Below are 55963 nucleotides of genomic sequence, written 5' to 3'. Positions count from 1 at the left end.
GTCACTGGCGAGCGTCTGCCACTCACCGGCGTCGTCGCGATAGCTCCACTCCAGCCAAAGCGGCTGGTGGACGGTGACGCGCAGCTGGCGGGTGGCGATGGTCAGCGCGTTATCTTCTTTGGTCATCTGCCAGGCCGGGAGACTAAAACCGCTGAGGTCATCCCGCGCACGGCCTTCCCACGGCACATCCTGCTGCGGGGCGATACTCCAGGTGCGATCCAACGCCAGCTGGCCCTGGCGCTTCAGCAGGACGCGGAACAAATTCTCTTCCAGCACATACAGGCACAGGGTGTGCTGGCCATCGACGGTCAGTTCAACGTGATGCTCCAGCTGTTGGTGCAAACTCCAGTGTTTCAACGTCTTCATATTTTACATCCACTCTCAGGCGCGCTTGGCGCGACGTTCAGCAATAAATGCCACCAGGAAAACGGCGCCAATCAGGTCAAAGAAACCCATGGCGATAAACAGCGGGTTGAAGCCAATTTTATCGGCGGTCACCCCGATCAATAACGAGAACAGGAAGCTGGCGATCCATGCCGCGGATCCGCGCATGCCGTTGACTGTCGCCATTTGCCCCTTGTCGAAAGATTCCACCACCAGCGCGCTGAGCATGCAGGAGATGATCTGGTGCCCGAAGCCGCCAATGGAGATCAGGACGATAGTGATATAGGGATCGCGGGTGATGGCGACGAGGGCCAGCGAGATCATCAGAAACGCGCCGGTCACTGAGCTGGCGATGACTGAGTTGACTCGCGTACAACCGAACCAGCGAACGTACAGGCGGGTGAGGTAGCCGCTAACCACGCTGCCAAGGTCGGCGGCGAGGAACGGCAGCCAGGCAAACATCGCTATCTGCTTCAGATCCATCCCGTGCTCTTTCGCCAGGTACAGCGGCACCCAGAAGCTCAGCACCGCCCAGGCGGGCTCGGCCATAAAGGCGGGGATGGCGATCCCGTAGAAACGTTTGTTCTTTGAGACGGTTTTTAGCGCGGTCAAAAAGGGCAGCTTCACCGGCGGGGCTTCGTTATCCTGCTTGATGTACTCCAGCTCGCTTTTGCTGAGGTTCGGGTGCTTTTCCGGGTTCTGATAGAAAGCCCACCACAGCACCACCCACAGCAGCGCCAGCGCGCCGGTAAACATAAACGCACCCTGCCAGCCGAAGGAGGCGTGAGCGAAGTAGATGATTGGCGGCGCCAGCATCGCGCCGATAGAGAAGCCGACACCAGCCCAGCCGGCGGCGATCGGTCGCTCGGATTTCGGGAACCACTCGCCGATGGTTTTGGCGTTGGCCGGCGTGGCGGCCGCCTCGGCGCCGCCCATAAAGAAGCGCAACATAGCCAGGTGCAGCCAGCTGCCGGCCCCGGCATGGGCGATACAGGCCAGCGCCCACAGGGTAGCGCAGATCATAAACCCGAGCTTCAGGCCGATGACGTCGATAAGCCAGCCACAGAGCGGCTGGAAAATCGTGTAAGCCAGCTGAAATGCGCCGACGATCCAGGAATATTGTTCGGTGGTAATGCCGAGGGTCGCTTTCAGTTCCGGGGCGATAATCCCCAGCGAGTTGCGTGTGATGTAGTTGACGGTGACGCCAAGTAAAAACAGGACCAGTACCCACCAGCGCAGGTTTTTTACCACCCGGCGCGTTTTGCTGACCGCGATATCATTGTTGAGGCCTTGACTCATAGCACACTCCACAAGACGTTTGTAGGGGGAAAGTGACGGCCTCTTTCCGTGAGTGGTCACATATTTTTTTTAACTATTTGAATAGTCTAATATTTATCTCAACATCATTGGTATGACTAGTATGGGAGGTGTTGGACCAATTCAGGCTAAGGGAGAAAAATCGTCGGGTATAGCGCTATTTATGCAATTTTTTTCATGAAATGACGAAGATCTCATATTTCGCTGTGATATTTGCTTGCGTGAGGGGCTTTGGCGATTATGAGAATCCTTTCATTTTCCAATCGGAGCTGGATCACAAAATGGATAAAAAGCTGCGCGTTGCCGAAATTGCCGCCCGCACCGGGCTGTCGGCCAGCACGGTTTCACGCGTCCTGGCCGGGAAAGCGAATACCAGCGACAAGGCGCGCCGGGCGGTGCTGGACTGCGCCCGCGAGCTGGGGGTCATGCAAGGGCTGGCCGCCGGGCGTCTGCTGCTCAATAATCTGCTGGTGTTTGCCCCGCAGCGCGCCTTCGATGAACGGTCGGATATCTTCTACTACCGCGTGATCCAGAGCATCAATAACGCGCTGGCGGCGCATGAAGTGCGCCTGCGCTACTGCGCGCTGGACGAGAACGACAGCGACGCCAATCTGTTTCTTGCCCGCATGAACGAAGCGGAGACCCAGGCCGCGGTGCTGCTGGGGATTGACGATCCGCATATTCATGGCCTGGCGGCGGATCTGGGTAAACCCTGCGTATTAATCAACTGTCGGGATGAAGGGATGCGGCTGCCGTCCATTGCCCCCGACCATCGTCTGATTGGCCAGTGCGCGGCGCGCTATCTGTTTGATATGGGTCACCGGGCGGTGATGAATGTCATGTGCCTGCGCCGCTACACCATGGAGCTACGGCTGGGAGGGATCCAGGAGGCATGGCGCGCGCGCAATCTACGCTTTACCGCCAGCCGGGATCTCATCAGCGTCGCCAACTTTAGCGCCAGAGAGACGGAAGAGCAGGTCGGGGTCTGGCTCGACGCTTTACAGGGGCGCCCGATGCCCACCGCCTTCCTGGTGGGCGGTGATTTCATGGCCGCCGGCACCGTCAGCGCCCTGCAAAAACGAGGCCTGAGGGTGCCGCAGGATGTTTCGGTAATGAGTATCGACGGGTTTAATCTGGCGGCGATCCAGGAGGTGCCGCTGACCGCGGTGCATGTGCCGCGAGATGAGCTGGGCAGCGAGGCGGTGCATCTGCTACAGCAGCGCCTGCTGCGCCCGGAGGCTCCGCACGGCTCGCTACTGCTGCACGGCACGCTGGTGGTACGCGATTCTGTACGGCGGATCCGGCCGGGCAAGAGCCATACCGCCGTCGAGCCGCAGGGGCTGTATGATGATTAAACCGGGATACCCAGCGCCCGTTTCCCGTGGATATTCAGATCCTCAAGGGTGAAGCGCCCCTGCCAGCTGGCTTCATAGTCCTCGCGCGGGAAATCCCCCGGCGAGGCGCCTTTTTCCAGAGCAATTTTCACTTTCTGCGCGTAGGCGAGGTTTTTCTCGCACATCGGCGCGGCCGGGATGTACATCACGTTGCCCCAGCCCTGTTGATTTTCCACCGGCGCCACCGCGTGAATAACATCGCAGTGCCACCAGACGGAGTCCCCGGCATTCAGCGCCGGAATCGAGCTTAACGCTTTAATTAAGAGCGGGTGCCACTGCTCAGAGATCGGCAGCACTCTGCCCGGCGCGACGCCGCACAGTTCATCTTCCGGCACATCGTCAAGCAGGGGGCGCAGCAGCACATAAGCCATCGCCTCGGGGATCGGCACCACGTGCAGCAGCCCCTGACCCGGGATCATGTCCGACAGCGCGGTCCAGCCCTGGAAGGTGCGGAACACCGAGCATTTGGTGGTGTTGTCGACGGTGTACTCTTCCACTTCGGTACGGTGCGCCGCGTCCCACGGATCGTAGGCGTCGATATTGCCATTAAAGACGTTGGCGAAAACCTGCTGATAGGCGGGAAGCAGCCAGCGCTCCAGCGCCCCGGAATCGGTATGCGCCCCCAGCCCCTTTGACGTGGTTCCCGGCGGACGACGACGAATGCGGTCAGGATAAATCACGCTGACATCCGGATCGAACCAGCGCTTGCCATTCTGCTCAAAGCGCCACAGGCGGTTGAGGAAGGATTGCACTGCTGCCATTTCATCGCTCTGGCGAGCCTGCATCTGTGAGGGCGACCAGTAGATCGGATAGATTTCCGGGCGCGAGGCCTCCAGCGAACCGAAGAAGCTGTCGCCAGGCCCTTTGTATACGTCATCGAAATGGTTCAGATCGAGGTATTCCAGCATGGCGTTATCCCAGGCCAGCGCCTGTTCACGCGGGTAGTGGCCTTTGATGACCGCGCAGCCCCGGCGCTTAATCGCCGCGCGCTGCGCATCGCTCACGTTACCCTGGGCGATATCGCTGAACGGGATCGTCGGCCAGACCTCCTGGCCTGCGGCTTTCAGGGCCTCAATCTCTTCCAGGCGCTCTGTGATGCGTGCCGAGAGTTTATCGAATACTGCCTGGACATCGCCGATTTGCGCCCGTAAGGCCTGTTTCATCTGGCGAATTGCCGCTTTGTGGTCGGCAGGTAATGTTTCGTGGGTCGGGAGAGCAGCCATAATAACCTCGCTGTATCTTTCATTCGAAAGTATTAAATCTTACAAACGTTAATTTAAGTTAAAATGGAGTTAATGCAAGTTTAAAATCTTGCTGCGGCGCACAAAATGGAAAAGCCGGGGCGCGCTGCCCCGACGAAAGGTCAATCGTTGAAGGGGGCGGTGTTATCGAGGACGGCCTGAATGACGTTCAGCGCGCCGTCATGGTTGTTATCGTCAGTGGCGTAGCCAGCGATGGCTTTGATGCTGTCAGCAGCGTTGCCCATGGCAAAGGCGTATTTCACCAGCTTCAGCATTTCGGCGTCGTTGCCGCTGTCGCCGATGGCCACGCACTGCTGCGGCGAAAGGTTCCAGCGTTTGAGCAGGCGGCTGATGCCGTTGGCTTTATGCAGGCCGGGGATGATCAAATCGACAAAACCAAAGCCGCTGGTGACCGGCTTCATGATCCCGTCGAGCGACACGTGCAGCTTATCGATCAACTGTGGGATCTCGCTGTCCGGCAGGTTGAGGGAGAATTTAAACAGTGTGTCGTCGATGCGATGGTAATCGCTTACCCGCTGCAGACGGTGGTAGTGCTTTGACATCAGGTCGACGAAGGCATCCGGAGCTTTATCGCTCACATACGCGCTCTGCAGGCCGCAGGCGACGAAGTTGAGCTGCGGATCGTTAAGTAATTCCCCGATCACCACCTGCGATTCGTGGCGGGTCAGTTCGCCGTGGAACAGCTGCTTACCATGCTCAAAGACCAGCGCGCCGTTTTCGGCGACGAACGAAATCTGCTCGCGGATTTCCGGGAAAAATGAGATCAGCTGATAGTACTGGTTGCCGCTGGCGACAACAAATTCAATACCTTGCTGTTTGAGCTGCGCAAACTGCGCGAGGAAACGCGGGCGGTCGTACTGCTTGGCGTCATTGAGAAAAGTTCCGTCCATATCGGTGACGATAACTTTAACGGTCATAAGGGGATGCTCCTGGCTTAACTTCGACCAGTAACATTCTAATTACAATGTGATGGGGAGCACAAATTTATTTCGAATGAAAGTTCACTCAGCGCAGAAAATGCCGGGTGGCAACGTTGCCTTACCCGGCCTGCGGAACAGGGTAGGCCCGCTAAGCATAGCGCCAGCGGGCACGAAGGGTTACAGCGTATGTTCGGTTCGGGCGATGATATCGTCCTGGGTATCTGGCGACAGCGCGGTGAAGAATGCCGAGTATCCGGCGACGCGGACCACCAAATCGCGGTACTGGTCAGGGTGTTTCTTCGCCTCCAGCAGCGTGTCGCGTGACACGATGTTGTACTGGATATGCCAGCCTTTGTGCACCTCGAAGAAGGTGCGCAGCAGCACCATCAGCTTCTGCTTGTCGGACTCGTTCTCCAGCGTGGACGGATTCAGCTTCTGGTTAAGCAGCACGCCGCCGAGGATCGCCCCGGTGGGGAGTTTGCCCACCGAACTGATGACCGCTGTCGGCCCCAGATGGTCGGTACCGGAGGCCGGGCTGGCCCCCTCCGCCAGTGGAGTGTGCGCTTTACGGCCATCCGGGGTCGCCATGGTCTGGGCGCCGAACGGAACGTTGGCGGAGATAGAGGACGTGCCGGCGTAATAGTTGCCGCCGATTGGGCCGCGGCCATAACGCGGGTTGTGATACTGCTTCAGCTCGTCGATATAGGTCTGGTAGGCCCGCGCCAGCAACTCGTCGACGCTGTCATCATCGTTACCGTACTTCGGCGCGCCGTTGATCAACCGCTGGCGCAGCTGCTCGTGGGTCAGACCGTCGAAATCTTCCGCCAGCGCCTTCGCCAGTTCCTGCTGGCCGATGGCGCCCTGATCGAAGACCAGTTTTTTCACCGCCGCCAGGCTGTTGCCGAGGTTGGCGATGCCTACCTGCAGGCCGGAAACCCAGTCATACTTGGCGCCGCCTTGCTTGATGCTCTTCGCCCGTTCAATACAGTCATCCACCAGCGCCGAACAGAGAATATCGTGGACGTTCTCCTCCAGCATGGTATCGACCACATACTCAATCTCAATGGATTTACGGGTGTAGTAGCGGATCTGGTTATCCCAGTCGGCCAGCACCTGGTCGAAATTAGCGAAGTTGCCTTTCGACAGGGCATGCTCCTGGGGCAGGAATACCTGACCGCTGGTGGCATCGCGGCCGCCTTCCAGCGTCGCCAGCATCACCCGCGCGAAGTTGATAAAGCTCATGCCGGTGCAGCGATAGCCCCATTTGCCGCCGACCGCGGTTTCGATGCAGCCGATGGCGGCGTAATCGTAGGCGTCCTGTGGCTCGATGCCGAGTTTGATAAATTCCGGAATGACGATTTCATCGTTATTAAACGCCGGCATGCCGAAGCCGCAGCGGATCACCTGGACGCAGGCGTCGAGGAAGTCGTTGCTCATCCCGGCATGGTAACGCACGCTGAGGTTCGGCTGGGTAGAGCGCAGACGACCACAGGATTCCAGGATGGCATACGACAGCGGGTTGACGGCATCTTGCGGCTGGCCGTCGACCAGGTTCTGGCCGCCAATGGTGACGTTCTGGTACAGCGGGCTGCCGGCAGAGGCCTTGGAGTGCGAGCCGGAGCGAATTTTGTTGACCTCCAGCAGCTTCAGCCAGCAGCTGTGCAGCAGCTCAATGGCCTGTTCGCGATCCAGCGATTGCTGCAGTTCAACGTCGCGGCGGTAGTACGGATAGAGGTACTGGTCCATACGGCCAAAGGAGACCGAGTGGCCATTGGATTCAATCTGCAGGATCAACTGAATGAAGTAGCACAGCTGCAGTGCCTGCCAGAAGGTTTTCGGCGGCTCATGGGCGATGATGTCGCAGTTTTCGGCAATCGTCAGCAGCTCGTGGCGGCGTGATTCGCGGGATTCTGCTGTCGCCATCTCGCGCGCCAGTGCGGCGAAGCGTTTGCTGTGGTCGCTGACCGCTTCCAGAACGATATCAATCGCTTTCAGGAACTGTTCGCCATGCAGGTCTTCCAGTACCGTCAGGTTAATGCGCGACCGGCGTTCAGCAACCTTGGCGCGCATGCCGTCGAGGCCTTTTTCCAGCAGTAACGGGAAGTTGACCGCCAGGTGGGCGTCACCGGAAGTCATGTTGCCTTCCGCCTTGATAATACCGGTGGCGAGGAGCGCCTTCTGCTCATCGGTAAACATACCGTAGCAGCGGTCCTGTACGGTCTGCCCGCGCCACCATGGGCACACTTCATGCAGCACGCGTTTGTTCTCTTCGCTGACCGAGAAGCCGGCGCCGGGGCGGTCGGCGAGATCGTCGATCTCTTTCTCAATCCAGCTGACGGTGTATTCCGGGAAAATCGGCGCAGCGCGCACTTCGCTGGCCTGGTTGCCGACGATCAGCTCATCGTGCTTGATCCAGATGGTGCGCTCCGCCAGGTGGTGGGCGAGGGCCAGGGCGCGACGCACCGGGATCGGTTTATCGAGATGTTGCTGATACATCTCGGTGTAGTGGCGGGCGCGCTCGGTACAGACCGGCGGCTTAACGATATGCACCAGCGCCATTTTATGGGCCTGGATGCGGGCGCTGAGGGTGTTGAGTTTCAGGGTCGTCATAGGGTTATCCTCGTAAGATCGCCGTTAGCCCCTTGCTCCGCGCATAATCTTGCGCAAAGGTGAGCAGCTCAGGAGCATCCAGCGGTTTGTCCGGTGCGGTGTAGGGCTGACTGAGTAACTGGTATTTGTTCATTCCCAGCGTGTGGTACGGCAGGAAATGGATTTCGCTGACCTGCAGGCGGTCGGCGGCAAAATCGGTGATCGCGGCAATGTCGGTTTCGCTGGCGTTGAATCCCTGGATCAGCGGCACGCGAATAATCATTTTTTTCCCTGCCTGCGCCAGACGCTGCAGGTTATCCAGCACCCGGCGGGCGCTGCCGTCGGTCCACTGCTGGAACACAGCTTCGTCGACATGCTTGAGGTCGGCGAGAAACAGGTCAACAAAGGGCAGGGAGGGAGCAATGTATTTCCACGGCACGTGCAGGCAGGTTTCCACGGCGGTGTGAATACCAGCCTGATGGCTGGCTTCGAAAAGCGCCTGCGCCAGCGTCGGGTTCATAAAGGGTTCGCCGCCGGAAAGGGTGATGCCGCCGCCACTGCGATCGTAGAACGGTTTATCACGCAGCACCGTCGCCATGATCGCTTCGACGTTTTTCTCCTCGCCGCAGACCGTTAGGGCGGTGGTGGGGCAGCAGTCACGCAGCGCAGTAATATGCTTGTCGTTAACGTTTTGCCGATTAATGATCAAACCATCGAGGGTACGGGTGATAACCTCCGGCGCCGCCTGCTGGCACAAATCGCAGCCGGCCAGGCACAGCCGCGAGTCATACAGCAGATCTTCGCTGCGGGCGCGGCTTTCCGGGTTCTGGCACCAGCGGCAGCCCAGCGAGCAGCCTTTCAGGAAGACGACGGTACGGATCCCTGGGCCGTCATGGGTGGAATAGCGCTGGATGTTGAAGATCATGGCTTATCCTCTTGTTTGCGTATGAACATAAAAACACTTTCGAATGAAAGTTATATTGACGCAAATCAATAAGCGGGATGGGGATAAGCCCCTGGGGATAAAATAACGAGAGAGGTCACAAAACCACCGACGACCCTCGTCGCCGGTGTGGGGGGTTAGTGCGAACCGCATACCTCGCACTGCGGATGACGCATCAGCTTCATTTCACGAAACTGGCAGGTCATGGCGTCGTACATCACGATTTTTCCGCTGGCAGGGGTGCCGTAGCCGGTTAGCAGTTTAATGGCCTCCATCGCCTGCAGCGAACCGATAGTGCCCACCAGCGGGGCCATTACCCCGGCTTCGACGCAGGTGAGGGCATTTTCGCCGAACAGACGGCTCAGGCAGCGGTAGCAGGGTTCGCCATCCTGATACGTGAAGACGCTGATTTGCCCCTCCATGCGGATCGCCGCCCCGGAGACCAGCGGGGTGGTGTGCTGGAAACAGCCGGCGTTGAGCTGGTTACGAATGGCGACGTTGTCGGTGCAGTCCAGCACCAGATCGTGATCGGCAATCTGCCCCGCCAGCGCGGTCTCATCCAGCAAGGCATTGAGCGTAACCAGCCGGACGTGCGGGTTAATCCGCGCCAGCGCCTCGCGGGCAGAATCCACCTTCGGCTGGCCGAGGGTGGCGTCGCTGTGCAGCGTCTGGCGTTGCAGGTTGGACAACGAGACGGTGTCGAAATCGAGCAGGGTGAGCTGACCCACTCCGGCGGCGGCCAGATACTGCGCGGCGGCGCAGCCGAGCCCGCCGAGGCCGACCACCAGCACGCGAGCGGCTTTTAACCGCTCCTGGCCGTCAAAATCAAAACCGCGCAAGACGATCTGCCGGTTATAGCGCAGCATCTCTTCATCGCTCAGCTCAACGGTCATTACCGCCCTCCAAACAGGTGACTGAACGGTTCGACCTCGACCCATTCGCCTGCTTCAACGTGGCCGCGCTCACGCTCCAGCACGATAAAGCAGTCGCCGAGGCTGAAGGAACTAAAAATGTGCGAGCCCTGATGGCCGGTGGTGGTCACCACCAGCTCGCCGTCGGGGTTGCGCTGCAGAATACCGCGCTGAAAATCGAGACGACCCGGGGACTTTTTCAGTCGCGTGGCGGCGCGTACCCGCAGGCGGGGTGGCTGAAGCGGGCCGTGCTTGCCCGAGAGTTTCGCCAGCAGCGGCTGCACCAGCTGACAGAAGGTGACGGTGGCGGAAACCGGGTTACCCGGCAGGCCGCAGAACCAGCTGCTGCTGAGTTTGCCGAAGGCGAAGGGTTTCCCCGGCTTGATCGCCAGCTTCCAGAAGCCGATTTCGCCCAGCTCTTCAAGAATGGTTTTGGTGTAGTCGGCTTCGCCCACCGAGACGCCACCGGAGCTGATGACCACGTCAGCCTGCTGGTCGGCGGCGATAAACGCGTCACGCAGCTTCGCCGGGTCGTCAGGAATAATGCCGAGGTTAATGACCTCGTAGCCCAGCTGCTGCAGCATCAGGTGCACCGCCAGGCGGTTGGTATCGTAAATCTGGCCGTCGCCGAGCGGTTGACCCGGCAGCTGCAGCTCATCGCCGGTTGAGAAGACCGCGACGCGGACCTTGCGCACCACCTCGACCTCGGCAATGCCCAGCGAGGCCAGCACCGGCAGCTCGGCCACCGTCAGCGGCGTCCCCGCCGGGAAGACCACCGCGCCGTGGGCGATATCTTCTCCACGGCGGCGAATATGCTGCCCGGCTTTGACTGGCGCGGTAAAGCGCACGCCGGCGTCGGTCTGTTCGGTCTCTTCCTGCATCACCACCGCATCGCAGTCTGCAGGCACCGGCGCGCCGGTCATGATGCGGATACAGGTACCCGCCGGCCAGGTCTCGTTAAACGGTTGGCCGGCAAAGGCCTTACCGGCGACCGGCAGCGCCGCGCCGTCGCGAAGATCGCTTAGCCGGACGGCATAGCCATCCATCGCCGCGTTATCAAAGCCGGGGACATCCAGCGGGGAGACGATGTCATGGGCGGTCACGCGCGAGAAGGCCTGCAACAGCGGTACAGTTTCCGTCGCGCTCAGCGGCGTAATACGATCGAGCATCTGGGTGAGGGCTGTGTCGAGCGGCATCAGTCCGGCGGTAAAATCCATGGGTCACTCCTGCGGGCAAAACAGCGAAAACGCCTATTATGGCAGAAAAGCGGCGCGGGCTGTATGCCACCTGGGTACGAGGCTTTACATCGCCCGCCGCTCTTTCTATATTCAAAAATTGTATAAGACATTCAGCAATATAATGATATCAATACCCTATTCCTGACGTGACCGGCGCCGCGACGCTGCGCAACAGGGCGGGGCTATCCACTTCATCGTTAAGGACTGGCGAAATGGGCAAAGCGGTTATAGCAATTCACGGCGGCGCAGGGGCGATTTCCCGCGCGCAGATGACGCCGGAACGGGAGCGGGAGTATGTGGCGGCGCTGTCGGCAATCGTCGAAAGCGGGCAGAAAATGTTGGCCGCGGGCGCCAGTGCGCTGGATACCGTGACTGAAGCCGTCCGTCTGCTGGAAGAGTGCCCGCTGTTTAACGCCGGGATGGGCTCAGTATTTACCCACGATCAAACCCATGAACTGGACGCCTGCGTGATGGATGGCTATAGCCTGCAGGCGGGCGCGGTGGCTGGGGTCAAACATTTGCGTAATCCGGTGCTGGCGGCGCGTCTGGTACTGGAGGAGAGCCCGCACGTGCTGCTGATTGGCGAGGGCGCGGAAAATTTCGCCTTTTCCCGGGGGATGGAACGCGTCGAAAACGATCTCTTCTCCACGCCCGAGCGCCTGCTGCAGCTGCAGGAGGCGAAAGCGGGCGGGGAGATTATCCTCGACCACCACGCCGCCCCGCTCGATGAACGCCAGAAAATGGGCACCGTCGGCGCGGTGGCGCTCGACCTGGCTGGCAATCTGGCGGCGGCAACCTCCACCGGCGGCATGACCAACAAGCTGCCCGGACGCGTCGGCGACAGCCCGCTGCCGGGCGCGGGATGCTATGCCAACAATGCCAGCGTGGCGGTCTCCTGCACCGGCACCGGCGAAGTCTTTATGCGCACCCTGGCGGCCTACGATATCGCCGCCTTAATGGAGTATGGTCAGCTGAGTCTCTACACCGCCTGCGAGCGGGTGGTGATGGAAAAACTGCCCGCTCTCGGCGGTAGCGGCGGGCTGATTGCCGTCGATCGCGAAGGTAACGTCGTTTTACCGTTTAACAGTGAGGGCATGTACCGCGCCTGGTGCTATGCCGGCGATACGCCGACCATTGGCATTTATCGCGAATAGAAGAAGGGAGAGGGAGATTGTCGCAAACTCACGAAACCGATACCTGCGAAGTGCTGGTAGTGCGCAACCTGAACGTGGCCTTTCGCCAACAGGATGCGCCAGAGGTGCAGGCTGTGCGTCAGCTTTCCTTCAGCCTGCGTCGCGGCGAGACGCTGGCGATAGTGGGTGAGTCCGGTTCGGGAAAATCGGTGACCGCGCTGGCGCTGATGCGTTTGCTTGACGCTGCCAGCAGCGAAGTGAGCAGCGAGGGGCTGTGGCTGCGGCGGCGTAACCGGCAGGTGATCGCGCTCAATGAGCAAACGGACGCCGAGATGCGCCGGGTGCGCGGCGCGGATCTGGCCATGATTTTTCAGGAGCCGATGACCTCGCTGAATCCGGTTTTTACCATCGGCGAACAAATTGCCGAATCCCTGCGCCTGCACCAGGGGCTGGGGCGCGAAGAGGCGCTGCGCGCGGCGAAAAAGATGCTCGACCAGGTGCGTATTCCCCAGGCGGAAGAGATGCTCTCACGCTATCCGCACCAGCTCTCCGGCGGCATGCGCCAGCGGGTGATGATCGCCATGGCGCTCTCCTGTCGGCCGGCGGTGTTGATAGCCGATGAGCCGACCACGGCGCTGGATGTCACCATCCAGGCGCAAATTTTGCAACTCATTGCCGTCCTGCAAAAGGAGATGGCGATGGGAGTGATCTTTATCACCCACGATATGGGCGTCGTGGCCGATATCGCCGATCGGGTGCTGGTGATGTATCGCGGTGAGGCGGTAGAGACCGGCAGCGTTGAGGAGATCTTTCGTTCGCCGCAGCATCCTTATACTCAGTCGCTGCTGGCGGCGGTCCCGCGGCTGGGGGAGATGCGGGGTCAGGATCTGCCACGCCGTTTTTCGCTTCCCGGTCAGCCACAGGCGGAGACCGAAACGCCAGACACGGTGGCGGCGGGGGAGCCTATCCTGCAGGTGCGCGACCTGGTGGCCCGTTTTCCGGTACGCGGCGGGCTGCTCAATCGCGTGACGCGCGAAGTGCATGCGGTGGAGAAGGTCAGTTTTGATCTCTGGCCGGGAGAAACTCTGTCGCTGGTGGGCGAGTCCGGCTGCGGCAAGTCGACCACCGGCCGGGCGCTGTTGAGACTGGTAGAGACCCAGGGAGGCACCATTACCTTCGACGGCCAACGGATTGATACGCTCTCCGGCAGCAAGCTGCAGTCCCTGCGCCGCAATATTCAGTTTATTTTTCAGGATCCTTACGCTTCGCTTGACCCGCGTCAGACGGTCGGTGACTCGATTATGGAACCGCTGCGGGTGCATGGCCTGCTGCACGGGGAAGCAGCCCGTGAGCGGGTTTCCTGGCTGCTGAAGCGCGTGGGGCTTCAGCCGGAGCATGCCTGGCGCTACCCTCATGCCTTTTCCGGCGGCCAACGGCAGCGGATCTGCATTGCCCGCGCGCTGGCGCTGAATCCGAAGGTGGTGATAGCCGATGAGTCGGTGTCGGCCCTGGATGTCTCCATTCGGGCGCAGATTATCAATCTGATGCTCGATCTTCAGCGCGAGATGGGCATCGCGTTTCTGTTTATTTCCCATGATATGGCGGTGGTGGAGCGCATCAGCCACCGCGTGGCGGTGATGTACCGCGGTCGCATTGTCGAAATAGGCCCGCGCCGCGCGGTGTTTGAAAACCCGCAGCACCCCTATACCCGTAAGCTAATGGCCGCCGTACCGGTGGCCGACCCGGCCTACCGTCATCCGCAGCGGGTCCTGCTGTCTGATGACGTCCCGGGCAATATCTATAAGCGGGGCGAGGAGATCGCCAGCGTGCCATTGCAGCAGGTTGGGCCGGGCCACTTTGTCGCCCGCGAGTCCGCCGATGTGCTGGGCAGAGCATAACAACACATAACGCACTTTTTCAGGAGAACACGATGACACAACCTGTTTCACGCAAATGGTGGCTGGCGCTGAGTATCGCGGCGGCCCTGGCGAGCGCCCCCGCCTTTGCCGCCAAAGATGTGGTAGTGGCGGTCGGGTCTAACTTTACGACGCTCGATCCCTATGATGCCAACGATACGCTGTCGCAGGCGGTGGCGAAGTCCTTTTATCAAGGCCTGTTCGGCCTTGATAAAGAGATGAAGCTGCAAAATGTTCTTGCCGAGAGCTATACCGTGTCACCGGACGGCCTGGTGTACACCATCAAGCTGCACAGCGGGGTGAAATTCCAGGATGGCACCGACTTTAACGCCGAGGCGGTCAAGGCTAACCTTGATCGCGCGAGTAACCCGGATAACCATCTCAAGCGCTATAACCTGTATAAAAATATCGCCAGCACCGAGGCGGTCGATCCGACCACGGTCAAAATTACCCTGAAGCAACCCTTCTCGGCGTTTATTAACATTCTCGCCCATCCGGCAACGGCGATGATTTCGCCGGCGGCGCTGAAAAAATATGGCAAGGATATTGGCTTCCATCCGGTGGGTACCGGGCCGTATAAGCTCGACACCTGGAACCAGACAGATTTCGTGAAGGTCAGCAAGTTCGATGGTTACTGGCAGCCGGGCCTGCCGAAGCTGGACTCCATCACCTGGCGTCCGGTAGTGGATAACAACACCCGGGCGGCGATGCTGCAGACCGGCGAAGCGCAGTTTGCTTTCCCGATCCCTTACGAACAGGCGCCGCTGCTGGCAAAAAACAGCAAACTGGAGCTGGTGGCCAGCCCGTCGATCATGCAGCGCTACATCAGCATGAACGTGACGCAGAAGCCGTTCGAAAATCCGAAGGTGCGTGAAGCCATCAACTATGCGATTAACCGTCAGGCACTGGTCAAGGTGGCGTTTGCCGGATACGCCACCCCGGCGACCGGGGTGGTGCCGCCGTCGATTGCCTACGCCCAGACTTACACCGCCTGGCCCTACGATCCGGCGAAAGCTCGCCAGTTGCTGAAAGAGGCTGGCTACCCTAACGGCTTCAGCACCACGCTGTGGTCATCACATAATCACAGTACCGCGCAGAAAGTGCTGCAGTTCACCCAGCAGCAGCTGGCGCAGGTGGGGATTAAGGCGCAGGTGACGGCGATGGACGCTGGTCAGCGGGCGGCGGAAGTGGAAGGTAAAGGGCAGAAAGAGAGCGGGGTACGGATGTTCTATACCGGCTGGTCCGCCTCCACCGGTGAAGCCGACTGGGCGCTGTCGCCGCTGTTCGCCTCGCAAAACTGGCCGCCGACGCTGTTTAATACCGCGTTTTACAGCAACCCGCAGGTGGATAACGCGCTGAGCGAGGCGCTGAAAACCACCGACCCGCAAGAGAAAACCAAACTCTATAAAGAGGCGCAGGATATTATCTGGAAAGAGTCGCCGTGGGTACCGCTGGTGGTCGAGAAACTGGTCTCCGCCCACAGCAAGAACCTCACCGGTTTCTATATCCAGCCGGATACTGGCTTTAGTTTTGAACAGGCAGATTTAACACCGTGAAGGATGGGATGATGCCCTCCGGCGCCAGCGCGCGGGGGGCGGTTTTTCCGCGGGGCGGGTTGCGGAGGTATGATGCTCAACTATGTGATTAAGCGCCTGCTGGGGCTGAGCCCCACCCTGCTTATCGTCGCAGTACTGGTGTTTTTGTTCGTCCATATGCTGCCCGGTGACCCGGCGCGGCTGATTGCCGGACCGGAGGCCGATGCCCAGGTGGTGGCGATGGTGCGCCAGCAACTGGGGCTTGACCAGCCGCTGCATGTCCAGTTCTGGCACTACATCACCAACGTACTGCGCGGCGATTTTGGCATTTCCATGGCCTCGCGGCGTCCCGTTTCCAGTGAAATAGCCAGCCGCTTTATGCCCACGCTGTGGCTGACGCTGGCCAGCATGAGCTGGGCGGTATTGTTCGGGATGGCGGCGGGGATCGCGGCGGCAGTGTGGCGCAATCGCTGGCCTGACCGTCTGGGAATGGCGTTGGCGGTGAGCGGCATTTCGTTTCCGGCTTTTGCTCTCGGCATGCTGCTGATGCAGGTGTTTTCGGTTGAGCTGGGCTGGCTGCCGACGGTGGGGGCCGACAGCTGGCGGCACTATATTTTGCCGTCGTTGACCCTTGGCGCGGCGGTGGCGGCGGTCATGGCGCGCTTTACCCGCGCGTCGTTCGTCGATGTGTTGCATGAAGATTACATGCGTACCGCGCGGGCGAAAGGGGTGAGCGAAACGTGGGTGGTGCTCAAGCATGGCCTGCGCAACGCGATGATCCCGGTGGTGACCATGATGGGGCTGCAGTTCGGTTTTCTGCTCGGTGGGTCGATCGTCGTGGAAAAGGTGTTTAACTGGCCGGGGCTTGGGCGCCTGTTGGTCGATTCGGTAGAGATGCGCGATTACCCGGTGATTCAGGCGGAAGTCCTGCTCTTTTCGCTGGAGTTTATTCTTATCAATTTAGTGGTGGATGTGCTGTACGCGGCCATTAACCCGGCTATCAGGTATAAGTAAGGTGCGATTGCTCAACTGGAGAAGGCAGGCGGCGCTGAACGCCATGCCGGGTATCAGACCCGGCGAGATCCATACCCCATGGCATGAGTTCTGGCGGCGCTTTCGTCGCCAGCCGGTGGCGATGGGCGCCGGTATTTTCGTGCTGTTGCTGATTGCGGTAGCCATCGTTGCCCCATGGATAGCGCCGTACGATGCGGAAAATTATTTCGACTATGACCGGCTTAACGAGGGGCCCTCGCTGGTGCACTGGTTCGGTGTCGACTCGCTGGGACGCGATATTTTCAGCCGGGTGCTGGTCGGGGCGCAGATCTCGCTGGCTGCCGGGGTACTGGCGGTGCTGATTGGCGCGGCCATCGGCACGGTGCTTGGGCTGCTGGCCGGGTACTATGAGGGCTGGTGGGACCGGCTCATTATGCGACTTTGCGACGTGCTGTTCGCCTTTCCGGGGATCCTTCTGGCGATTGCGGTGGTTGCCGTCATGGGCAGCGGGATGGCCAACGTGATCATCGCCGTGGCGATCTTCTCGATCCCGGCGTTTGCTCGTCTGGTGCGCGGCAATACGCTGGTGTTAAAGCAGCAGACCTTTATTGAATCGGCGCGCAGCATCGGCGCCAGCGACGCCACCATTCTGTTCAACCACATCCTGCCGGGGACGGTGTCATCGATCGTGGTTTATTTCACGATGCGTATTGGGGTGTCGATTATTTCCGCCGCCAGCCTGTCGTTTCTCGGCCTCGGCGCGCAGCCGCCCACTCCGGAGTGGGGCGCGATGCTCAACGAGGCGCGGGCGGATATGGTGATGTCCCCGCACGTGGCGCTGTTTCCGGCGGTGGCGATTTTTGTGACCGTGCTGGCGTTTAATCTGCTGGGAGATGGCCTGCGCGATGCGCTGGATCCGAAGTTAAAGGGGTAGGGGATGTCGGGCGACGGTCTGGTGCCCGACGGGGGGAGAAGCTGCATCGGTTGCCACTTGCTCAGCCCGGGAAAAGCGTTTATCACTTGTGGCTTCAACGCACATTGCGCTCCCGGTTAATCTTCTGCGTTATGTCTCTCATAGCGCAGGGAGCGCACAGGGGGCGGCCAGTCGCCGCCGCCCCCTGTACCCCCGGGCTCCGGCCAGCACCGGCAGTTTCAGCAACAATGGTGAATAAATTAACGACAGGTCGCACGAACGTAGGCCGGGTAAGGCGTTCGCCGCCACCCGGCATAAAAGCAGCTCCAAGCCCGCTGTCCTTGCTGGGCTTGGGGGGCGCCTACGGGAGAACTCCGTATGGCGCTATCTGGTAAGCAGAATTAGACCCGGGTACCCCACAGGTCGTATTCGTCGGCATGCTCGACTTTCACCCGCACCACGTCGCCCGGCTTAACGCGGGTTTCGCCGTTCAGGTAGACCGCGCCGTCGATTTCCGGGGCATCGGCCATGCTGCGGCCAATGGCGCCTTCTTCGTCAACTTCATCCACCAGCACCATGATTTCGCGGCCCACTTTCTCCTGCAGACGCTCGGCAGAGATCTGCTGCTGCAGCTGCATAAAGCGGTTCCAGCGCTCTTCTTTCACTTCTTCCGGTACCTGATCCGCCAGTTCGTTGGCGGTGGCGCCTTCTACCGGGCTGTATTTGAAGCAGCCGACGCGGTCGAGACGCGCCTCTTTCAGGAAGTCGAGCAGCATCTGGAAATCTTCTTCCGTTTCGCCCGGGAAGCCCACGATAAAGGTAGAGCGCAGGGTCAGATCCGGGCAAATTTCACGCCACTGCTTAATGCGCGCCAGCTGGCGGTCTGCAGAGCCAGGACGCTTCATCATCTTCAGAATACGCGGGCTGGCGTGCTGCAGCGGAATATCGAGGTACGGCAGAATTTTGCCTTCCGCCATCAGCGGGATCACATCGTCGACGTGCGGGTACGGGTAGACATAGTGCAGGCGAACCCAGATGCCGAGCTTCGCCAGCTCTTCGCACAGGCTGACCATGCTGGTCTTCACCGGCATGCCGTTGTGGAAACCGGTACGGTGCTTGACGTCGACGCCGTAGGCGGAGGTGTCCTGAGAAATCACCAGCAGCTCTTTCACACCGGCGTCAGCGAGGCGTTTGGCTTCCGCCAGCACTTCGCCAATCGGACGGCTCACCAGATCGCCACGCATGGACGGGATGATGCAGAAGGTACAGCGATGGTTGCAGCCTTCAGAAATTTTTAAGTAGGCGTAGTGGCGCGGGGTCAGCTTAACACCCTGTTCCGGCACCAGGCTGAGGAACGGGTTGTGCTTCGGCTTCGGCGAGTAGTGATGGACGTGCTCCAGCACCTGCTCATAGCTGTGCGGACCGGTGATCTCCAGTACCTTCGGGTGAACTTCGCGGATCTGATCCTCTTTCGCGCCGAGGCAGCCGGTGACGATCACCTTGCCGTTCTCTTTCAACGCTTCGCCGATCGCTTCCAGCGATTCCTGCACAGCGCTATCGATAAAGCCGCAGGTGTTAACGATGACCATATCGGCGTTGTCGTAGGTGGGGACGACGTCATAACCTTCGGTGCGCAGTTCGGTCAGGATACGCTCTGAGTCCACGAGATTTTTCGGGCAGCCCAGGGAGACGAAGCCGATTTTCGGCTGGTGCGTGACATTGCTCATAGCTTAAAAAGTGTTCAATTATTGGAATGGTCAGGGCAGGAATTCTACAGATCTTTGCGAAAAAGAGTATAGCTCCATCGCGGTTAATGGTGAAAAAGCGCTCGGGTGAAGGGCGCGTGAGCTTCAGCGCCGGGTCAAAACCGCCATTCCTGATAAAAACGCCCGTCATTTACGTTGTAATCTACAAGTTGATAACAATTTCTTTACTAAATACCTCGGTGACCGCGAGGAGAAGAGGCAAGGAAATGACACCAACAAGCGCACCGGTGGCGATTGCCACCCTGCCATTCAGTAATCTGGAGATCCCCCCGCAGCCGCCGCAGATCCAACACTCCCTTGAGCAGGGGAATGTGCTCTATCTGCCGCAGCTGGCGTTTTCATTAACCGCCACGGAGCAGGCGTTGCTGACCCCTGAGCTGGTCGCGCCGCGGCGCAAGAATATCAGCTATCAACCTGACACCCGAACGCTCAGAGGCGTGGCGGATAAGCAGAAAACCGCCGCCGTCGCCCGGCTGATGGCGCGTTACCACCAGATGTCGCTGCAGCTGATTGACGCGTTATTGCCAGGCTATGGCGAGGCGCTGCACCATCCGCAAACCAGTCTGCGTTTGCATCCCATTGCCGACTGGCGTGAAACGACCTCCTGGCGCAAAGACGATTCGCGCCTGCACGTGGATGCTTTCCCGTCGCGCCCGGTCAATGGTGACCGTATTCTGCGCATCTTTTGCAATATTCACCCTGGCGGCGAACCGCGAACCTGGCGGACGGGGGAGCATTTCGATACCCTCGCGGCGCGCTTTCTGCCGCAGCTGAAACCCTGGTCGCCGCCAGGCGCCTGGCTGCTGGCAGCGCTGGGGATCACCAAAAGTCGGCGCAGCCATTACGATCATCTGATGTTGGCCCTGCACGATGCGATGAAAAGCACCCCTGAGTACCAACAACAGGGGGTGCAGCAGGAGATCGACTTTGCCGCCGGCAGCACCTGGATCTGCTTTTCCGATCAGACTCCGCACGCCGCAATGCGCGGCCAGTATCTGCTTGAGCAAACCTTCCTGTTGCCGGTGAAGGCGATGAGTCACCCGCAGCTCTCGCCGCTGCGGGTGCTGGAAACGCTCCTGCAAAAGCCGTTAGTTGCGCGCAACGTGTAGCGCCCGGCGTGGCTACCGGGCAAAGACTTATTGCGCCGGCGTGACGGCCCCGGAAGGCCTGGCGCTGGGCTTTTTCGGCTCGCGCTTATCCTTCAGGGTGAAAATGGAGATCAGCGTAAAGAGCCCGGCGATACCGCCGAGGATCAGATAGGTGTCGGCGAAGCCAATGGTATCGTACAGGTAGCCTGCCAGCGGAGAGTAAATGGCGGTGGCGATCGAGGCGACAAACAGCACCAGCAAATAGACCGTCGAAGAGAGCTTGTGGTCGAAGTTGGCAGCGATGAATTTAAAGACCGATACCAGAATTAACGGTTTCTCCAGGGCATGCATCATTTTCACCGCGCCAATCCACACCGGACCGAGGGGGATGGCTGACCCGACAATGCGTACCGACATGATCAACCCGGCGATGATCAGCGCCCATTTGGCGCCGGTCCGGTTAACAAACCACGGCATCAGGCATAAGAACAGGGTTTCACCGCAGACCTGAACGGATGCGAGGATACCGTACCAGCGGTTGCCTTCCTCCGGCGTCGGGAACTGCAGCGAGAAATACTGGGCAAACTGCTGATCGTAGGTGTCATAAATCTGCGTGACGAACAGGGTAAAGAGCAGCAGCATCCAGAACTGACCATTCTTCGCCAGCTCGAGGGCATGGGAGACCTTCAGCGATTCGCTTCGCGCCACATCAGCGTCGGTTAATTCAATTTTGGTCAGCATAAAGCAGATGGCGGCGATGACGATGGCGAGGCTGGCGAGCCAGAAGGCCAGATTAGGATTGCTGTCGATATATTTACCCACAATCCAGGCCGCCGCTGCCCAGCCTAACGAGCCCCACATCCGTACCCGACCGTATTCGAACTGGTAGCGGCGTGAAATCTTATCGATGTAAGAGTCGATCACCCCGCAGCCGGAGTTAAAGATGATCCCCAGATAGATCCCCCCCAGCAGGGCGCCAAACCAAAAGTTGTGCACCAGCAGCGGCGCGTAAACGTAGATAAAGAAGGGCCCCACCGGCAGGAGCAGGGCGACCAGTAGCCAGATAAGCCGCTTTTTCAGGCCGAATTTGTCGGAGATAAAGCCGAAGAAAGGCTGCATCAGCAGGGCAATAAAGGCGTTGACCGAGTACAGCAGGCCAGTCTTCGTGGCGCTGATGCCAAGATGCTGGGTGGTCCAGATGACGAAGAAAGCCATGGTCGACGACCAGGCGAACAGGTAGAGGAAATCAAAAAGACTCAACAGGAGGTAGTTTCTTTTACCGGGCGTCATGTTTCAGTTCCTTGCAAACAGGCAGAGAGATTATCAGCGATCCGCGGGCCGCGGTCGCTGTTTTTATTAAATGTTATACGTATCGCATTAATGATTTGTTATGGCATCATGGCTGACGATTGTGCAATAGCGCCTGTAATATATTGTGATCATTGCAGCACTATTTTCGCCTTTTAATGACAGTAATTGCGATTTGATTTCTTTCTGAAATTAATTGTGATCGTATAACATTGTCTTTGTTATATACCTTACAAAGCGGTAAGGTTGTCACATTGTAAAGGGTGTTAAAGGCTTGGAAATAATTGACCTGGCGCATCATTTTGCACAAAAAATAACCGTATTATGAGAAGGGTAAAGGACGACAGAGGAGGAACTGTGATGACCGTTGACAGACAATATCGCCACCTTTTGCAGAAGCTCATCAATGCCAATATCGATATTGATGCCTATCTGCAGCTGCGAAAGGCCAAAGGCTACATGTCAGTCAGCGAAAATGACCATCTGCGTGATAACTTGTTTGAGCTGTGCTGTGAAATGCGTGCGCAGGCCCCGCGCCTGCAGAATGTCATTTCACCGGAGGAGAAGGAGGCCCTTCGCCTGGCTGGCGAGTCCATCGCCGCCGCTGCAGTATGCCTGATGAGCGGGCATCATGATTGCCCACTGTACATTGCGGTTAACGTAGAGAAGCTAGAACGCTGTCTGACAGGATTGACTTCAAATATTCATAAATTGAATGAATTGGCGCCAATCACCCATGCCTGATCGGCTGAAACCCAGGGGAAGTAGACGCTTCCCCTGTTAAAGGTTATGTAAAAATCCCCGCGCAACTTTCCCCGCTGGCTACCCTTTAGCGCAGAGCTGACTAAAGGAGAATGCTATGCGTCCGATCCCGCTGCTGTTGATATTGAGCGCCTTAGCGCTGCCGGCGTTAAGCCAGGCCGCGGTGCGGGTGGAGGTATTGCAAAACCGGCTGGCCCATCCGTGGGGTCTGGCGTTTCTCCCCGACGATCAGGGCATGTTGATTACCCTGCGCGGCGGCGAGCTCAAGCGCTGGCAGCCAGGTAAAGGACTGTCGGCGCCGATATCCGGCGTGCCGCAGGTGTGGGCCAACGGCCAGGGCGGCTTACTGGATGTAGCGCTGGCGCCGGATTTTGCGCAGTCGCGACGGGTATGGCTGAGCTATGCGGAAAGCGACGCCAGTGGCAAAGCGGGCACCGCGGTAGGCTACGGGCGGTTAAGCGAGGATGCCACCCAACTGACGAACTTTACCGTGGTGTTTCGCCAGCAGCCGAAACTCTCCGTTGGCAATCATTTCGGTGGCCGGCTGGTGTTCGACGGCAAAGGGTATCTGTTTATCGGTCTGGGAGAGAACAATCAGCGCGCCACCGCCCAGGATCTCAGCAAGCTGCAGGGGAAAGTGGTTCGCCTGACGGACGCGGGGGACGTTCCGCCGGATAACCCCTTTGTCGGCCGGGCTGACGCCAGGCCGGAGATCTGGGCCTACGGTATTCGCAATCCGCAGGGCATGGCGATGAACCCATGGAGTGACGCGCTGTGGCTCAATGAGCACGGCCCACGCGGCGGGGATGAAATTAACATCCCACAGGCGGGGAAAAACTACGGCTGGCCGCTGGCGACGCACGGCATTAACTACAGCGGCCTGCCGATCCCGGAGGCCAAGGGCAAGACGGCCCCGGGTACCGAACCCCCGCTGTATGTCTGGCCGGTCTCCCCCGGGGTGAGTGGGATGGCCTTTTACTCGGCGCAGACTTTTCCCCAGTGGCAGCACAAGCTGTTTATCGGCGCGCTGAAGGAGACGTCGCTTATCGTCTTATCGGTGGACGGTAATCAGGTCCGCGAGGAGGGGAGATTGCTGGAGGCGCGCGGGAAGCGTATCCGCGACGTCCGCGTGGGACCCGACGGCTATCTGTACGTATTAACCGACGAGTCTAACGGTGAACTGTTGCGTTTGAGCCCGGAGGGTTAACCTCAGGTGACCGGGATCTTCACGACCTCGTGCCAGGCGGGGCGCTGGCTAATCTGTTGATACCAGCGCTGCAGATGGGGCCGCGGTTGCCAGGTATCGAGGATCTCCAGCAGATTGTAGACAAAGGGGGCAACGGCAATATCGCCAAGGCCGAAGTGCTCGCCAGAGAGCCATGGCGTTTTCGCCAGTTCGTCATCAAGCATGGCAAACAGCGATTCACAGGCGCTGATCCCCGCGGCGATGGCCGCCGGGTCGCGCTGCTCCGGCGGCGTCCTGACCAGACCCATTAACACCGGGCGATGGGCGGGAGAGAGCGTCCCGTTGGACCAGTCCATCCACTTTTCCCCTTGCGCGCGCTGCGCCGGCGTGGCCAGCCACAGGCGATCGACGCCGTACTGCGCGGCAAGGTAGCGAATAATGGTATTTGATTCCCACAACACCACCCCGGTGGCATCGTCTTTTAACAGCGGCACCAGCCCGTTCGGGTTCATCGCCAGATATTCCGGGTCATGATTGAGACCAAACTCCAGCCCGGCGAGGATCTGCTCATAAGGAAGATCCAACTCCTCCAGCACCCAGCGTACTTTCTTCACGTTGGTCGAGTTATTACGTCCCCACAGTGTAATCATTTTCGCTCCTGAGTTTGTTTCACTGCCGTTGCAGCGCGATCGGCGATCATGTTGGGATAAAGTTAATATTTAGGCAATCACGATCAAAAAAGTTGTTCTGATTAAAGCACAGCGGCACGTTATTGCGTAAACTTTAAAAACTTTACCAACTCGCTGTTTCTTTAAGGTCATTTGTACGCTTTACTCACCGGTTGCTGCGGCGCGGTCAGAGTGGTGCGGCATATTTTGTTTGGAAAGGATACTTGGGTGGCTCTTATGATGCATGACGCTTTTTCCCTTCGCGGCCTCGCTGCAGGTTGCGCGCTGTTATTTCTTGTCGCACCTGCGGTGCAGGCTGCAGAACAACTCCCCGACGCCCCTTCGATTGACGCTCGCGCCTGGATCCTGATGGACTACGCCAGCGGGAAGGTGCTCAGCGAAGGCAATGCCGATGAAAAACTCGACCCGGCCAGTCTGACGAAGATCATGACCAGCTACGTGGTGGGGCAGGCGATAAAAGCGGGAAAAATCAAGCTCACCGATATGGTGACCGTCGGACGTGATGCCTGGGCGACCGGCAACCCGGCGCTGCGCGGCTCATCGGTGATGTTCCTCAAGCCTGGCATGCAGGTCTCGGTGGAAGATCTGAACAAAGGGGTCATTATTCAGTCCGGTAACGACGCCAGTATTGCGATTGCCGACTACGTGGCGGGCAGCCAGGATGCATTCGTCAGCCTGATGAACGGCTATGCCAAAAAAATGGGGCTGACCAACACCACCTTTATGACCGTCCACGGCCTTGATGCGCCGGGTCAGTTCAGTACCGCCCGCGATATGGCGCTGCTGACCAAAGCGATGATCCACGATGTGCCGGAAGAGTACGCGGTACATAAAGAGAAAGAGTTTACCTTCAATAAAATTCGCCAGCCGAACCGCAACCGTCTGCTGTGGAGCACCAACCTCAACGCCGATGGTGTGAAAACCGGGACCACCGCCGGGGCCGGCTATAACCTGGTCTCCTCGGCCACTCAGGGTGATATGCGTCTGATCGCCGTGGTGCTGGGGACCAAAACTGACCGCATTCGCTTTAACGAGTCAGAAAAACTGCTGACCTGGGGCTTCCGCTTCTATGAAACCGTGACGCCGATTAAACCGGATGCCACCTTCGTCACCCAGCGCGTATGGTTTGGCGACAGCAGCGAAGCGAAACTGGGAGCCGGCGAGGCGGGCTCTATCACCCTGCCGAAGGGCCAGCTGAAAAACCTGAAAGCCAGCTACACCTTAAATCAGCCGCAGCTTACCGCGCCGCTGGAAAAGGGGCAGGTGGTCGGGACTATCGACTTTAAGCTGAATGATAAAACCATCGAACAGCGCCCGCTGATCGTCATGGAGCCGGTGAAAGAGGGCGGCTTCTTCAGCCGGATGATCGACTTCGTGCTGATGAAACTGCACGGCTGGTTCGGCAGCTGGTTCTCCTGATGCCATGACCGCGCCCGGCGGGGCGCGGTCAGTGACGCCTCAATACAGCAGGGAGATCTGCTGCGCCTTCGCCAGCGCGACCAGCTCATCATCCGGGCAGATATCGCTGGCGATCACGTCAAATTTCGCTAACGCCCCCATGCGCGCCGGACGCACTTTGCCAAACTTGCTGTGGTCGACCACCAGCACATGGTAGCGCGCGTGACGCATCGCCCAGTGCTTGACCGGCAGCTCCTCCAGGTTATAGCAGGTCGCCCCCTGCTCGCAGTCAATGCCCGCCGCCGAGTAAAAGGCGATGTCGGGGCTCAGATGGCTGAGGGTATCTTCAAGGCTCAGCGGCATAAAAATCGCGTTGCTGGCGTGAAATTCCCCACCGCACAGGACCGCGCGGCACTGCGGTTTCTCCTGCAGGGCCAGGAAGGTATTCAGGGAGTAACAGACGCCGGTGAAGGGCAGGGCATCATCGATGGCGTCAATGATCCACGGCGTGGTGGTCCCGCAGTCGAAGAAGGCCATCTGATGGGCCTCCAGCAGCGCGGCTGCATGGCGAGCGGCGCGGCGTTTTTCCTCGACCAGCCGGGTTTTTTGATCGCTGAGCAGGTAATGGGTGGCGCTGCGCGGCTCCAGCACAATGTATCCGCCGAGCAGCACAACCGGGCCGCTATGGCCATTGAGGTCGCGACGAATGGTCATTTCCGAGACCCCAAGCAGGGAGGCGGCTTCTTTCAGATGCAGCTTATCGCTGCGCTTGAGTGCCTGAATGAGCTGACTGATACGTTCGTCACGGCGAGTTTCCATATTCCCTCTGCGCTAAAATCGCCCTGCGGGGGCAGGGCGTTAGCGGGATTTTACCTGTCGCTTACGGGTTAGTCACGCGGTGGCCGCAGCGACAGCTGGCGTTTAGCCGCGTACCCAGCCTTTGCGGATCGGCAAGGAGAAGCAGAGACGATACAGTCGCTGCAACTGGCGATACAGCGCCGGGCCGAACGTATGCCAGATCAGCGCCGCGCCAAGGCAGCCGCACATTCCGGCCAGCAGACCGCCGACCATATCCAGTGGCCAGTGTACGCCGAGATAGACGCGGGACCAGGCGATGGCGGTGGCAATGGCCATCAGCAGGGCGCCGGACCACAGGCGGTGCCAGAACAGAAAAGCCAGGGCAAAGGTAAAGCTGACGGTGCCGTGATCGCTGGGGAAGGAGTCGTCCGCCGCGTGATGCAGGAAGTTATAGCCCACGCCAGCGACAAACGGCCGATCGTGCGGATAGAGGTGGCCGATCGCCCACGACACGGTCAGGCTAATCATTAGCGCCAGCATCAGCTTAAACACCATCTGCCGCTGGGCAGGCCCCCACAGCCATAATGTCACTACCAGCAAGGGCACGATCAGAATCAGATCTTTGGCGATCAGGATCGCCACCTCAATGGCCCACTGCGGCGAGGCCGGCGTCGCGTTGATCAGGGCGAACAGCGCGTAGTTAATATTTTCCAGCATAGACTTCCAGGCTCGTTGGTCCGATAGCAAATAAGCCGCCTACCCTAAAAAAAAGCGGTGTGGAGATAAAGCAGCATTGTCTTAAAGATCAGGTTGTTATGAAATAGCGCATGTTGAGAAGCCGCGCTAACACCCTGAAAAGCGTCAGTATATCGTTTGTCACATTGCTGAAACATAAACGGAATATATACGCAGGCTGAATAGCAGGGGGAGAGTCCGGACGGCGGCGCGCAATTCGCAATCGCGCAATTCGCAATATTGTGCGGTGTCACCCACAATTCACTATCTCCGCGCCGGGAGTTTCATTAAACTTTGCGCGATTTTTGATAGATAAGAGATTTCATGCAAAATTATTCGCTTTCAGGCCGCCGCCTCGGAAGGCAGGCGTTGCTGTTCCCGTTATGTCTGGTGCTGTACGAGTTTTCCACCTATATCGGCAACGATATGATCCAGCCGGGTATGCTGGCCGTGGTTCAGGAGTTTCAGGTGGGCAACGAATGGGTACCTACCTCGATGACCGCCTATCTGGCCGGCGGCATGTTTTTACAGTGGCTGCTGGGGCCGCTGTCGGACCGTATTGGCCGCCGCCCGGTGATGTTGACCGGGGTGGTGTGGTTTATCGTCACCTGCCTGGCGACGCTGCTGGCGCAGACCATTGAGCAGTTTACCCTGCTGCGCTTCCTGCAGGGGATTAGCCTGTGCTTTATCGGCGCGGTAGGCTATGCGGCGATCCAGGAGTCCTTTGAGGAGGCGGTGTGTATCAAAATCACCGCCCTGATGGCCAACGTGGCGCTGATTGCCCCGCTGCTGGGGCCGCTGGTGGGCGCCGCCTGGGTGCACGTGCTGCCGTGGGAGATGATGTTCGTCCTGTTCGCCGTGCTGGCGGCCATCTCGTTCGTCGGGCTGCAGCGGGCGATGCCGGAAACCGCGACGCGGTTGGGCGAAAAACTGTCGGTCAAAGAGCTGGGTCGCGATTATCGCCTGGTGCTGAAAAACCTGCGCTTCGTCGCTGGCGCGCTGGCGACGGGCTTTGTCAGCCTGCCGTTGCTGGCGTGGATTGCCCAGTCGCCGGTCATTATTATCAGCGGCGAACAGGCCACCAGCTATGAGTATGGCATGCTGCAGGTGCCGATTTTCGGCGCGCTGATTGCCGGTAACCTGGTGCTGGCGCGCCTCACTTCGCGCCGTACCGTGCGCTCGCTGATTATCATGGGCGGCTGGCCGATCATGTTTGGTCTGATCCTCTCCGCGGCGGCGACCGTGGTTTCTTCCCACGCTTATCTGTGGATGACCGCCGGCCTGAGCTTCTACGCCTTCGGAATTGGCCTCGCGAATGCCGGGCTGGTGCGCTTAACGCTGTTCGCCAGCGAGATGAGCAAAGGCACGGTCTCGGCGGCGATGGGAATGCTGCAGATGCTGATCTTCACTGTCGGCATCGAGCTCAGCAAACATGCTTATGAGCTGGGGGGCAACGGCTTGTTCAGCCTGTTTAACCTGCTGGGCGGGGTACTGTGGCTGGGGCTGATGATCTACTTCCTGAAAGATAAAAGCGTCGGCAATTCGCAGCAGGCGTAACCGGTGGCAAACCCGGATGCGCTCGCATCCGGGGTCTTATCAGGCGAACGGCGCTTCGCGATTTAACACCTTATCAATAATCTGCAGCACGCCTTCTTCGTTGTTGTGCGGCGCGTGATGGCTGGCGACAGCTTTGACGTCTTCCCGGGCGTTGGCCATGGCAAAGCCAAATCCGGCGTGCTGCAGCATCTCGATATCATTGCCGCTATCGCCGAACGCCACCACCTCATGATCCTCAATGCCCCAGCGCTGCTGCAAAATGCGCAAGCCGTTGGCTTTGTGCACCCCAGGCATAATTAAGTCAATACTGCCGTAGCCGGTGGCCACCGCGGTGACCATATCCCCCAGCGCCGCGTGCAGCTTCGGCTGAATTTCCGGGATCAGGCTGTCCGGTACATTGAGACCAAATTTGAGGATCGCGTCATCAAGGTGGTTAAAATCATCCACCAGTTCGAGGCGGTGATAATACTTCGCCGCCACCGTCTTCAGCGCGTCGTTATAGCGGTTGAGCGTGTAGGCGCTGCGCTTCCCGCAGGCGATGATTTCGATATTCGGCAGGGTCTGCAGATGATCGACCACGGCGTTGAAATGGTGGGCCGGCAGCTGGCAGTTGAAGACGTCTTCATTGCCGCTCACCACCCAGCCGCCGTTTTCCGCCACAAAGGCGATCTGATGGGCGATCTCCGGGAAAAAGGAGATCAGCTGATAATATTGGTTGCCGCTGGCGACCACGAAGCGAATATTCTGTTCACGCATTCGCTGGTACTGGGCGAGGAAGCGCGGCCGGTTGTAAGTTTTGGCATCGCTTAAAAAGGTGCCGTCCATATCCACCGCAATCAGTTTGATGCTCATTAGCTGTTCTCCATAACGGGTTCAGATTGTGGCTTAGCCACCGCGCGGGCGACCAGTGCCGCCACCATGACCAGACCCAGCACCACCATCATGGCGCTGCGCAGGCCGAAGTGTTCGCCGAGGAAGCCCAGCAGCGGCGGCCCGACGAGGAAAGCAAGATAACCGGTGATCGCCACCACGCTGACGCGCTTGGGCGCGTCCGGCCCGGTATCGCTGGCGGCGGAGATGGTCAGCGGGAAACCGAGCGAGGCGCCGATGCCCCACAGCAGTACCGAGATGCCCGCCACCCAGGGGTTATCGACGAAGATGATCAGGCCAATACCCAGGGCGCCCATCACCGCGCTGCCGCGGACCACCGTCACCCGGCTGTAGCGATCGATAAACCAGCCGCCGGTAAAGCGGCCCAGCGTCATCCCGAGGGTGAAGCCAGCATAGATCAGCGAGCCGGAGGTGGGGCTAAAGCCGTGGCCGTCCACCATCAGCAGCGGCAGCCAGTCGTTGGCCGAACCTTCGGCAAAGGCCATCGCCAGGACGATGACCCCGATCAGCAGCAACTGCGCGTCGCGCCATACCGGCAGACCCTTCGCCTCACCGTGGGCGGCTTCGGCGGCATTTTTACCGGTGCCATCGGGAATGGCGCGGATGGCAATGGCGATGGGCAGGATAGCCACCAGCGCAGCCGCCAGGATGTGCGGGGCGGCAGGCAGGCCGAATCCGGTCACTGCCATGCCCACTCCGGCGCCGAACAGGGTGCCAAAGCTGTAGAAGCCATGCATCATCGGCAGCACCGTTTTATTCATCTCCCGCTCGATGGCCGCGCCTTCGACGTTAATAGCGACTTCTGCGGAGCCAAAGCTGGCGCCAAAGATGGCCAGGCCGAAGGCGAACAGCGGGGCGGAAGAGACCCACAGCGCCAGGCTGAGCACCAGCATGCCGAGTACGGCGAAGGACATGGTGGTGCGGATGACCTTGCGGGTACCAAAGCGCTTCACCAGCCACGCTGAGCAGAGAATACCGCTCATCGACCCCACCGACAGACCAAACAGCACCACGCCCATTTCTGCCGTAGAAAGCATCAACTGATCGCGGATCGCCGGCGTGCGGGTGGCCCAGGAGGCCATTAATAAGCCGGGGATGAAAAAGAACATAAACAGCGCCCAAAGCCGAAGCTGGAGCGCTCTGCGCGAGGTTTGCGTCGTCATCCGTAAACGCCTTAAAGGAGAAGAGTGAAGACAACAGTAGCAAGCATGTGTACATTTGTACATAAACCGGAAGAGGAAAATTATGGCCCGTAGACCGAACGATCCGCAGCGCCGCGAGCGCATCCTGCAGGCGACGCTGGACACCATCGCGGCGCACGGCGTCCAGGCGGTGACGCACCGCAAAATCGCCCTCTGCGCGAATGTGCCGCTGGGGTCGTTGACCTATTATTTCAGCGGCATCGAGGCGCTGGTTGAGGAGGCGTTCAGCCTGTTTACCGCCGAGATGTCGGCGCAGTATCAGCAATGCTTTGCCGGGGTAACGAACCGGGAACAAGCCTGCGATGCCATCGCGGAGCTGATCTTCAGCGCCCAGGTGACCACGGCGCGCAATATGGAGCTGATGTACCAGCTGTACGCGTTCTGCAGCAGCCAGCCGGCGCTAAAGGGGGTGATGCAGAACTGGATGCGGCGCAGCCAGCAGACGCTGGAGCAATGGTTCGCCGCTGACACCGCCCGCGGTCTTGACGCCTTTATTGAAGGGATGACCTTGCACTTTGTCACCGACCGCGCGCCGCTGTCGAAGGCGGCAATCCGGCTGCTGGTTGGGCAGCTGGCGGGGGAGAGGGCGCAGGAAGAGGGGCGCTGAGGCGGCGTTTCACCCGTAATGGCTAAATGCAGGCAACAAAAAACCCATTTATGTAAACAGGTTGGTGAAAACAATGACTTACAAGATTATCAATGAGTTAGGTGGGTGATGAAAGGTGGCGATTAAGGGGTAGTGCCAACCATTGCCGCCACTTTGTCGCCACTTGGTCAAAGAGGCTACATCTTTGAGCACGACAGATTTTGAACATCACTAGTAGATATTAGGATATCTTGATTTAGTAGCCTCTTATATTTTTTAAACTGGCAGAAATTCGTATCGTTACTGATTTTATAATTAATATCGAATTGCTAGTGTTTTGCTAGTTAATTTTTTGGCAAGATGTTTATTTACAATGAGAAATATTTAGAGGATAATCATAATTTATAATTCCATAGGACTGAATCCCTGTTATTCTTAATGGCAGAGTGAATGATAAATTTGATATGGTGAAAAATGACTAAAGGCGAAAAAATACTTGCTGCTGTTGTTTCAGTGTTTTGTTTGATTTGCTTGCGAGAATTAATTATGGATATAATCTATTTGTTTTTTAACTTGGCATCAAAGGCAGCGAAAAAAACAGAGTTAGTTCAATTCTTTGTTGCATTTGGTACAATGTCTTCTGTTGTTGTTGCACTATATATATCAATAAAAAACAATAGACGAGATACATTCGAAAGAAATTTTTCTTTACTACTAGAACAACATAACCAACAATTAAATACACTAATTTCTAAGGATGATTTTGGGAGTAAACTGTCGACTATTTTAGGGTTCGCTGAGGATAAAGATTTATTTTCTGCAAACGAGCGAATGCACAAACTGGATACATATTATGGAAGTTACTTTAGGGTCCTTTATTACTTATTAAAGCATGTTGATAGAAATTATTATGGCTTCTTCTTTGTATATAAGAAAAAGAAATTTTACACAAGCATGGTCCGGTCTTTTTTAAATTCTGAAATAACGTTACTTCTTATTATAAATGTAGCACACGCTAAAAGTGGCAATCAATACTACGAATATAGATGTTTAATTGAAAAATACGTTTTTTTAGAACACCTAATTCTAGATGGAGACGCTTTTATTTCCGGGTGTTCAGATGCAGTAAGCAACGGAATACAGATGGAAGATGCGATGGACTCAGATTCTTACATAACAAAATTACGAATTTTCGAAGACATATGTAAAGAGTATCCACTATCTTCTTTTGGTGAAAATGACTGGAAGGATAATGTGATAAAGGTTAAGAATAAAAAATGAATACAGTATTACTTCTGGGAGTTATTCGTCATTGTAGCAATAGGATTGAATTTTAATGCTGATTCAAGATGATCGGGTGCTAAGTGAGCATAGCGCATAGTCATTTTTATATCATGATGTCCAAGGATCTTCTGGAGAGCTAGGATGTTTCCACCGGACATCATAAAATGTGCTGCAAACGTATGTCGTAAGACGTGAGTAAGCTGCCCACGCGGTAGTACGATCGAGGTTCTATCCATCACAGCTAAAAACTGGAAGTAGCAGTCAGTAAAAAACTTGAAGCCATCCAGGGCAATGATTTCTTCATACAGCCCTTTGCTGATCGGAATGCTGCGGTTCTTTTTGCCTTTGGTTCTGACAAATGTGATTCGGTATTTCGTGACTTGGGAACGAGTGAGGTTCACGGCCTCGCGCCAGCGTGCTCCTGTGCTTAGACAGATTTTAACAACCAGAGCGAGCAGGGCATTTTGGCGCTCGCAGTCGTACAAAAGCTCTGTGATTTGTTCATGTGTTAGCCAAGCCATTTCTTTTTCGGCGATGGAGAATTTGCGCATATTTTCAAGTGGGTTTGGTGCTGTCCATTCGCCGAGCCGGGTCAGTTCGCTATACACTCCGCTCAGATAGCTTTGCTCCAGATTGATCGTGACCGGGCTGGCACCTTTCTTCCATTTCTCGCTAAAATAGATTTCACCGGTCAGGCGTTTGTCACGATAATGTGCGAACAATTTCGAGCTGAGATCAATGGCGAGAGGGTTTCCGAGTGCATCGACCATCAGGACCAGCTTGTTATAAACATGCTCGCCAGCGGTCAAAGATATGCCGTGCAGCTTGAACCAGAGATCAATTATGTCTTTTAGAGTCCGACGGTCTACTGATTCACCCAACCAGGGCTTAGCCTCCGTCTCATCCATCGTGTGGCGTTCAAAAGCCAGTGCTTCGCCTTTGGTGGCGAACTGCTTACGCACACGGCGCCCGCTGCGCCCGGCGGGGTAGCATTCGCAAATCCATTTTCCTGTGCCGAGTTTTCGTACTGCCATAAAAAAGCCCTCATGTGTGAGAGCTGAATTTAACTGTATACATAAACAGTAGTCAATGTTTGTTGAGCTCATTGGTATACATGTTCATTTTTAACTTGGCATTATAACGCTCAAAATCCTCGTCAAGCGATTTAGAAATATTGGATGCGAATCCATAAACTTCTGGGGCTTCAATCTCAACAGTTTTGCTAAACATATCCCCATAAAAATAATGTCGCTCATTAAAAACGTTAATATAATAGTATAATGTGTCTTTTATTTGCAAACGTTTATTCATTAAGCCACAAATAGATGAGATAAGCTCTATTGAGTATTTTAAATCTTTTTTGAACTCATCCTCATCATAGTAGGTTGTTACTATTTTAAGGGTTCCAACATCATTTTTAAGCATGTATAAATAATTTTTGTCAGATTTCTTTATGCTTATGGTTAGCTTTTTATTTATTTCATTTATTGCATTTGCTACTCTATTGAAATCATCAACCTTACCACGTAGGTTATCCTTCCTTATCTTTGAACGTGAAAGATAAGATGAGGCTGTGTTAAGCAGGGTTTGAATATCATTAATTTTATCTGATATGTCATTAATTACTAATCCAGATTCATAAGACGATTTTTCAAAAAGATTATTATAAAGTTTGTAAGGTTCGCTAACCTTCTTTTCAAATTCTCCATCTTTTGTTTTTAATATGTGTGTCGGGAATTTAGATAATGCTTCTGTGATATATTTGTGATGTGCAAAAAAACTATCACCCATATTCTTTTTTCTTGTGACTTCTAACTGAGAGGCCGTTTGAATTGTTCTGTGTATGTGTGCAACTATGGCAACCAAAGGAATGGATAAAGACCAAACACCAATTGGTAGTTTAAAAATAGTTAAGAAATTTTGATAGCCGACATGACTTAGATTTAATTTTATAGTGCTGTCATACCAAATGGGTAAACAAAGTGAAGTTGCTAATAAAAGAGGTCCAGCAATAGCAATTTTGAAAAGACGTTGCTTCGATAAACTTTCGTCAGTAAATTCAAAGAAGCTCAATATATATCTATTAAATTTGTCTAAAAAAATGAATGTCAAAATAATCGCAATCAGAAAACCAATCAGTATAGTTTTTATATTTAATAAGTCGTCCATTACTTGCTTCTCTCACGTGTAGCTAAAAATGCTAGAAGTTGCTGTAAATTAAAAATGATAACGTTTGTTTCCCGAGACATAAAAAATCCCTTTTATTTAATGCAGCTAATGAGCACCTTTGCGAGGATCTCTATATCTGCTAATGCACACTCAAACGAACGATTACCGCCGTCAATAAGGAGTCGGCTTCCCGGAAGGCGAGTTAAAGTCCGAAGTAGAACCTGACCATCAATACTCACTAGCCATTTGCCATCACGGACATCTTCAAACTCGGTGTCACAGATAAATTCTGAATCATGTTCTGCAACCACAATTGGTTTCCTAAGATTTTCTGGAAGAAATGCTTTATCGAAGATGTAAGAACCCGCCGCTTTTAGCTTGCCTGCGGATACAACATGTCTATCAAGCTCTATTGTGTTTTCTTTTTGTGAACTTTCTCTGCGTCCTTCCCCACATGTAAGCCATTTTAGTGAGACTCCAGTTTCAAGGGCGCACTGGATTATCCAATCGGCAGGAAAGGTATCCCTCATGTACCGGTTAGCCAATGTACTTTTTGACACTTCTAAGTGGTCAGCAAGGGCTTGCCGTGTTGTAAAACCATATGCTTCGACCAATCGCTCAATCGCAGCCTTGCCACCCTGATTGGGATTTATTTTGATCTCACTTGGGTACTTTAATGTTGACATATCTCTTATGCGATCCTAGTATCAATTTAGTTCCCATTTGGGTACTTGTCACGATTACAAACGGCTCACCACAAGCCAATAGGAGATGTTGCATCATGACCCCTAATATTTCAATCACTCTGAACACACCGCACGTCACAATTGAACGCTATAGCGAGCTAACTGGTCTGCCTGTTGACACCATAAACGATATGCTTGCAGATGGTCGGTTGCCTCGTCACCGCCTGCGCAAAGATAAGAAGCGTGAAAAGGTAATGATTAACATCGTTGCTTTAACCGTTGATGCACTCTCAGATTGCAACGTGACTATCAATTAGTTCCATTTTGAGACTTCACGGAGAAACTGACTATGTTTGACTATCGCATATCAAAACATCCCCATTTCAATGAGGCCTGCCGGGCCTTCGCGCTGCGTCACAACATGGCGAAGCTGGCAGAACGTGCAGGTATGAATGTTCAAACCCTGCGTAATAAGCTCAACCCGGAGCAACCGCACCAGCTCACAGCGCCAGACATATGGCTTCTGACCGATCTCACCGAAGACTCAGCGCTGGTTGATGGATTTCTGGCGCAGATTCATTGCCTGCCATGCGTACCTACCAATGAAGTCGCACGGGAGAAAATGCCGCAGTACGTCCTGAAAGCCACCGCCGAGATCGGCCGTGTCGCTGCCAGTGCGGTTTCTGGTGTTCCACTGAACGCGACCACCCGCCGGCAGGTTGTCGAAAGCGTCAACTCCGTTACTCGGCTGATGGCACTTACCGCGATTTCACTGCAGGCGCGTTTACAGGCTAACCCTGCAATGGCAAGTGTCATCGATACCATGACAGGTCTTGGCTCTTCGTTTGGTCTGAGCTGAGGTGTTTATGCTGAACAATGACCCCTCATTTGCGTCGCTTCTCGTTAAGAAAAGCCCGGCAATGCACTGCGGCCACGGCTGGATTATCGGGAAGGATGGTAAGCGCTGGCATCCGTGCCGCTCGCAGGATGCGCTTTTGGCCGACCTGTCCACTATCCAACAGAGGAAACCATGGCTATTGAAGGTCCTGCAGCGACTGTTCCACTGAGTACCGGTCAGCGCCTGAATGGGCTGAACCATATCGCTGAGCTGAGAGCAAAAGTGTTTGGTCTGAATATTGAGCGGGAACTGGAACGGTTTATTAATGAGATGCGCGATCCCCGCGACATTGACCACAAACAAAACGAGAGGGCACTGGCCGCCATATTCTTCATGGCAAAAATTCCGGCAGAACGTCACAGCGTCAATATTAATGAGCTGACCACTGACGAAACGCGGGAGCTGATTAAAGCAATGAATCATTTTCGTGCAGTGGTGAGCTTATTTCCCAAACGGCTAACCATGCCGAACTAACCCAAAAAAGAAATTAATGGCGTAAACCCGTCGGGCATTCTTTTGCCCAAATTCAGGAGAACTGATTATGCGAAATAGTGAAACACGCACCACCAAAACTGGACAAGATGATGCTGGTTTATTCCAGCTGTTTAACGAGACCCGTTTGGATGAGCGTAAAAGCTGCGCCTTTGCCGTTTCCATCCGCATGGAGGCACTGGCGATCCACATTCTGAAAGAGGGGATGAATGGAGTGGAGGCGGCAGAACTGCTGCGCCGCGAAGTTGCCCGTTATGAAGCTGAATCACGCGGGGACTGGCACTGATGGCTGATTCCATGGATCTCGTTCAGCAGCGCGTCGAAGAAAACCTGCAGCGCCATATCCAGAACGCTCGTACAAGGAAGCCAGGTGCCGCTCGCGTTCTTTGCATCGACTGCGACACGCCAATTCCAACTGCTCGCAGACAAGCTATCCCTGGCGTGCAGTGCTGCGTCACATGCCAGGAAATCGCTGAGCTGAAAGGGAAGCACTACACCCGAGGAGCGCAGTGAGCTTCGGAGCCTGTCAGTGATGCCTGAATTAACAAACGACAAAGGCGGCCCGACTGAGGCCGCCGGAGTTTTCCCATGGAACGCCCAGAAAAAAGCAGTAAACCCCTATCTGGACCCGGCGGAAGTTGCGCCGGTGTCTGCGCTTTCAAACCTGATCACTCTTTACGCTACGGATAACGAGCAGGAGCATCTGCGTCGCGAGGCCTTGAGTGATGAGGTCTGGGAACGCTATTTCTTCAATGAGTCCCGCGATCCTGTTCAGTGTGAACTGGAGCAGGACCGACTCATCAGCCGTGTCAAAATGGCAAGAGAGCAGCAGCGCTTTAACCCCGATTTGGTCATTCTGGCTAACGTCAGCGCCGAACCCACACACGTCAGCAAACCACTTCTTGAAAGAATTAAGTTCTTCCAGGGGCTGGGAAGGCCAAAGGCATATTCCCGGTATCTGCGCGAAACCATCAGGCCGTGTCTTGAGCGACTGGAGCGTGTGCGTGAAAGTCAGCTGTCGGCTTCCTTCCGGTTTATGGCGAGCCATGAAGGGCTGGAGGGGCTGCTGGTACTGCCTGAAATGAATCAGGAGCAGGTCAAGCGTCTGTCCACGCTTGTTGCGGCACATATGAGCATGTGTCTCGATGCGGCCTGCAGCGATCTGTTTGTGACTGATGACGTTAAGCCAGAACAAATCCGCCAGTCATGGGAAAAGGTAGCAGCAGAAGCTATGCGGCTGGATGTCATTCCACCTGCGTTTGAACGGCTGCGCCGCAAGAAACGCCGCCGTAAGCCAGCGCCCTATGGCCTTATTCCGGGTTCGCTGGCGCGTATGCTTTGTGCAGATTGGTGGTATCGCAAACTGTGGCAGATGCGCTGCGAGTGGCGGGAGGAACAGCTCCGTGCCGTTTGCCTGGTCAATAGGAAAGCGTCCCCGTACGTCAGCTATGAAGCCGTGATCCACAAACGCGAGCAGCGCCGCAAATCGCTGGAGTTTTTCCAGTCGCACGAGCTGGTCAATGCCGACGGTGACACGCTGGATATGGAAGACGTTGTGAACGCTAGCAGCAGCAATCCGGCGCACCGTCGTAATGAAATGATGGCCTGTGTGAAAGGGCTGGAGCTGATCGCAGAAATGCGCGGCGACTGCGCTGTGTTCTATACCATTACTTGTCCGTCACGCTTCCACGCCACGCTCAACAACGGCAGACCTAATCCGAAGTGGACCAGCGAAACGGTCCGGCAGAGTAGTGATTATCTGGTTGATACCTTCGCCGCATTCCGCAAAGCAATGCATAAAACTGGGCTGCGCTGGTATGGCGTGCGCGTTGCCGAGCCGCATCACGACGGCACCGTGCACTGGCACCTGCTGTGCTTCATGCGCAAGAAAGACCGGCGCACCCTCACTACGCTGCTGCGTAAATTTGCCATTCGTGAAGACCGCGCCGAGCTGGGCAACAATACCGGCCCGCGATTCAAGTCTGAACTTATCAACCCGCGCAAAGGCACGCCGACCAGCTACATCGCCAAATACATCAGCAAGAACATCGACGGGCGCGGACTGGCGAAAGAGATCAGCAAAGAAACAGGAAAATCACTACGGGACAGCGCTGAGCACGTTAGCGCCTGGGCATCCCTGCACCGCGTCCAGCAGTTCCGTTTCTTCGGTATTCCAGGGCGTCAGGCTTATCGCGAGCTGCGCCTGCTGGCAGGCCAGACCGCGCGACAGCAGGCAGATAAAAAAGCCGGTACGCCGGTACTGGATAACCCGCGACTGGATGCGGTACTGGCTGCCGCCGATGCTGGATGTTTTGCCACCTACATCATGAAGCAGGGCGGCGTGCTGGTCCCGCGTAAACATCACCTGGTCCGCACGGCCTACGAGCTTAACGACGAGCCATCTACCTATGGCGATCACGGCATCCGTATTTATGGCATCTGGTCCCCGATTGTTGAGGGCCGGATTTGCACGCACGCGATGAAGTGGAAAATGGTCCGTAAGGCCGTTGACGTTCAGGAGGCGACAGCCGACCAGGGCGCTGGCGCCCCTTGGACTCGTGGCAATAACTGTCCCCCTGTTGAAAAAACGTACCAGACAGGGGGCGAACTACAGGGCAGCGAAGAACCTGCAGCGCTGCCGGACTTCGAAAACATGAGCAAAAAGGAACTGCGCGAGCTGACGGCAAGGCTGCGGCTGGTTAAACCGAAGCGCCGAAAAGGCTACAAACAGGAAATTTCGGAACACCAACGGCTACAGCTCAATGCGGAGTTGCTGTCCAGAGGCTTTGACGCCAGTGAAACGGAAGTGGATCTGCTTCTGAGTGGCGGCAGCCTGCCATCTGGTGCCGGGCTGCGCCTGTTCTACCGGAATCAGCGCCTACAGGAGGATGACAAATGGCGTCAATGGTACTGACAGCTCAGAGAAATGGCATATCTATTAATCAAAGAGTTAGCTGAGTAAAAAACTATTTCAGCTTTAAAATCATATGATGTACTGTATATATAAACAGTAATATTGGGAGGGAGTTGTGAACGATTTGTTCATGGAGTCACTTGCACTGCAGCGGATAGAACTTATGGCCCGGCTGGTTGCCAGCTCAGATTGTAGCGATGACGACAAGGAGGTTGCGATTTCGTGGCTGTCGGAGCTGACAAGCGATCTGGTTACTAGGCTGAATGAATATGGGGTAAGGCAGGATGAGAGTACGCATTAGTGATTCCGCACCATGGGAAACTCCCTCCCATATGGCACCCTGCGGTTTGAGAAATCAGCGCATGTCTATGGTGCATGGATTCGCATGATCCAAAAAGGATCGCAATGGGTCGGGGCCGCCAGAACTGGCGCGCTTTCCGGCCCGTCATGCATCTGCATGAAAACCACTACACAAAGCGGGCAGGCGTGGCGGGGATACGAGCGCGCGCTGGCATCAATGATCAAGTTGCTAGCCAGCATAAGTTATCAATGATATTTTCAGATGAATCTTACTTAGGGTATCTATGCTATAAAACTGTACTTAAGGACGCTGCATGAAAGTTAGTTTCGATGTTGTGATAAAAAGTGGGAATGATGATGTTGACATGGAGTATGGTATTAAAACTCTTGGAGGTACTTCAGAGGTGACTTGCTTACTTGCAGAGGCAATCCTCCGAAAGAGAATTATCCAACGCAGAACACATGTTAACCCTGCAAGGGCAGTCCTTAAACAAAGTTTTAAAAGCTCCTATGGTCAGAACTTTGACGTCGTGGTATCTGAGCCTGCTTTAGTCTCTGAGTTAAATAAAATGGGTAGAGCAGTATTTTCTGAAGTAATGAGTTACTTTATATCTGAGTCTCTTTACCTTGAAACTAGGCAGGTTTCACAAAAAGCAGCTACCATTATTAATGGGTTGGGGGATATTGAAGATGAGATTATAGGTAGAATTCGGTCTCCACTTAAGAGAATGCATGAAGTTAACGTTAAAAGAGGATATGATGTTGAACTAAACTATAAGAAACCACTCCCTGCAGGAAAACAAAGAATAGCCGAGCTTAATGCAACGACGCGAGTTAATCTATTTCAATCACGTATTGCTAATGAACAAATACAAATTACAGCTATCATCACTCGATTTAACTCAAGGACAGGTAATGGAAGGTTAGTTTTGCAAGGTGAAAATGATACAGTACCGTTCGGTTTTTATATGCCGCTAAAAACTATACAGAGAAGGCAGAAAACTAAAATATCTGGGAATTTACATATCAATAATGGTAAAAACGAAGAGGAGTTTGTTTATCTTACTCTCACAGTTAGCCGCGTTACGGTCCTGAGTGGTGAGACCATAAAATACTTAATCCACACGGTAGAGTAATATGATAAAAATATTGAGTTTATTGATAATAGGCTTAGTGTGGTTGTCTTATTATCTGAATTTTGGGCTTGATGGAGAGTTGTCAAGTAAAACTGATGTCTGGGGGCAGTTTGGTGATTATGTAGGTGGAGTAGTTAATCCTATTTTAAGCTTTGTTACAATTTATTTGCTTATCCAGTCGTTAACCTTACAACGTGAGGCCAATTCGACATTGGTTAATGAAATACAGCGGCAGGAACGATTGGAAAAATATAAGAAATTTGAGGTGAGGTTTTTTAGTTTACTAGAGGCTCAAGATGTAAACTTCACGAAGTTCAAGGTCTCAGTTTCTGGAAATGCAGACGATGATAATGAAGGTAGTAGTAATTCTGATGTTTTTATGCCGAAGGCAAGTATATTAAAGGCGCATGAGGCGGTTGATTATATAGATAATTCACTAGCGGTATTGGTCCGAGAACAGGTTGATAGGAGTGATATTGTTGAATGGCTTAATGATTTGGATCTTCATGATTGTTTTTTCTCAGTATCGAGGCGGTTTTACTTGATTCTTAAATTGATTAATGAAAAAGTTGATATTGATGAGCGTGAAGAGCAATATGAGGCATTGTTAAATCTAACAGATACGAAGATTTTGATTCTTATCGCTATTCTAATTGAATATTTTGAATGGGATACATTGGTTGATATTAAAAAAAGTGGCATTTTGAATAGGCCTGGCTTGGTTAATTATGTCGATAATTATAAAGATGCCCTATGAGTGGGCATCTTTATAATTTATTTATTTAGTTCGTAGCCGGAAAATTTTATTATATCTTCATGTAACCATTTATTTAACTCTTCGAAGCGTTTCTGTAGAGGAATGAGTTCATTTCTTACGAAAACCAAACTGGCCTTTTCTACATCCCCAAACCCCCCAACATTGCTAGGCATAATCCCCATCATCTGCGGCGGTACACGGTGCGCTGCCATCATGTCATCCCGGCTCACGTTTTTGATATTCAGAAACTCATCCTTTGCCGCTACTTCTGACAGTGGGATGATCTGGATGCCGTCCTTTTTCCCGTTGGGGGAGTACATAAACAGATTGCGAAAGTTACCCGGTCCTTTGGCACTTTTCATCGCATGGCGGATGTTGTTCACGTCCTCCTGGTTCTGCGCCGCGTCGGTCATGTACATGATGAATCCGGCGTGACTGCCGTTAATGTAATACTTACGACGAAACAGCGTGGCGGACTCATTCAGTAGGGCCGAAGGAATGGCAGACAGATACTCCGGCAGGCCGTAAATCTCCTGGTTTAAGTCCGGCTCCATCAGGTGAAAAATGCTGCCTTTGGTGAACTCATAGGGCTGCGTGGTCATGCCGTATTGCACAAACCAGTAGGTATCGAGATCGATCCCGCGCCGGGTGTATTTTGCCAGCGATGGCTCCAGCGACAGAATACCGCCCAGTCGGTTTGTCCGTTTTTCAAGATAGGCGTTACCAAACACCAGATAGTCCTGCACGAAACGGCTGAATGCCTGCTGACTCAGCAACGGGTGCGGGATAAACGTGCTGGTCAGGATGTTGCGCTTAACGGCAATCGGTGAGCTGTGGTGCACGGCGGCGCGATACGTGCGTGCCAGTCCGTCAAAACTTACAGGCGGCTCATACCATCTGTCCATCTGGACGCATTCCACATAATCCAGCAGTTCGCGGCGGTCCAGCACAGGAATGGGATCGCCAAAGCTGAACGCCTGAGTAGATGCTGAATCATTGGTTTGTACGTCAGGCGGCATGACGTCCTGTACGGTGTTCTCAGTCATTAAAAAATCTCCACGATGTTACTGGTGTTGGCTGCCTCGCCCTGCAGCGGTTCGTTAAACAATGCGTGCATGGTCGCCCAGGCCAAATCTGCGTGGCTGGCTTCCTCGCTGCGGCTGGCTTCATAGGTAGGGCGGTTTCCGCTGGCGGTGGTGGCCCGGCGGATAGCCATGAATGACTGCGCGATATCGGTATGACCGGCGTCAAACTCAATGCGGCGGTGACTGATGATGTCGTATGCCTTGAGCACCAGGGCGTTTTTGACGTTGGGGTTATAGACAAACTCCCGGACGGCAGGGAAAAACCCTTTGACGTTTTCATAGACGCCGTGACCGACGCCGGTAGAGTCAATGCCGATATAGGTTACGTTGTACTGCAAGGTGAGCTGGCGGATGGCTTCTGCCTGCGCGCGGAAATCCATGCCGCGCCACTGGTGGCGTTCCAGTATGCGGAACTTGCCGCCTGGAACGGATGGCGGGGCGATAACGACGCACCCGGCGCTGTCACCGTTCTGCGTGCCTTTCGCCGGGTCATATCCGATCCATACCTCGCCCCAGCCAAACGGGCGCAGAGCCAGTGCATGAAAATCTTCCCAGACCTCCCAGCTGTCCACCATGCAGGCCTGCAGGTCGGCAAGGGGAAACACGGACGCGAGATCGTCAATAAACTCGCACATCAGCAGGTTCTGGTATTCGTCCGGGCTGTATTCCAGTCGCAACTGGTCGAGGTCGAACAGGTTACAGCCGCCGCGCACGGCATCTTCTACCGTCACGATCTGCCTGAACTGACCATCAGCACAAAGCAGGCCTGCCGCCAGCGCCGAGTGGGTCAGGTCGATATCCACACGGTCCGATTTTGAGCGACCACGGTTATACAGCGCACCAGACCAGAAGGGGTAGGCGCTGTGCGTCAGGCTGGACGGGGTGGAAAAATAGGTTTGCCGCCACTTTTTGTGCAGCGCCATACCGGAGGCAACTTTGCGCAGCTCCTGGAATTTCGGTATCCAGAAATATTCATCAAGGTACAGGTTGCCGTGGTAGCTCTGCGCGGTGCGGGCATTGGTCCCCAGAAAATACAGCGTGGCACCGTTCGGCAGGACCATCGGATCGCCTTTCAGCTCAACGTCTACCTCTTTGGCGAACTCAATGATGTAGCCTTTAAAGACATGCGCCTGGGCTTTACTGGCCGACAGGAAAATTTGGTTGCGACCAGTAACCAGGGCATCGATCAGTGCCTCACGCGCAAAATAATACGTTGCCCCGATTTGGCGGGACTTCAGCACGTTGCGGATACGATGTTTAATCCCTGCTTCCCACCAGTGGCGCTGATATTCGAACATGCCAGCGCGGAAAATCTCTTCCAGCTTTTCGATCTGTTCATCGCTGAACAGGTTTTTTTCAGGTGGTTTGCGGGGACCGCGGTTGCGATTTTCCACGTTCGGGTTTAAGTCGGCCTCGTTGCCGCCGTTGTTAAATTTCCCGATGCGGGCGTGGCGCTCGGACTGGCGCGCCAGCAGGTCGATCTCCTTAAAATCCTTCCCTTCTTTTTGCTCCTTCATGATCAGCTGGCAGTACCGCGCGGCGGTGGTGAGCTGCATCTGGTCAAGCGGACCATAGCTGCCCCATTTGTCGCGCTTTTTCCAGCTGTGAACGGTTGCGGCTTTCTCGCCCAGCATTTCTGCAATGCGGGCTATGCGGTATCCCTGAAAATACAGCAGTAGTGCCTGCCGACGGGGATCGAGGTCTGCGGGAGTCAATGTTGTGTTCATGGCACAAGACTACGGCCTTGACAGGAGCCTTTCCCCGGCTGGCTTTTGTGTGGTTTACCGCACAAGGTCTGCGCGTTGTTTCACCCCCTCCATCACAGCAACCATAAGGCCTCACTGAGTTATTTGATGGAGTCGCTCAAATGGCAGTTAAAGCAAAACGCTTCCGCATTGGTGTGGAAGGGGCAACAACCGACGGGCGCACCATTGAGCGCGCCTGGCTGGAGCAGATGGCGGCCAGTTATAACCCGCAAGTCTATACGGCGCTGATTAATCTGGAACATATCAAGGGCTACACCCCGGACAGTCCATTCCGCCGCTTCGGGACCGTGGATAAGCTGGAGGCCGAAGAAATTGCGGATGGCCCGCTGAAGGGGAAAATGGCCCTGTATGCGTGGATCACCCCGTCAGATGATCTGGTGGCGTATACCCGCAAGCTGCAAAAACTGTTCACCTCGATGGAGGTCAATACCAGTTTTGCTGATACCGGCAAAGCGTACCTGGTTGGCCTGGCAGCGACTGACGACCCGGCAAGCCTGGGTACAGAAATGTTGCAGTTTAGCGCCAGCGCCAAAAGCAACCCGCTGGCCGGGCGCAAACAAAGCCCGGAAAACCTCTTTACCGCCGCAGAAGAAACGCTGATCGAGTGGGAAGAGGTTCAGGACGATAAACCCTCCCTTTTTGCCCGCGTTACCGCGATGTTTGCCAAAAAATCGCAGACCGATGATGCGCGTTTTTCTGATGTGCATCGTGCTGTTGAGCTGGTCGCTACCGAGCAGCAGAGCCTGAGCGAACGCACCGATCAATCCCTGTCCGCGCAGGGTAAGCGCCTTGCTGCGCTGGAAACCTCCCTTCAGGAGCAGCAGACCGCCTTTGCGGAACTGGAGCAGCAACTGCAACAGGAAGACAGCCGCAAAGATTATCGCCAGCGTGCGCCGGGCGGTAACGCGCCAGCAGGCACCCTGACCAATTGCTGATGGAGCATAAGAACCAATGAAAAAGAAAACACGTTTTGCCTTTAACGCCTACCTGCAGCAGCTGGCGCGCCTGAATGGCGTAGAAGTTGAGGAGCTGTCCAGCAAGTTCACCGTGGAGCCGTCTGTGCAGCAGACGCTGGAAGACCAGATCCAGCAGTCCGCCGCATTCCTGACCATGATTAACATCATTGGGGTGACTGAGCAGTCAGGCCAGTTGCTGGGGCTGGGCGTCGGTAGCACCATTGCCGGGACCACTGACACGACCACGAAGGAGCGCGAACCAACCGATCCGACAGTCATGGTCGATGTTGAGTACAAGTGCGAGCAGACCAACTTTGATACGGTGCTGACCTACGCAAAACTTGATCTGTGGGCGAAATTCCAGGATTTCCAGGTGCGCATCCGTAACGCCATCGTCAAGCGCCAGGCGCTGGACCGCATCATGATCGGGTTCAACGGTGTGAAGCGTGCCAAAACCTCAAACCGAGTCGATAACCCGCTGCTGCAGGACGTCAACAAAGGCTGGCTGCAGAAAGTCCGCGAAGATGCGGCAGATTGCGTGATGGGCAGCACCACGGCAGAAGATGGCACCACCACCGCAGACCCGGTGAAGGTAGGCAAGGGCGGTAAATATGCCAACCTGGATGCGCTAGTGATGGATGCTGTCAATGAGCTGATTGACCCGATTTTCCAGGATGATGCTGATCTGGTCGTGATCTGTGGTCGTGAGCTGCTGTCTGACAAGTATTTCCCGCTGGTCAATAAGGAGCAGGAAAACAGCGAAAAACTGGCCGCTGATCTGATTATCAGCCAGAAACGCATGGGTGGCCTGCAGGCTGTCCGCGCCCCGTCATTCCCGGCTAATGCCGTGCTGATCACCCGTCTGGATAACCTGTCCATCTACTGGCAGGAAGATACCCGCCGCCGTTCGGTCATTGATAACCCGAAACGCGATCGCATCGAAAACTTCGAATCCGTCAACGAGGCGTATGTGGTGGAGGATTACCGCTGCGTGGCACTGGTGGAAAACATCACCATCGGTGACTTCAGCGCCGGAGAAGGGGAGTAACGCATGAGCCTGAGTCCCGCACGGCAGCACCGCCTGCGCGTTCAGGCTGAACAGGCCGCCCGTCAGGGCGGCAGTGTTCGCCATGCGTCGGGTTATGACCTGATGCTGCTGCAGCTGGCAGAAGATCGCCGCCGCCTCAAAGGGGTTCAGTCCACCGTGAAAAAGGCGCAGATCAAGGTGGAACTGTTACCCAAATATACCGCCTGGGCGGATGGCGTACTGGCAGCCGGTGGAGCGCAGCAGGATGACGTGCTGATGTTTCTCATGCTCTGGCGTATCGATGCCGGTGATTTTGCCGGTGGACTGCAGATTGCCGCGCACGCGCTCAAACACGGCTGGGTGCTGCCGCAGGCGTTGGGCCGCCGCAACGTGCAGACCGTTGTCGCGGAAGAGCTGGCAGACCAGGCGGAGGCCGCGCAGCGCATGAAAGCTGAATTCCCTGCCGACGTGCTGCTGCAGGCGCTTTCACTGACGGATGCGCTGGATATGCCGGACCAGTCCCGCGCCCGATTGCATAAAGCCATCGCCGCCGTGATCAGCGAGTCTCGCCCCGCCGCAGCCCTTAACCACTACACGTTTGCGCTGCAGCTCGATCCCCGCTGCGGCGTGAAAAAAGACAAAGAGCGGCTGGAGCGCCATTTGCGTAACAGCCACTGACGGAACGTGCCCCGCGCACGGGCGGCACGGGATGGCGACAGGCAGCGCCTTATCAAAATCCCGTTCACCGCCCACCTTTTCAGGAGAAAACCCGCATGAAGTTTGTTGCGCCAGAACAGGCGCCAGAACAGGCGGAGGTCATCAAAAACACCCCATTCTGGCCAGATGTGGATTTGTCGGAGTTTCGCAGCGTGATGCGAACGGATGGCACGGTGACGTCACCGCGTCTTGGGCAGCTTATCCGGTCTGCTATGTCGGAGGTCAACGCGGAGCTGTACGACTTCCGCAAGCGCCAGCAGGCGCTGGGGTTTCAGACACTGGCAGACGTACCGGCGGAAGAGCTGGACGGCAAAAGCGAGCGCATCCACCACTACCACAACGCCGTGTATTGCTGGGCGCGTGCCCAGGTGAATGAACGTTACCAGGACTATGACGCCACGGCATCCGGCGTCAAACGAGGTGATGAGCTGGCGGAGGCCAGCGGCGATCTGTGGCGTGATGCCCGCTGGGCGATTAGCCGGGTGCAGGATGCGCCCCACTGTACGGTGGAGCTGATCTGATGAAAGTGCGTGCGTACCAGGGTGACACGGTGGATGCGCTTTGCTGGCGTCATTACGGGCGCACGCAGGGCGTCACAGAGCAGGTACTGCAGGCAAATCCGGGGCTGGCTGAGCATGGCCCTTTTTTACCTCACGGGCTGCAGGTGGAGCTGCCGGATATTGCGACCACTACCACGGTGCAGACCGTCCAGTTATGGGACTGAGTTATGACGCTTGAACGGATCAGCGCCTTTATTACGTACTGCATCGCTGTACTGCTGGCGTGGATGGGCGATTTATCGCTTAAAGATGCCTCTACGGTGGGCGGTGTGCTGATTGGCCTGCTGATGCTGGCGATCAACTGGTACTACAAACACAAAACCTATCAGCTGTTACGCGGCGGCAAGATAAACCAGGGGGAATATGAATCCTTCAATCGTTAAGCGCTGTCTGGTTGGTGCGGTGCTGGCTATTGCTGCCACGTTGCCCAATTTCCAGCAGCTCCACACCTCAGTGGAAGGGCTGAAGCTGATTGCTGATTACGAGGGCTGCCGCCTTCAGCCGTACCAGTGTGACGCTGGTGTGTGGACCGATGGCATCGGTAACACGTCGGGCGTGGTGCCGGGGAAAACCATCACAGAGCGGCAGGCGGCGGGGAACTTCATCACCAATGTGTTACGGGTAGAAACCGCGCTGGCGCGGTGTGTCCTGGTGAACGTGCCGCAGTACGTTTATGACGCGCTGGTGTCGCTGGCGTTCAACGTCGGAACGGGCAACGCCTGCAGCTCAACCATGGTGAAGCTTATCAATCAGAAGCGCTGGCGCGATGCCTGCTATCAGCTGCCGCGCTGGGTATATGTCAAAGGCATATTTAACCAGGGGCTGGATAACCGCCGTGGGCGGGAGCTGGCCTGGTGCTTAAAAGGAGCATGACGAAATGAAGAAGAAATTTATCAGTGGGTTGCTTTCGGTGCTGTACGCGGCGCTGATGATTTTAAGTCTCTTTGTCCCAAACGGCATGACCTCGGCGCTGGTCACCGCATTGACATGGGTAGCCTGTTTGCTGGTCTGGGTGGCGGTGCTGCTTTGCCTGGCCGGGTGGTATGCGGGCGGCACTCATCGGGAAGAGGCAATGCAGGCGCTGACGCGCTTTTTCAGTACGCCAGGAAACCAGGTGATCAGATGGGCCAGGCGTTCGCTGCTTGTGATTTTTCTCGCCTTTACGGGCCACGTTATCACCCTGGCATTTTATCTGCTGACGCTGGTCGCGCTTAAGGTCCTGCGTGCGCAGGTTGTTGATGAGCAGCCGGTGACGGTATGACGCGCGCGCTGGCGGTTATTCTGGCGCTCGTACTGGCGGCGCTGGGCTGGCAGTCATGGCGACTGAATGAGGCCAGCCACACCATCGATAAGCAAGGCAGGGACCTGAAAACGGCGGGCGACAAACTGGCAAAAACGAACGGACAGCTGATCGCCCTGTCCATCCTGTCCGAAACCAACAACCGGGAACAGGCGCGGCTTTACGCGGCGGCAGAAAGCACAAACGCGCTGCTGCGAAGCCGCCAGCGTCGGATTGAGGAGCTAAAACGTGAAAATGAGGGTTTGCGCCGCTGGGCTGGTACTCCTTTGCCTCCTGACATTATCAGGATGCGCGAACGACCGGCCCTCGCCGGAGGTGCGGCTTACCGTGAATGGTTGTCCCAGGGTGACGCAGTGCCGCCTGGAAAAGTCAGCAGCCAGCACTAACGGCGATTTGCTGGCGGCGCTGGATGAGGCGGAGGCGGCCTGGTCGATCTGTGCTGACAAGGTGGACACGATAATTTCCTGCCAGGAGCGAAACAGTGAACAAACCTCAGTCCTTACGCCTCGCCCTGAATAAAGCCGTGGCGTATGTCCGGGACAACCCGGACAAGCTGCATTTATTCGTGGATAACGGTTCGGTGGTGGCGACCGGCGCAGCGTCGTTGTCCTGGGAGTATCGCTATACCCTCAACGTGGTGGTTGTGGATTTCAGCGGCGATCAGGGATTGCTGATGGCTCCCATGTTGGCCTGGCTGATGGAGAATCAGCCCGATGCTATCCATAACCCGGAACTGCGTGAAAAGCTGTTTACGTTTGAGGTCGATATCTTGCGCAATGATATCTGCGATATCAGCCTGAACCTGCAGCTGACAGAGCGCGTGATCGTCAGTGCTGACGGTGACGTGTCCAGCGTCGAAGCGGTGCCGGAGCCGGACGAACCGGACGAAATGTGGGCGGTGCGCCGTGACTGAGCTGCAGGAAGTTGACGCCTGGTTAGATGCGCTGCTGGCTGGTCTGGAGCCTGCCGCGCGTAAGCGCATGATGCGGGAGCTGGCGCAGCAGCTGCGCCGCACCCAGCAGAAAAATATCAGGATGCAGCGCAACCCGGACGGCACGGCATACGAACCACGACGGGTAACGGCACGCACAAAAACTGGCCGCATACGTCGGCAAATGTTTGCCAAACTCCGCACCGCAAAATACCTGAAAGCCGTTGCCAGCCCGGACTCTGCCAGTGTCGAATTTGAGGGCAGGGTGCAGCGTATTGCCCGCGTTCATCATTACGGTCTGCGTGACCGTGTTAGCCGGAAGGGGCCGGAGGTACGTTATGCAGAGCGACGGTTGCTAGGTTTAACATATACCGTTAAGATGCTAATAAATCGGGTTCTTATTAATTATATGGTTAGGAATTAAATTTTTCCTCAATAGATTTTTATTCTATTCATAACGAGTTTGGTTTGGTTTAAGTTTTAATATCTTTATCACATGTTGATAATAATTCTAATTTTGTGAGCATAATTGAATTAATATGTCTAACTGAGTTTTGTTGAGGTTTTTTTTGTGAGTTTTTTTTATGTGCTATTTTTTATGTGCTATTTTTATAATGAGTGCCTAGTTGATCTTAACTGTTAAGAGGTTTTTATGCCTAATAATCCGCAAGCTCCAAATGTCTTAACTAAAGAAATGATCGATGAATTAAAAAAGCAATTGGATGAAATGGAAGGGCAGGAAATTAGTGAGGATAGTCCGGTGCAATTCACTAATGAGCCCTCAGAGGACGTTGCGTGGTATATAGCCTATAGCACTAGGAGTAATATGTAGGCAGGAGTGTAGAATAATTGGTCTCAGGCTCATGTTTGAGACCAACTTCATGTTTTATATGAATGGAGGAGGGGGGTATGCTAAATGATTCTCTTTGGAATTCAATACATTTTTTTTTAGAGAAATATGTACATCTTAAAAAAAATGATAATGTTGTTATTTTCTACACTCCCGATAGTCGCGATATTGCGGGTGCAGTAAAGTTTGCGTTGACACAGCTTGAAATTAGTTGTGAAGTTTGTTGGATGAAGCCAATTAAAGATGATTTTTTTTTTTGATAGAGCAAGAAAAGTCTTGCCAGTATTACCAGATGGGGGAGGTAGGCTAGTTATTTTAACCTTTGAAAAAGATACTTTCTCTCATGATCGTAAAATCTATAAATTACTAAGTGCTTATCCGCCAGAAAGGCTGTTAATATATAGGGCAATTAGTTCTTGTCCTGAGCTTTTTACAAATGCATTATCTATAGCTCCTGAGGAAATAAATCAATTTAATTCCACACTATTGAATTATCTAATGTCCGCCAAAAAGGTTCATATAAAAACTAAAGGCGGAACAAATCTAAATATTGAACTTAACAACGAAAAACATTCTTGGGTCAGCAATCGCGGTCTGGCAAGAGTAGGAAGAACAGTTATACTACCGCCAGGCGAGGTTGCCACTTATCCTGCGAATGTTACAGGGATATTTGTGGCAGACTTTGCATTCAATCTTAATGCAATCACTGATCAAGACACAAGATTACAAGATCGCCCTGTGACGTTGTACTTAGATAAAGGGATAGTTGTTGAATATCATAGCGAGTGCAAGGATGTAATAAAGTTTCTTGATCAATGCTTTGAGCGTCTTAATGCAAAGAAAGTTGGGGAACTTGGTTTTGGAACGAATAGAAATGTGCATGCACCGTTGTATATGAATTCTCATATTAATGAACGGAAGCCCGGAGTACATCTTGGGTTTGGTCAACACAATCAACCACCGGGTGTTGTTGGTTACCAGTGTGAGTTGCATTTGGATATGATAGCAGATGGAGGGACTATTTGGATTGACGATATTCCTAAATCAATAGATTTATCCAGTTTTCTTGCAGAAGATGTTTTACATACTGATAGATTTACTGATGAAGATGTCTTTTCACCCGAATTAGATGATATATCAGTAGAGGATTGTTGTGGCGTATATTCTCAAGGTGAAATGAAATTATTTAATATAAATTAATTTCTTGGCTTTACAAAAAAGCGGCAATTAAGCCGCTTTTTTGTTGTTTTTATATTAAAATAATTGAGTATTTTTTTGACTTTTGGTTTTTATATGGGCGAGGTGGTCACGTGATCTGTAATTATGGTAGTTAATTTACTGATGAAGGGCCATTGTGTTAGGGATGAAACAAATATGAATTAGTGAGCAAGTCATATACTTTGTACATTATTATAAAATGAACTCACAACTAACCGAAATCATGCGCCTTATCACCAATCTGATCCGCACCGGCATTGTGACCGAAGTGGACCGGGACGGCTGGCTGTGCCGGGTGAAAACAGGAGACCTCGAAACCAACTGGATTAACTGGCTGACCTACCGTGCCGGGAAGTCGCGCACGTGGTGGTGTCCGTCGCCAGGTGAGCAGGTTGTGCTGTTCAGTCTGGGCGGCAATCTGGAGACGGCTTTTGCGCTCCCGGCTATTTACTCCAATGCGTGCCCGCCGCCGTCAGACTCTGAAAGCGCGGACGTGACCGCATACGAGGATGGCGGCTGGTTCGAATACGACCCGGCCACCGGGCACTGGATTATCCGGGGTGTTAAAGCCGTGCTTATCGAATCCTCGCAGCTGGTTTCCTGCAAAACAGAGGAGTTTGTGCTCGAGGCTGACACGACCCGTATTAACAGCAACGTGATCCTGAATGGCGACGTCACCCACGGCGGCGGAGCGATGACGTCAAACGGCATTGTGGCCGATAAGCATAAACACCCTGGCGACAGCGGCGGAACAACGGGAGATCCAATTTGACGCTCTATATCGGGATGAATCGCGATACCGGCCAGGCCATTACGGAAACGGACCACCTGCGCCAGTCCGTGCGGGATATTTTGCTGACGCCGCAGGGTAGCCGTCTTGCCCGTCGGGAATATGGTTCCCTGCTGTCCGCGCTGATTGACCAGCCACAAAACCCGGCGTTGCGCCTGCAGATCATGGCGGCGGTATACGTCGCGTTGCAGCGCTGGGAGCCGCGGCTGCAACTCGACACCATCACGATTAACAGCAGCAGCATGGATGGCGCAATGGTGATTGAGCTGGCGGGCCAGCGTAACGACGGCGTGCCGGTATCTCTTTCTGTATCGACAGGAGCAAGTAATGGCCGTTATTGACCTTTCCCAGCTGCCGCCACCGCAAATCGTGGATGTGCCGGATTTTGAAACCCTGCTGTCTGAACGCAAGGCTGAATTTGTCGCATTATTTCCGGCAGAAGAACAGGAAGCCGTGGCCCGTACCTTAACGCTTGAGTCTGAGCCTGTGGTGAAAATGCTGCAGGAAAATGTGTACCGGGAGTTGCTGCTGCGACAGCGGATTAACGAGGCGGCGAAAGCCGTGATGGTGGCCTATTCCGGCGGGGATGACCTGGACAATTTAGGTGCTAACAATAACGTGCAGCGGCGGGTGATCACCACCGCAGACGATACCACCACGCCACCGACTGAGGCGGAAATGGAATCGGACGCGGATTATCGCCAGCGCATCCCGGCGGCCTTTGAGGGGATGAGCGTTGCCGGTCCCGTCGGTGCGTATGAATATCACGCGCTGAGCGCCGATGGCCGTGTGGCAGATGCATCAGCATTCAGCCCGGCACCGGCGGAAGTCGTGGTGACGATTCTGGCCCGCGACGGTGATGGCACTGCGCCGGATGACTTGCTGCAGGTAGTTGGTGTTGCACTGAATGATGAGGCCGTGCGGCCTGTAGCGGACCGGGTGAGCGTCCGCTCTGCTGAGATTGTCCGCTATGAAATCGACGCGGTTCTGTATGTCTATCCCGGCCCGGCAAAGGAACCCATCCTCGCTGCCGCGAAAGAGCAGGGCACAGCATACATCAATGAGCAGCGTCGCCTGGGGCGTGATGTGCGGCTGTCTGCGATTTATGCCGCTCTGCATGTTCAGGGCGTGCAGCGCGTTGAGCTGATGCAGCCCCTGGCTGACATGGTGATAGATAAAACGCAGGCGTCCTATTGCACCGATTTTAAAGCAGAAATTGGTGGCTCTGATGAATAGCCTGTTACCGCCGGGATCGTCCTCGCTGGAGCGCAGGCTGGCGCAGGCCTGTTCAGGTATCAGTGATTTAAGCGTGCCGTTGCGTGATCTCTGGAACCCATGGAAATGCCCGGTGAAATTCCTGCCGTATCTGGCGTGGGCGTTTTCCGTCGACCGTTGGGAGGAAACCTGGTCTGAAAGGGAAAAGCGCCAGGCGGTCAGCGATGCGTTCTGGATCCACCAACGCAAGGGGACGGTGGCGGCGGTTCGCCGGGTGATTGAAAACCTCGGTTACAGCATGACGCTTCAGGAGTGGTGGGACGTGGCCGACCCCGCCGGGACATTCCGCCTTGAGATTGACCTGAATGATATCGGTATTACCGAGACGATGATTAAGGAGCTGGAACGGATTATTGGCGATGCGAGGCCGGTCAGCCGCCACATTGCCCGCCTGTCACTGTCAGCGGGGACCACCGGTCCGGTGTATACCGGTGCCGCATCGTGCGGCGGGGAGGTCATCAGCGTGTATCCGCCGGAATACACGCCGGATGAGGCCGCCCGTTATGACGGCGGCGGGTTCCATTCCGGCTCGGTCACCTATACCGAAAACCAGCGCGGGGAAGACCCTCACCGCTATGACGGTCGCACCTTTCACGATGGCCGTGGCGTTTACGCAGGAGAATAACATGAGTGCAATTAACGAACAGACGAAATGGGAAGATGAGGTTTACCTGCTGGCGCGTGAAGACCGGGTGGAGGGCGGCATTTATGGTCCGTCAAACAAACAGGCCCGGCAGCTGGCGAACCGTACCCGCTATTTAAAAACCGCCGTTGAGTCTCTGCAGGACTACCGGGATTACACCTTCTTCATGACCCCGGATGACCCGGACGGCACCCTTGCGGGGCTTGCCGGCACGCCGGAGGGGAAACTCTTTCGCGTGGTGGTGCCTGACAGCGAGGGGCAACTGCTGGCCTTTATCTATTACCAGAAGCGCAATGGCCAGGCGAACCGGCTGAATGCGCTGGCAAGCCAGCAGGCGATTACGTCCCTGCGCCAGCAGCTGGAGCAGGACACCGGCTCAGCGCTGGATGGCCTGACCGCGTTGCAGTCCGGTCTCCAGTCGCTGACGGCCGCCCTGATGCAGCTCGGTCTCGATGAGATGGCCGCGCAGGTGACCAGCATGGCCGCCTCGCAAAAAAGTCAGTCAGACCAGATTCAGGCGCTGATGCTGGCGTTTCAGTCCGGTATGCGGGCACTGGCTCTGGTGGAGGCCACCCCCGAAGAGGTGGAAAGTCATCAGCTGAATAACCTCTATGCCTTCCAGGTGCTGGCCCGTCAGCTTCTCCCGCTCGACGGCTTCGACCCCTCGACGGCGGGCAGCGGCACGGGAAACCGGGAGGCGCAGGCGAAATATCCGGGCGTGTTTGCCTTCGGTGAGCCGCGCGGTCTGATTCGCCTGGACGTGACCTCCGACAGCGGCGCGCCGACCAGCAAGGA

60 protein-coding genes and 1 pseudogene (1 of these 61 cut by a window edge) are annotated in these 55963 nt (G+C 55.4%); 41 read left to right on the top strand and 20 right to left on the bottom strand.

The annotated features are described in order from the left end of the window. Together CWM61_RS18290 and CWM61_RS18285 are read right to left on the bottom strand one after the other, a co-directional pair. Positions 1-366, bottom strand: partial view of a glycoside hydrolase family 31 protein gene (locus tag CWM61_RS18290; protein WP_100631677.1) — the start only. Its footprint begins 1998 nt before the window's first position; only the first 366 of its 2364 coding nucleotides appear in the window; its start codon is at positions 364-366; its stop codon lies off the left edge, out of view. Positions 367-381: 15 nt separating this feature from the next. Then, positions 382-1683: an MFS transporter gene (locus CWM61_RS18285; RefSeq protein ID WP_100631676.1), complete on the bottom strand. Its 1302-nt coding sequence runs from the start codon at positions 1681-1683 to the stop codon at positions 382-384. 299 nt (positions 1684-1982) lie between these two features. Between CWM61_RS18285 and CWM61_RS18280 the strand changes: the two genes are divergently transcribed. Further along, positions 1983-3056 (top strand): LacI family DNA-binding transcriptional regulator, encoded by a 1074-nt coding sequence (locus tag CWM61_RS18280; protein WP_100631675.1) that lies wholly within the window; start codon positions 1983-1985, stop codon positions 3054-3056. On the opposite strand, the gene CWM61_RS18275 is transcribed toward CWM61_RS18280, so the two are convergent. The 6 genes from CWM61_RS18275 to moeA all read right to left on the bottom strand — a co-directional run bounded on the left by CWM61_RS18275 (position 3053) and on the right by moeA (position 10937). Further along, positions 3053-4318 (bottom strand): DUF1479 domain-containing protein, encoded by a 1266-nt coding sequence (locus tag CWM61_RS18275; RefSeq protein ID WP_100631674.1) that lies wholly within the window; start codon positions 4316-4318, stop codon positions 3053-3055. The two genes, CWM61_RS18280 and CWM61_RS18275, sit on opposite strands and share 4 nt — an antisense overlap. A 140-nt stretch (positions 4319-4458) precedes the next feature. Continuing rightward, positions 4459-5274: a Cof-type HAD-IIB family hydrolase gene (locus CWM61_RS18270; RefSeq protein WP_100631673.1), complete on the bottom strand. Its 816-nt coding sequence runs from the start codon at positions 5272-5274 to the stop codon at positions 4459-4461. Positions 5275-5454: 180 nt separating this feature from the next. Further along, positions 5455-7887: a formate C-acetyltransferase/glycerol dehydratase family glycyl radical enzyme gene (locus CWM61_RS18265; protein ID WP_008805792.1), complete on the bottom strand. Its 2433-nt coding sequence runs from the start codon at positions 7885-7887 to the stop codon at positions 5455-5457. 4 nt (positions 7888-7891) lie between these two features. Continuing rightward, positions 7892-8791, bottom strand: coding sequence for a glycyl-radical enzyme activating protein (locus tag CWM61_RS18260; protein ID WP_074386456.1), 900 nt, complete (start codon positions 8789-8791; stop codon positions 7892-7894). A 155-nt stretch (positions 8792-8946) separates the two neighbouring features. Further along, positions 8947-9702, bottom strand: coding sequence for a molybdopterin-synthase adenylyltransferase MoeB (gene moeB / locus CWM61_RS18255; protein WP_061155230.1), 756 nt, complete (start codon positions 9700-9702; stop codon positions 8947-8949). Further along, entirely contained in the window at positions 9702-10937 is a 1236-nt protein-coding gene (gene moeA / locus CWM61_RS18250) for a molybdopterin molybdotransferase MoeA (protein ID WP_074386455.1), read from the bottom strand. Before moeA ends, moeB begins: the two co-directional genes overlap by 1 nt. Positions 10938-11170: 233 nt before the next feature. On the opposite strand from moeA, the gene iaaA reads away from it, so the two are divergent. From iaaA to gsiD, 5 genes are all read left to right on the top strand, one after another. Beyond that, a complete protein-coding gene (gene iaaA / locus CWM61_RS18245) occupies positions 11171-12112 on the top strand; it encodes a beta-aspartyl-peptidase (RefSeq protein WP_074386454.1) in 942 nt (313 codons plus the stop codon). Positions 12113-12129: 17 nt separating this feature from the next. Further along, positions 12130-13989, top strand: coding sequence for a glutathione ABC transporter ATP-binding protein GsiA (gene gsiA / locus CWM61_RS18240; RefSeq protein ID WP_100631672.1), 1860 nt, complete (start codon positions 12130-12132; stop codon positions 13987-13989). A 32-nt stretch (positions 13990-14021) separates the two neighbouring features. After that, positions 14022-15563: a glutathione ABC transporter substrate-binding protein GsiB gene (gene gsiB / locus CWM61_RS18235; RefSeq protein WP_074386452.1), complete on the top strand. Its 1542-nt coding sequence runs from the start codon at positions 14022-14024 to the stop codon at positions 15561-15563. A gap of 72 nt (positions 15564-15635) precedes the next feature. Next, a complete protein-coding gene (gene gsiC, locus CWM61_RS18230; RefSeq protein WP_100631671.1) occupies positions 15636-16556 on the top strand; it encodes a glutathione ABC transporter permease GsiC in 921 nt (306 codons plus the stop codon). A 1-nt stretch (position 16557) separates the two neighbouring features. Continuing rightward, positions 16558-17469, top strand: coding sequence for a glutathione ABC transporter permease GsiD (gene gsiD, locus CWM61_RS18225; protein ID WP_004147729.1), 912 nt, complete (start codon positions 16558-16560; stop codon positions 17467-17469). Positions 17470-17849: 380 nt separating this feature from the next. Here the strand turns inward: gsiD and rimO are convergent, their stop codons facing one another. Next, a complete protein-coding gene (gene rimO / locus CWM61_RS18215; RefSeq protein WP_100631670.1) occupies positions 17850-19175 on the bottom strand; it encodes a 30S ribosomal protein S12 methylthiotransferase RimO in 1326 nt (441 codons plus the stop codon). 245 nt (positions 19176-19420) lie between these two features. Between rimO and CWM61_RS18210 the strand changes: the two genes are divergently transcribed. After that, positions 19421-20323 (top strand): Kdo hydroxylase family protein, encoded by a 903-nt coding sequence (locus CWM61_RS18210; RefSeq protein WP_074386450.1) that lies wholly within the window; start codon positions 19421-19423, stop codon positions 20321-20323. A gap of 27 nt (positions 20324-20350) precedes the next feature. Here CWM61_RS18210 and CWM61_RS18205 read toward each other — a convergent pair whose 3' ends face one another. After that, complete coding sequence (locus CWM61_RS18205; RefSeq protein ID WP_061155223.1) at positions 20351-21592, bottom strand: oligosaccharide MFS transporter; 1242 nt, start codon at positions 21590-21592, stop codon at positions 20351-20353. Positions 21593-21970: 378 nt separating this feature from the next. Here CWM61_RS18205 and bssR point away from each other — a divergent pair, with 378 nt between their 5' ends. Both bssR and CWM61_RS18195 read left to right on the top strand, forming a co-directional pair. Further along, positions 21971-22354 (top strand): biofilm formation regulator BssR, encoded by a 384-nt coding sequence (bssR, locus tag CWM61_RS18200; protein WP_100631669.1) that lies wholly within the window; start codon positions 21971-21973, stop codon positions 22352-22354. Positions 22355-22469: 115 nt separating this feature from the next. Then, on the top strand, positions 22470-23579 hold the full coding sequence (locus tag CWM61_RS18195; RefSeq protein ID WP_100631668.1) for a PQQ-dependent sugar dehydrogenase: 1110 nt from the start codon (positions 22470-22472) through the stop codon (positions 23577-23579). Between the two features lie 2 nt (positions 23580-23581). On the opposite strand, the gene CWM61_RS18190 is transcribed toward CWM61_RS18195, so the two are convergent. Beyond that, complete coding sequence (locus tag CWM61_RS18190; RefSeq protein WP_100631667.1) at positions 23582-24208, bottom strand: glutathione S-transferase family protein; 627 nt, start codon at positions 24206-24208, stop codon at positions 23582-23584. 255 nt (positions 24209-24463) lie between these two features. Between CWM61_RS18190 and dacC the strand changes: the two genes are divergently transcribed. Continuing rightward, positions 24464-25666, top strand: coding sequence for a serine-type D-Ala-D-Ala carboxypeptidase (gene dacC, locus CWM61_RS18185; RefSeq protein ID WP_004201290.1), 1203 nt, complete (start codon positions 24464-24466; stop codon positions 25664-25666). A 39-nt stretch (positions 25667-25705) separates the two neighbouring features. Here the strand turns inward: dacC and deoR are convergent, their stop codons facing one another. Continuing rightward, positions 25706-26464 carry a DNA-binding transcriptional repressor DeoR gene (deoR, locus tag CWM61_RS18180; protein WP_004151717.1) on the bottom strand — a complete coding sequence of 253 codons (759 nt, stop codon included), beginning with the start codon at positions 26462-26464 and terminating at the stop codon, positions 25706-25708. A gap of 102 nt (positions 26465-26566) precedes the next feature. Then, on the bottom strand, positions 26567-27160 hold the full coding sequence (gene ybjG, locus CWM61_RS18175; protein ID WP_074386446.1) for an undecaprenyl-diphosphate phosphatase: 594 nt from the start codon (positions 27158-27160) through the stop codon (positions 26567-26569). Positions 27161-27502: 342 nt separating this feature from the next. On the opposite strand from ybjG, the gene kdeA reads away from it, so the two are divergent. Continuing rightward, positions 27503-28735 (top strand): multidrug efflux MFS transporter KdeA, encoded by a 1233-nt coding sequence (gene kdeA / locus CWM61_RS18165; RefSeq protein ID WP_008805806.1) that lies wholly within the window; start codon positions 27503-27505, stop codon positions 28733-28735. Between the two features lie 39 nt (positions 28736-28774). Here kdeA and CWM61_RS18160 read toward each other — a convergent pair whose 3' ends face one another. Further along, on the bottom strand, positions 28775-29587 hold the full coding sequence (locus CWM61_RS18160; RefSeq protein ID WP_074386445.1) for a Cof-type HAD-IIB family hydrolase: 813 nt from the start codon (positions 29585-29587) through the stop codon (positions 28775-28777). Next, a complete protein-coding gene (locus tag CWM61_RS18155; protein ID WP_008805808.1) occupies positions 29587-30789 on the bottom strand; it encodes an MFS transporter in 1203 nt (400 codons plus the stop codon). The genes CWM61_RS18160 and CWM61_RS18155 overlap by 1 nt, the downstream gene beginning before the upstream one ends. Positions 30790-30871: 82 nt before the next feature. On the opposite strand from CWM61_RS18155, the gene CWM61_RS18150 reads away from it, so the two are divergent. Together CWM61_RS18150 and CWM61_RS18145 are read left to right on the top strand one after the other, a co-directional pair. Continuing rightward, complete coding sequence (locus tag CWM61_RS18150; protein ID WP_032735116.1) at positions 30872-31435, top strand: TetR/AcrR family transcriptional regulator; 564 nt, start codon at positions 30872-30874, stop codon at positions 31433-31435. A gap of 453 nt (positions 31436-31888) precedes the next feature. Next, complete coding sequence (locus tag CWM61_RS18145; RefSeq protein ID WP_100631666.1) at positions 31889-32695, top strand: putative phage abortive infection protein; 807 nt, start codon at positions 31889-31891, stop codon at positions 32693-32695. Positions 32696-32703: 8 nt separating this feature from the next. Here CWM61_RS18145 and CWM61_RS18140 read toward each other — a convergent pair whose 3' ends face one another. The 3 genes from CWM61_RS18140 to CWM61_RS18130 all read right to left on the bottom strand — a co-directional run bounded on the left by CWM61_RS18140 (position 32704) and on the right by CWM61_RS18130 (position 35553). Further along, positions 32704-33732 carry a tyrosine-type recombinase/integrase gene (locus tag CWM61_RS18140; RefSeq protein WP_100631665.1) on the bottom strand — a complete coding sequence of 343 codons (1029 nt, stop codon included), beginning with the start codon at positions 33730-33732 and terminating at the stop codon, positions 32704-32706. Between the two features lie 52 nt (positions 33733-33784). Then, entirely contained in the window at positions 33785-34867 is a 1083-nt protein-coding gene (locus CWM61_RS18135) for a hypothetical protein (RefSeq protein WP_100631664.1), read from the bottom strand. A 92-nt stretch (positions 34868-34959) separates the two neighbouring features. Continuing rightward, complete coding sequence (locus tag CWM61_RS18130) at positions 34960-35553, bottom strand: phage repressor protein CI (protein ID WP_165785282.1); 594 nt, start codon at positions 35551-35553, stop codon at positions 34960-34962. 95 nt (positions 35554-35648) lie between these two features. Here CWM61_RS18130 and CWM61_RS18125 point away from each other — a divergent pair, with 95 nt between their 5' ends. From CWM61_RS18125 to CWM61_RS18075, 9 genes are all read left to right on the top strand, one after another. Then, positions 35649-35870 carry a hypothetical protein gene (locus CWM61_RS18125; protein WP_012016743.1) on the top strand — a complete coding sequence of 74 codons (222 nt, stop codon included), beginning with the start codon at positions 35649-35651 and terminating at the stop codon, positions 35868-35870. Between the two features lie 32 nt (positions 35871-35902). Further along, positions 35903-36412: a phage regulatory CII family protein gene (locus CWM61_RS18120; protein WP_100631663.1), complete on the top strand. Its 510-nt coding sequence runs from the start codon at positions 35903-35905 to the stop codon at positions 36410-36412. A gap of 7 nt (positions 36413-36419) precedes the next feature. After that, positions 36420-36620: a phage filamentation protein Fil family protein gene (locus CWM61_RS18115; RefSeq protein ID WP_100631662.1), complete on the top strand. Its 201-nt coding sequence runs from the start codon at positions 36420-36422 to the stop codon at positions 36618-36620. Further along, a complete protein-coding gene (locus CWM61_RS18110; protein ID WP_100631661.1) occupies positions 36584-36925 on the top strand; it encodes a DUF5347 domain-containing protein in 342 nt (113 codons plus the stop codon). The genes CWM61_RS18115 and CWM61_RS18110 overlap by 37 nt, the downstream gene beginning before the upstream one ends. A gap of 67 nt (positions 36926-36992) precedes the next feature. Continuing rightward, positions 36993-37229, top strand: a complete 237-nt coding sequence (locus CWM61_RS18105; protein ID WP_100631660.1) for a DUF2732 family protein — start codon at positions 36993-36995, stop codon at positions 37227-37229. Next, entirely contained in the window at positions 37229-37456 is a 228-nt protein-coding gene (locus CWM61_RS18100) for a TraR/DksA family transcriptional regulator (protein ID WP_100631659.1), read from the top strand. The genes CWM61_RS18105 and CWM61_RS18100 overlap by 1 nt, the downstream gene beginning before the upstream one ends. A gap of 19 nt (positions 37457-37475) precedes the next feature. After that, entirely contained in the window at positions 37476-39857 is a 2382-nt protein-coding gene (locus CWM61_RS18095) for a replication endonuclease (RefSeq protein WP_100631658.1), read from the top strand. 614 nt (positions 39858-40471) lie between these two features. After that, on the top strand, positions 40472-41293 hold the full coding sequence (locus CWM61_RS18080; RefSeq protein WP_100631656.1) for a hypothetical protein: 822 nt from the start codon (positions 40472-40474) through the stop codon (positions 41291-41293). A gap of 1 nt (position 41294) precedes the next feature. Continuing rightward, entirely contained in the window at positions 41295-42050 is a 756-nt protein-coding gene (locus tag CWM61_RS18075) for a hypothetical protein (protein WP_100631655.1), read from the top strand. Positions 42051-42067: 17 nt separating this feature from the next. On the opposite strand, the gene CWM61_RS18070 is transcribed toward CWM61_RS18075, so the two are convergent. Together CWM61_RS18070 and CWM61_RS18065 are read right to left on the bottom strand one after the other, a co-directional pair. Further along, positions 42068-43096 carry a phage portal protein gene (locus CWM61_RS18070; RefSeq protein WP_100631654.1) on the bottom strand — a complete coding sequence of 343 codons (1029 nt, stop codon included), beginning with the start codon at positions 43094-43096 and terminating at the stop codon, positions 42068-42070. Then, positions 43096-44862: a terminase ATPase subunit family protein gene (locus CWM61_RS18065; RefSeq protein WP_100631653.1), complete on the bottom strand. Its 1767-nt coding sequence runs from the start codon at positions 44860-44862 to the stop codon at positions 43096-43098. The genes CWM61_RS18070 and CWM61_RS18065 overlap by 1 nt, the downstream gene beginning before the upstream one ends. Before the next feature lie 140 nt (positions 44863-45002). On the opposite strand from CWM61_RS18065, the gene CWM61_RS18060 reads away from it, so the two are divergent. From CWM61_RS18060 to CWM61_RS17965, 19 genes and pseudogenes are all read left to right on the top strand, one after another. Then, the gene (locus tag CWM61_RS18060) at positions 45003-45836 is read left to right on the top strand and encodes a GPO family capsid scaffolding protein (RefSeq protein ID WP_064152069.1); all 834 of its coding nucleotides are present in this window, start codon (positions 45003-45005) and stop codon (positions 45834-45836) included. Positions 45837-45852: 16 nt separating this feature from the next. Further along, positions 45853-46905 (top strand): phage major capsid protein, P2 family, encoded by a 1053-nt coding sequence (locus tag CWM61_RS18055; RefSeq protein ID WP_100631652.1) that lies wholly within the window; start codon positions 45853-45855, stop codon positions 46903-46905. Between the two features lie 3 nt (positions 46906-46908). Then, positions 46909-47562, top strand: a complete 654-nt coding sequence (gene gpM, locus CWM61_RS18050; protein ID WP_032736274.1) for a phage terminase small subunit — start codon at positions 46909-46911, stop codon at positions 47560-47562. 95 nt (positions 47563-47657) lie between these two features. Next, complete coding sequence (locus tag CWM61_RS18045; RefSeq protein WP_086816995.1) at positions 47658-48122, top strand: head completion/stabilization protein; 465 nt, start codon at positions 47658-47660, stop codon at positions 48120-48122. Next, complete coding sequence (locus CWM61_RS18040) at positions 48122-48325, top strand: tail protein X (RefSeq protein ID WP_004151001.1); 204 nt, start codon at positions 48122-48124, stop codon at positions 48323-48325. Before CWM61_RS18045 ends, CWM61_RS18040 begins: the two co-directional genes overlap by 1 nt. Positions 48326-48328: 3 nt before the next feature. After that, positions 48329-48544 (top strand): HP1 family phage holin, encoded by a 216-nt coding sequence (locus CWM61_RS18035; RefSeq protein WP_100631651.1) that lies wholly within the window; start codon positions 48329-48331, stop codon positions 48542-48544. Beyond that, positions 48525-49034 carry a lysozyme gene (locus tag CWM61_RS18030; protein ID WP_100631650.1) on the top strand — a complete coding sequence of 170 codons (510 nt, stop codon included), beginning with the start codon at positions 48525-48527 and terminating at the stop codon, positions 49032-49034. Before CWM61_RS18035 ends, CWM61_RS18030 begins: the two co-directional genes overlap by 20 nt. A 4-nt stretch (positions 49035-49038) precedes the next feature. Further along, positions 49039-49422 (top strand): DNZ54_00345 family protein, encoded by a 384-nt coding sequence (locus tag CWM61_RS18025; protein WP_100631649.1) that lies wholly within the window; start codon positions 49039-49041, stop codon positions 49420-49422. Continuing rightward, positions 49419-49847, top strand: coding sequence for an Rz-like lysis system protein LysB (gene lysB, locus CWM61_RS18020; RefSeq protein ID WP_100631648.1), 429 nt, complete (start codon positions 49419-49421; stop codon positions 49845-49847). Before CWM61_RS18025 ends, lysB begins: the two co-directional genes overlap by 4 nt. Further along, positions 49735-49980 (top strand): Rz1-like lysis system protein LysC, encoded by a 246-nt coding sequence (lysC, locus tag CWM61_RS29925; RefSeq protein WP_227521389.1) that lies wholly within the window; start codon positions 49735-49737, stop codon positions 49978-49980. Before lysB ends, lysC begins: the two co-directional genes overlap by 113 nt. After that, positions 49943-50374, top strand: a complete 432-nt coding sequence (locus CWM61_RS18010; RefSeq protein WP_100631646.1) for a phage tail protein — start codon at positions 49943-49945, stop codon at positions 50372-50374. Before lysC ends, CWM61_RS18010 begins: the two co-directional genes overlap by 38 nt. Then, positions 50367-50816, top strand: a complete 450-nt coding sequence (locus tag CWM61_RS18005) for a phage virion morphogenesis protein (RefSeq protein WP_100631645.1) — start codon at positions 50367-50369, stop codon at positions 50814-50816. The genes CWM61_RS18010 and CWM61_RS18005 overlap by 8 nt, the downstream gene beginning before the upstream one ends. A 485-nt stretch (positions 50817-51301) precedes the next feature. Then, positions 51302-51502, top strand: coding sequence for a hypothetical protein (locus tag CWM61_RS17995; protein WP_100631644.1), 201 nt, complete (start codon positions 51302-51304; stop codon positions 51500-51502). After that, positions 51486-52442 (top strand): aminopeptidase, encoded by a 957-nt coding sequence (locus CWM61_RS28830; RefSeq protein WP_133122464.1) that lies wholly within the window; start codon positions 51486-51488, stop codon positions 52440-52442. Before CWM61_RS17995 ends, CWM61_RS28830 begins: the two co-directional genes overlap by 17 nt. A gap of 217 nt (positions 52443-52659) precedes the next feature. After that, the gene (locus CWM61_RS17985; protein ID WP_100631643.1) at positions 52660-53232 is read left to right on the top strand and encodes a phage baseplate assembly protein V; all 573 of its coding nucleotides are present in this window, start codon (positions 52660-52662) and stop codon (positions 53230-53232) included. Continuing rightward, on the top strand, positions 53229-53591 hold the full coding sequence (locus CWM61_RS17980) for a GPW/gp25 family protein (protein WP_100631642.1): 363 nt from the start codon (positions 53229-53231) through the stop codon (positions 53589-53591). The genes CWM61_RS17985 and CWM61_RS17980 overlap by 4 nt, the downstream gene beginning before the upstream one ends. Continuing rightward, positions 53578-54486, top strand: coding sequence for a baseplate J/gp47 family protein (locus tag CWM61_RS17975; protein WP_100631641.1), 909 nt, complete (start codon positions 53578-53580; stop codon positions 54484-54486). Before CWM61_RS17980 ends, CWM61_RS17975 begins: the two co-directional genes overlap by 14 nt. Continuing rightward, on the top strand, positions 54479-55150 hold the full coding sequence (locus tag CWM61_RS17970) for a phage tail protein I (protein WP_100631640.1): 672 nt from the start codon (positions 54479-54481) through the stop codon (positions 55148-55150). The genes CWM61_RS17975 and CWM61_RS17970 overlap by 8 nt, the downstream gene beginning before the upstream one ends. Position 55151: 1 nt before the next feature. Then, positions 55152-55963 (top strand): annotated as a pseudogene (locus CWM61_RS17965) (spore coat protein CotH); the annotation flags it as partial.

This window comes from Klebsiella sp. K-Nf6 (assembly GCF_002806655.1).
Lineage (GTDB): Bacteria > Pseudomonadota > Gammaproteobacteria > Enterobacterales > Enterobacteriaceae > Klebsiella > Klebsiella variicola.
Note: the sequence above shows the minus strand (reverse complement) of the source record. Positions and strands in the feature narration are given on the sequence as shown.

What these genes read in the sequence shown, in the direction of transcription:
- CWM61_RS18150 (WP_032735116.1), top strand. Translation starts at nt 30,872, where the DNA reads ATGGCCCGTAGACCGAACGATCCGCAGCGCCGCGAGCGCATCCTGCAG.
- CWM61_RS18110 (WP_100631661.1), top strand. Translation starts at nt 36,584, where the DNA reads ATGGCTATTGAAGGTCCTGCAGCGACTGTTCCACTGAGTACCGGTCAG.
- CWM61_RS18135 (WP_100631664.1), bottom strand. Translation starts at nt 34,867, where the DNA reads ATGGACGACTTATTAAATATAAAAACTATACTGATTGGTTTTCTGATT.
- gsiC (WP_100631671.1), top strand. Translation starts at nt 15,636, where the DNA reads ATGCTCAACTATGTGATTAAGCGCCTGCTGGGGCTGAGCCCCACCCTG.
- CWM61_RS18055 (WP_100631652.1), top strand. Translation starts at nt 45,853, where the DNA reads ATGAAAAAGAAAACACGTTTTGCCTTTAACGCCTACCTGCAGCAGCTG.
- CWM61_RS18065 (WP_100631653.1), bottom strand. Translation starts at nt 44,862, where the DNA reads ATGAACACAACATTGACTCCCGCAGACCTCGATCCCCGTCGGCAGGCA.
- kdeA (WP_008805806.1), top strand. Translation starts at nt 27,503, where the DNA reads ATGCAAAATTATTCGCTTTCAGGCCGCCGCCTCGGAAGGCAGGCGTTG.
- rimO (WP_100631670.1), bottom strand. Translation starts at nt 19,175, where the DNA reads ATGAGCAATGTCACGCACCAGCCGAAAATCGGCTTCGTCTCCCTGGGC.
- CWM61_RS18040 (WP_004151001.1), top strand. Translation starts at nt 48,122, where the DNA reads ATGAAAGTGCGTGCGTACCAGGGTGACACGGTGGATGCGCTTTGCTGG.
- CWM61_RS18285 (WP_100631676.1), bottom strand. Translation starts at nt 1,683, where the DNA reads ATGAGTCAAGGCCTCAACAATGATATCGCGGTCAGCAAAACGCGCCGG.
- CWM61_RS18075 (WP_100631655.1), top strand. Translation starts at nt 41,295, where the DNA reads ATGATAAAAATATTGAGTTTATTGATAATAGGCTTAGTGTGGTTGTCT.
- gpM (WP_032736274.1), top strand. Translation starts at nt 46,909, where the DNA reads ATGAGCCTGAGTCCCGCACGGCAGCACCGCCTGCGCGTTCAGGCTGAA.
- CWM61_RS18210 (WP_074386450.1), top strand. Translation starts at nt 19,421, where the DNA reads ATGACACCAACAAGCGCACCGGTGGCGATTGCCACCCTGCCATTCAGT.
- CWM61_RS18100 (WP_100631659.1), top strand. Translation starts at nt 37,229, where the DNA reads ATGGCTGATTCCATGGATCTCGTTCAGCAGCGCGTCGAAGAAAACCTG.
- CWM61_RS18155 (WP_008805808.1), bottom strand. Translation starts at nt 30,789, where the DNA reads ATGACGACGCAAACCTCGCGCAGAGCGCTCCAGCTTCGGCTTTGGGCG.
- ybjG (WP_074386446.1), bottom strand. Translation starts at nt 27,160, where the DNA reads ATGCTGGAAAATATTAACTACGCGCTGTTCGCCCTGATCAACGCGACG.
- CWM61_RS18275 (WP_100631674.1), bottom strand. Translation starts at nt 4,318, where the DNA reads ATGGCTGCTCTCCCGACCCACGAAACATTACCTGCCGACCACAAAGCG.
- lysB (WP_100631648.1), top strand. Translation starts at nt 49,419, where the DNA reads ATGACGCGCGCGCTGGCGGTTATTCTGGCGCTCGTACTGGCGGCGCTG.
- CWM61_RS18030 (WP_100631650.1), top strand. Translation starts at nt 48,525, where the DNA reads ATGAATCCTTCAATCGTTAAGCGCTGTCTGGTTGGTGCGGTGCTGGCT.
- iaaA (WP_074386454.1), top strand. Translation starts at nt 11,171, where the DNA reads ATGGGCAAAGCGGTTATAGCAATTCACGGCGGCGCAGGGGCGATTTCC.
- CWM61_RS18025 (WP_100631649.1), top strand. Translation starts at nt 49,039, where the DNA reads ATGAAGAAGAAATTTATCAGTGGGTTGCTTTCGGTGCTGTACGCGGCG.
- CWM61_RS18130 (WP_165785282.1), bottom strand. Translation starts at nt 35,553, where the DNA reads ATGTCAACATTAAAGTACCCAAGTGAGATCAAAATAAATCCCAATCAG.
- CWM61_RS18205 (WP_061155223.1), bottom strand. Translation starts at nt 21,592, where the DNA reads ATGACGCCCGGTAAAAGAAACTACCTCCTGTTGAGTCTTTTTGATTTC.
- CWM61_RS18145 (WP_100631666.1), top strand. Translation starts at nt 31,889, where the DNA reads ATGACTAAAGGCGAAAAAATACTTGCTGCTGTTGTTTCAGTGTTTTGT.
- bssR (WP_100631669.1), top strand. Translation starts at nt 21,971, where the DNA reads ATGACCGTTGACAGACAATATCGCCACCTTTTGCAGAAGCTCATCAAT.
- CWM61_RS18080 (WP_100631656.1), top strand. Translation starts at nt 40,472, where the DNA reads ATGAAAGTTAGTTTCGATGTTGTGATAAAAAGTGGGAATGATGATGTT.
- CWM61_RS17995 (WP_100631644.1), top strand. Translation starts at nt 51,302, where the DNA reads ATGCTAAATGATTCTCTTTGGAATTCAATACATTTTTTTTTAGAGAAA.
- CWM61_RS18265 (WP_008805792.1), bottom strand. Translation starts at nt 7,887, where the DNA reads ATGACGACCCTGAAACTCAACACCCTCAGCGCCCGCATCCAGGCCCAT.
- moeB (WP_061155230.1), bottom strand. Translation starts at nt 9,702, where the DNA reads ATGACCGTTGAGCTGAGCGATGAAGAGATGCTGCGCTATAACCGGCAG.
- CWM61_RS18260 (WP_074386456.1), bottom strand. Translation starts at nt 8,791, where the DNA reads ATGATCTTCAACATCCAGCGCTATTCCACCCATGACGGCCCAGGGATC.
- moeA (WP_074386455.1), bottom strand. Translation starts at nt 10,937, where the DNA reads ATGGATTTTACCGCCGGACTGATGCCGCTCGACACAGCCCTCACCCAG.
- CWM61_RS18140 (WP_100631665.1), bottom strand. Translation starts at nt 33,732, where the DNA reads ATGGCAGTACGAAAACTCGGCACAGGAAAATGGATTTGCGAATGCTAC.
- gsiB (WP_074386452.1), top strand. Translation starts at nt 14,022, where the DNA reads ATGACACAACCTGTTTCACGCAAATGGTGGCTGGCGCTGAGTATCGCG.
- CWM61_RS18190 (WP_100631667.1), bottom strand. Translation starts at nt 24,208, where the DNA reads ATGATTACACTGTGGGGACGTAATAACTCGACCAACGTGAAGAAAGTA.
- CWM61_RS17970 (WP_100631640.1), top strand. Translation starts at nt 54,479, where the DNA reads ATGAATAGCCTGTTACCGCCGGGATCGTCCTCGCTGGAGCGCAGGCTG.
- CWM61_RS18120 (WP_100631663.1), top strand. Translation starts at nt 35,903, where the DNA reads ATGTTTGACTATCGCATATCAAAACATCCCCATTTCAATGAGGCCTGC.
- CWM61_RS17985 (WP_100631643.1), top strand. Translation starts at nt 52,660, where the DNA reads ATGAACTCACAACTAACCGAAATCATGCGCCTTATCACCAATCTGATC.
- CWM61_RS18060 (WP_064152069.1), top strand. Translation starts at nt 45,003, where the DNA reads ATGGCAGTTAAAGCAAAACGCTTCCGCATTGGTGTGGAAGGGGCAACA.
- CWM61_RS18125 (WP_012016743.1), top strand. Translation starts at nt 35,649, where the DNA reads ATGACCCCTAATATTTCAATCACTCTGAACACACCGCACGTCACAATT.
- deoR (WP_004151717.1), bottom strand. Translation starts at nt 26,464, where the DNA reads ATGGAAACTCGCCGTGACGAACGTATCAGTCAGCTCATTCAGGCACTC.
- CWM61_RS18160 (WP_074386445.1), bottom strand. Translation starts at nt 29,587, where the DNA reads ATGAGCATCAAACTGATTGCGGTGGATATGGACGGCACCTTTTTAAGC.
- CWM61_RS28830 (WP_133122464.1), top strand. Translation starts at nt 51,486, where the DNA reads ATGATTTTTTTTTTTGATAGAGCAAGAAAAGTCTTGCCAGTATTACCA.
- CWM61_RS18105 (WP_100631660.1), top strand. Translation starts at nt 36,993, where the DNA reads ATGCGAAATAGTGAAACACGCACCACCAAAACTGGACAAGATGATGCT.
- CWM61_RS18195 (WP_100631668.1), top strand. Translation starts at nt 22,470, where the DNA reads ATGCGTCCGATCCCGCTGCTGTTGATATTGAGCGCCTTAGCGCTGCCG.
- CWM61_RS18045 (WP_086816995.1), top strand. Translation starts at nt 47,658, where the DNA reads ATGAAGTTTGTTGCGCCAGAACAGGCGCCAGAACAGGCGGAGGTCATC.
- CWM61_RS18035 (WP_100631651.1), top strand. Translation starts at nt 48,329, where the DNA reads ATGACGCTTGAACGGATCAGCGCCTTTATTACGTACTGCATCGCTGTA.
- dacC (WP_004201290.1), top strand. Translation starts at nt 24,464, where the DNA reads ATGATGCATGACGCTTTTTCCCTTCGCGGCCTCGCTGCAGGTTGCGCG.
- CWM61_RS18280 (WP_100631675.1), top strand. Translation starts at nt 1,983, where the DNA reads ATGGATAAAAAGCTGCGCGTTGCCGAAATTGCCGCCCGCACCGGGCTG.
- CWM61_RS18095 (WP_100631658.1), top strand. Translation starts at nt 37,476, where the DNA reads ATGCCTGAATTAACAAACGACAAAGGCGGCCCGACTGAGGCCGCCGGA.
- CWM61_RS18115 (WP_100631662.1), top strand. Translation starts at nt 36,420, where the DNA reads ATGCTGAACAATGACCCCTCATTTGCGTCGCTTCTCGTTAAGAAAAGC.
- CWM61_RS18270 (WP_100631673.1), bottom strand. Translation starts at nt 5,274, where the DNA reads ATGACCGTTAAAGTTATCGTCACCGATATGGACGGAACTTTTCTCAAT.
- CWM61_RS17975 (WP_100631641.1), top strand. Translation starts at nt 53,578, where the DNA reads ATGGCCGTTATTGACCTTTCCCAGCTGCCGCCACCGCAAATCGTGGAT.
- CWM61_RS18070 (WP_100631654.1), bottom strand. Translation starts at nt 43,096, where the DNA reads ATGACTGAGAACACCGTACAGGACGTCATGCCGCCTGACGTACAAACC.